Source organism: Marinomonas sp. SBI8L (assembly GCF_001624705.1).
Classification (GTDB): domain Bacteria; phylum Pseudomonadota; class Gammaproteobacteria; order Pseudomonadales; family Marinomonadaceae; genus Marinomonas.
Genome location: NZ_JSEO01000014.1, coordinates 57,672 through 115,342 on the forward strand (window position 1 = coordinate 57,672; position 57,671 = coordinate 115,342).

The window sequence follows — 57,671 nt, forward strand, 5'->3', positions numbered from 1 at the left end:
AGCACTTCACGCAACTCGCCAATTTCACCAGCTAAAAGCGCTTCCATGTTTGTTTCTTTTGTTTCAAAAACAACATCAGCCACTTTCTCAGCGAAAGCACCAAAACTATCATCACGAGTCGCGAAGTCAGTTTCAGCATTAACTTCAACCAAGATGCCGTAAGAGTTATCAGGCGCAACGCGCATAACCAAACGACCTTCAGCGGCAGTACGACCAGCTTTTTTAGCTGCCTTCATGCCACTTGTTTTACGCAATTCTTCAATTGCTAGCTCAATATCGCCACCAGCAGCTGTCAGTGCTTTTTTGCACTCCATCATGCCAAGAGCGGTACGCTCACGTAATTCTTTTACCATTGCCGCAGTTACTGCTGCCATTTGTAAATCCTCTTAATACGAATTTAAAATTTAAAAAAGGGGGCATTTAGGCCCCCCTTTCAAAATTAGGAAAGCCCTAATTAGTTAGCTTCAGTTGCTTCGCTAACTTCAACAAACTCATCTGCAGATCCTGCAGCCGCACCGCGACCTTCAAGAACAGCATCAGCGAATGCAGTTACATACAACTGAACAGCGCGGATAGCGTCATCGTTAGCTGGGATTACATAATCAATGCCATCTGGGTTACTGTTAGTATCAACAACACCGATTACTGGGATACCTAGCTTGTTAGCTTCTTTAATTGCGATGCGTTCGTGATCAACATCAACAACAAAAAGGATATCAGGAAGACCACCCATATCCTTGATACCACCGATAGAAAGCTCAAGTTTTTCAAGCTCACGTGTGCGCATCAAAGCTTCTTTCTTAGTGATTTTTTCAAAAGTACCGTCGCCCATTTGAGTTTCAAGGTCACGTAGACGCTTGATAGAAGCACGGATAGTTTTGTAGTTGGTCAACATACCACCTAACCAACGGTGATTAACGTAAGGCATAGAAGAACGTTGAGCCTGTTCTTTCATTGTCTTAGACGCTGCACGCTTAGTACCAACGAACAAAACTTTGTTTTTGTTCTCTGCCATTTTCTTAACTAGCTCAAGCGCTTCGTTAAGAGCAGGTACAGTGTGCTCAAGGTTGATGATATGAATCTTGTTACGAGCACCAAAAATGAAAGGTTTCATTTTTGGGTTCCAGTAACGAGTTTGGTGACCGAAGTGAGAGCCGACTTGTAAAAGGTCGCGCATAGAAACTGTAGGCATAATAATATCCTTGTTTGGGTTGTTTATCACTTACCAACCTACTACTCCAGCCAGACAAGGTTTAAAGCAACCATTGGCACCCCAGAAGCGGCAGTTAATTGTGGTAAGGTCGTTAAGGTTTATTTAATTAAACTTGAATCAAAAGCAATTAAGATTCAAGCGGCGTGTTTATACCACAATTACAACACAATCAAAAGAAGATATTAGCTATGACCGTTTTTTCTTCTGTTTTTAGTCAGTAAAAAGAGGGAATATCCATGCCGTCTCATGTAGAATAGCAGGCATCTTAAATCAGACATCATTTTCTATCATGAGCAACGAAATTTTAAACCAAATTAAAGAACTCACAAAGAATGGCCGAGTTGATGTGCCAAAATGGACCCCTAAAACTGCAGCAACTCGATTTACTGACATTGCAGACATTGAAGGAATGCGCACTGCTGGCCGTTTAGCCGCTGAAGTATTAGAGATGCTACTCCCTTATGTTGTGCCAGGCGTCACTACTGACCAACTAGACATTATTGCCCACAATTACATAGTTTCAGAGCAAGGTGCCATCCCAGCCCCACTTAACTATCACGGCTTCCCGAACTCTATTTGCACATCAGTAAATGATGTTATTTGTCACGGCATCCCAAATGCTAAAGCCTTAAAAAAAGGTGATGCGGTCAACATAGATATCACAGTAATTAAAGATGGTTACTATGGTGACACTAGCCGCATGTTCTTTGCTGGCGAACCTGCTCAACACCTAGTACGTTTATGCAAAGTCACTCAAGAGTGCCTTTACTTGGCAATAAAAATGGTGAAACCTGGGGTTCGAATTGGTGACCTTGGCGCAGCGATTGCGGCACATGCGCACAAACACAACTACTCAGTTGTTGAAGAGTATTGTGGCCACGGTCTTGGCACAACGTTCCACGGCGAGCCACAAGTTGCTCATTACGGCACAGCGGGGACAGGTGCCGTTATCGAAGAAGGCATGACTTTTACCATAGAGCCTATGATCAATGCAGGTAAAAAGCAGGTTAAACACTCTGGCCAAGATAATTGGATTGCCAAAACAAAAGACGGTCGCTTATCAGCCCAGTACGAACATTCTCTTCTAGTAACCGCAGACGGCGTTGAAATTTTAACAAAACGCGCTGAAGAAGACTTTAGTTAACTCCATGTCATAACCCATACCAAACAAAATCCAAAGAGGACCAAGATGGACAGCCCTGCACATATAGACTTACCCACTCTCACAGAAAAAGAGCAACAAGAACTAAGTCAAGCAAGCTGTCCCGTCTCAAGATACAAAGAGATTATTGAGACCAAGAGCGAAGCGCTAAATCAACTTTTCCTCCAACAACTCCCCATTGAATGGCTAGTAAAAGGTCGCGCAAATCTAATTGACCAAGTACTTGCCACTGCTTGGCAGTCAAAAGGGTTAGATAAAGAGAAAGATATTTGCCTAGTTGCTGTTGGCGGCTACGGCCGTGGTGAGTTACATCCAAAGTCTGATGTCGACCTACTCATTCTTATTGATCAAGTTGATGAGCCACTAAAACTTAAACTAGAGGCCTTCATCACTTTTTTGTGGGACATTAATTTAGACGTGGGCCACAGTGTTCGCACCCATGATGAATGCATAAAGCTGGCTCAAGACGATATCACCATCATCACCAACCTAATTGAATCACGACACCTAGCTGGCGAACCAGATCTACTAGCTAACGTACAGCTTGCTATTGATGTTGAACACATGTGGGATGGCCACTCTTTTTACCAAGCAAAAATCAAAGAACAAGAACAGAGACACGAGAAATACCAAAACACTGCCTATAACTTAGAACCCAACCTAAAAGAGTGTCCTGGTGGGTTAAGAGATATGCAAGTTATTGACTGGGTTGCCAAACGTCACCTACACACACATAGACTAAGCGCCCTCATTAATAAATCCTTTTTATCTGAGGATGAGTACCACAGACTAAAAGAAGCTGTCTCCCATTTATGGCGTATTCGTTGGGCCCTACATATAGAGACCAACCGTAAAGAAGACAGATTATTGTTTGACCATCAACGTAGTCTAGCAGGCACCTTCGGCTTTATTGGCGACGACCTTAAACGTAACGTCGAACACTTTATGCAAGGCTATTATCAAAGTGTTGCCGCCATCCAGCAATTAAATGATTTACTACTACAGCACTTCGAAGAGTCTTTCTTATATCCAGACCAAAGCAATATCACTGAAATCATTAATGAAAGATTCCAAGTTCATAATGGACAACTAGATATTCGTGATCAGGATGTTTTTCGCAAAACCCCCTCCGCTATTCTTGAAGTCTATGTTGTTTTAGGCAGCAGAGAAGACATCAAAGGCTTACGCGCAAATACAATGCGAGCACTACAAAACAGCCTAGACCTAATTGATGATGAGTTCAGATACGACAAACATAATACTGAGCTCTTTATGGACATTATTTCTAGCCCATATGGCATGACTAGCTTGCTTCGCTCAATGAAACACATTGGCGTGTTGGGGCGTTACCTCCCTGAATTTGAAGCAATCATAGGTCAAATGCAGCATGATTTATTCCACGTTTATACCGTCGATGCCCATACCCTACAACTCGTGGAAAACCTGCGCAGACTTTGGTTACCTGAGTACAAACAAAAATTTCCAATTTCATCTCAAACAATTCGCCACCTACCTAAGGTAGAGTTAATTTACATAGCAGGCTTATATCACGACATAGCCAAAGGCCGAGGCGGAGACCACTCTGAATTAGGCTGCCAAGATGCTAGAGCCTTTTGTGAGAGACACAGCTTATCTAAGCACGATACGGAGCTCATTGTCTGGCTTGTTAGAAATCACCTACTCATGTCTGTTACTGCTCAACGTAAGGATATATCAGATCCCGAAGTAATCTGGGAATTCGCTCGCATAGTTAAGGATCAAGAACACCTAGACCACCTTTTCATTCTGACTGTGGCAGACATTAATGCAACCAACCCAGCTATGTGGAATAGCTGGCGCGCATCATTAATGCGCCAACTCTATTTAGAAACAAAACGTGCCTTAAGACGCGGACTAGACTCTCCAATTGATGCAGAAATGCTGATTGATGAGCATAAACAAAGAGCGTTAGAAGTATTGATTGAGCGCCGTGTTGATATTTGCGAAGCAGAAAAAATTTGGGAAACCATAGATGATGAATACTTTATTCGCTCCAGTGGTGATGAAATTGCTTGGAATACAGAAGCGATTTTAAATCACAAAAGCGATAAACCTCTAGTTGCAATCAAGTCACTCGGTGGCCGAAATTTCTCTGGAGCAAACCGTATTTTTGTCTACACCCCCTGTAGCGATCATCTATTTGCCGTTACGGCAGCGACATTAGAGCAACTAGGCCTCACCATTCTTGATGCAAAAATCAATATCACCACCCACAACTACAGCTTAGATAGTCTAGTTGTCATGGATGATAATGATAGCAACACTAATTGGAATCTTGATATTAATAAAATCAAACTAATTCAAGACACCTTAATTGAACAACTCGAATCCCCCTCTTTGTACGAAAGCTTAATTCAAAGATACACACCAAGAATTCTTAAAATATTCAATAATGCTGCCAGAGTAAGCTTAGAGAACAACCCCGAAGACATTTGGTCTGCCATGGATGTCATCGCTCCAGACCGTCCTGGCTTATTAGCCATGATAGGTCAATTTTTCATGACTAAAAACATCATGCTTCATAAAGCCAAAATCGCCACACTAGGTGAACGAGTGGAAGACACTTTTTACATCACAGAGAAAAATGGTGAGCCAATTTTAGAAGAAGCTCGCATTAAACAACTTTGCCAACAACTCGAAGAAAAAATCGACTTATTTTCACAAGCCAATTAGCGAGGAAGAAATGAATCCATCCATTAATGAATTACACCCGTACCCGTTTGAAAAGCTCGCTAAGCTTTTAGCCGATATAACACCGAATAAAGACCTTGAGCTAATCAAGCTAACCATAGGTGAACCACAACATCCCGCACCACAATTTGTATTGGACACCCTAGCTCAAAACTTAGATAAGGTTAGTAAGTATCCAGGCACTAAAGGAACCCCAGAACTGAGACAAAGCATTGCTAACTGGGCAAGTAAACGCTTTCAACTAAGTCAACTAGATCCTGATACTCAAGTTTTACCCGTAACAGGTACACGTGAAGCACTTTTTGCCATCACTCAAACTCTCGTAGACTCAACCAAGCCTAATGCAACAGTGATTAGCCCAAACCCCTTTTATCAAATCTATGAAGGTGCAACGATTTTAGCAGGCGCAAAACTACACTTTTTAGCCGGTAATCCAGAGCAAAATTATAAAATTGATTACACAGATATAAGTGATGAGGTTTGGCAAGACACTCAAATCTTATTTACTTGTTCTCCGAACAACCCTAATGGCTATGTCACAACACTAAAAGACTATGAGTTCCTCCTTAAAAAGTCAGCTGAGTTTGATTTCACCATTATTGCTGATGAATGCTATTCAGAAATCTATTTCGATGAAAATACAAAGCCAACAGGCCTATTAGAAGCCTGCCAGAGATTGGATAATCAAGAGTATAAAAACTGCCTCGTTTTCCACTCTTTATCTAAGCGCTCAAACTTACCTGGATTACGCTCTGGCTTTGTTGCTGGAGATGCCGACATTCTCGCCAGTTTTTTACTTTATCGAACCTACCATGGCTGTGCGATGGCATTGCAAACCCAAATAGCCTCTATTAGCGCTTGGAACGACGAGGAGCACGTATTAGAAAACCGCAATCTCTATCGTGAGAAGTTTGAACAGGTACTAGAAATCCTGACGCCTGTCATGAAGGTAAGCAAACCTGACGCTGGCTTTTACCTATGGCCACAACTCGATATAGACGATGAAGTTTTCTGCCAAAAACTTTATCAAGAAGAAGCGGTATTAGTATTGCCTGGCCGTTACCTTGCTCGAGAAGTGGAAGGTATTAATCCTGCTAAGAACCATGTACGCATGGCCCTTGTTGCTACTACACAGGATTGTGTTGAAGCGGCATCTCGCATCAAGCGCTTCATGTTAAAGCACACAAAATAAGTAAAATATTTTATCGATAAACGCCTGTATTTTTATCATTTCAACAAAGCCAAATTAAATTGAAACTGATACCATACTGGCATTCACTTTTACAGGTTAAGCTGAAAACAACTTAGCCTGAACTAACTTTATATTTATCGCGTTGGAGTTAATTAATGAGCAGTCAATTTTTCGCATTAGGTTTAGGCATAGGCACACAAAACACAGAAGGTGAGTGGTTAGAAGTTTTTTACTCAAACCCTATCATCAACCCTGAAAAAGCCGTTATTGATGCGATCCTTGAAAGCACTAGCTATACAGAAGGCAATGACACTATTGTACTTGATGAAAGCGATCTTAACCGCCTTCACATGAGTCTACTGAAAGCTGGCAACATTGAACAAGCTGAGCTTGCATCACGCCTAAAAGCATCAACTCAACCTGTCATTCTTTGCCTACTAAGCAAAGATGAAGCACCAAGCAACCCAGCTGAAGTTTACTTAAAGCTTCAACTAATCTCTCATCGTGTAATTAAGCCCCACAGCACAAACTTAACAGGCATGTTCGGTCTATTAATTAATACAGCTTGGACAAGCGACGGTCCTATCGACGTTAGAGAACTAGCAGATCGTCAACTAAGCGCTCGTATGGAAGGCCGTACAATCGAAGTATTTAGTGTTGATAAGTTCCCTAAAATGGCTAACTTTGTTGTGCCATCAGGCATTCGTATTGGTAATGCTGCTCGTATTCGCCTTGGTGCACATCTTGGTGAAGGCACAACGGTAATGCATGAAGGATTCTGCAACTTTAATGCAGGTACTTTAGGTAACTCTATGATCGAAGGCCGTATCTCTGCTGGCGTTGTAATTGGAGAAGGTTCAGACCTAGGTGCTGGTTGCTCCACTATGGGTACACTATCTGGCGGCGGCGAGATCATTATCGGTGTCGGTGAAAAATGCCTAGTTGGTGCGAATGCGGGTATCGGTATCGGTCTTGGCGATCGCTGCACAGTAGAAGCAGGTCTGTACATCACTGCTGGACAGAAAGTTCTCGTTCGTGATGAAAACCGTAACGTAGTCGCTACAGTTAAAGCTCGTGAACTATCTGGCAAATCTGACCTTCTATTCATTCGCAACTCAGAAACAGGTGCGGTTGAATGTCGTACCAATAAATCTGCTGTCAGCTTGAACGAAGAGCTTCACGCTAACAACTAAGCATTATCTAGCGCGATCAAATATGGTCGCGCTTTTATTGAATAATAAGGCAGACAATGACAAGCATTTACGGCATAAAAAATTGCGACACCATGAAAAAAGCCATGACCTGGTTAACTCAAAATGAGATTGAATTTAACTTTCATGACTATCGTAAAGACGGGCTAGAAAAGGAATTTATCAGCCAATGGATAGCAGAATTTGGGTGGGAAAAGATCATCAATAAACGCGGAACAACATGGCGAGCATTAGATGAAGGCACAAAAAACAATATGAATGATGCTCAAGCTATAGAAGCAGTTTTAGCTCAACCCGCTATGATAAAACGCCCTTTATTAATTCATAACAATAAAGCAACTTTAGGCTTTAAAGCTGCTGAATACGAAACAATATTTAATTAACCGTTTATCTTCAAGGAAGAATCACTGGTGCATAGGCGCAGCGATAAACGTTATTTAAGTAAGCTGTATAAGCACCCTGCCCGCAAACATTAACAACCGGCGCAGTACCATTACCCGCTTCATCAGACATAATTAATGGTACATATTGGTTACTTGTTCTTGCATAACCTGTTTCATATGTTTGCACACCACAGGCGGTCAATAAAAATAGGCTAGATAAAATTAATAGATTTTTCATAAAAAGGCCTCGTAATTCGAGCTGTATCCTAGCAAACATACTTAAAAGTAACAAAAACTTCGACCTAAGGTAAAGAAAAGACCACTATGACTAACTTGTCCTCCACTTTAGAACTTGCATTTGACCTCATATCTCGCCCTTCTGTAACACCAGAAGATGCAGGCTGCCAAGATGTCATGATTCAACGCTTAGAAAAACTTGGCTTCGAAATAGAAAAGATGCCATTTGGCGAAGTGAAAAACTTTTATGCTAAGCGAGGAAGCTCGGGCCCAAATCTTTGCTTTGCAGGTCATACTGATGTTGTACCGACAGGCCCTGAGTCAGAATGGATCAACCCTCCTTTTGAGCCAAAAATCATTGATGGAAAACTCTATGGCCGTGGTGCAGCAGACATGAAAGGTAGTCTAGCGTCCATGGTAGTTGCTGTCGAAGAGTTTGTTAACGCCAACCCAGATCACCAAGGACAAATTTCTTTTTTAATTACAAGCGATGAAGAAGGTCCATTTGTAGACGGAACCACACGTGTAGTGGATGCCCTTATCGAGCGCAAAGAGAAAGTTGACTGGTGCATTGTTGGTGAGCCATCCAGTACAAACCAACTGGGTGATATAATCAAAAATGGTCGTCGTGGCTCATTTAGTGGCAACCTAACCATTTATGGTAAACAAGGGCATGTGGCTTACCCACACCTAGCCCAAAACCCAATACATATCGCAGCACCTGTTATCGCAGAACTTTCAGAAACACATTGGGACGAAGGTAATGACTACTTCCCACCTACCAGCTTCCAAGTTTCCAATATCAATTCTGGAACCGGCGCAACCAATGTGGTACCAGGCACATTAAACACTCAATTCAATTTACGTTTTTCATCTGAGTTAGACTTTGACAAGATAAAAACTCGTATTCTAGCGATTCTCGAAAAGCACGGTGTCAAATACGACATTGAGTGGACCTATAACGGCCTACCTTTCCTTACTCGCCCTGGAGAACTAGTCGATGCCATTGTTAAATCTGTTGAAGATAGCGTGAACATTACACCTGAACTTTCTACATCAGGTGGCACATCAGACGGTAGGTTTATCGCACAAATGGGAACACAGGTGGTTGAACTTGGCCCTATCAATGCGACCATACATCAGATCAATGAATGTGTTGAGGCAGAGAGCTTAAACCAGCTGACGAATATTTATCGAAAAACCTTGGAAAATCTTTTCCTATAGTTTAATTTGCCAGCCATGAGCCAAAGAAAAACCTTCCTCAAGTTTAGAAGGCAAGTTCATCAACTTGCCTTACGTTTAGGAAATAACCCTAAACTTGCTTTTGCACGCCTTTTACAAGGTATATTAGTGTTTTTATTCGGAGCCTTAATACTCATTATTTCCGATAGAGTACTAGCAAATTCACTTCAACAAGAGATGATAGCACTCCTCGGTGTTATCATAGCGGGCATTGGCATAATCATGGCGCTTTTTGGCTACCTATCGATGAGCTTACTTCGCCTATACCATATGATTAATAACAAGGATCATTAAGCACAATGCAGCCAGATATTGAAATTTACCTGCTTTCTTGCAACAAGGACAAAATTTTTGAGTGGTTGCAGACTCACTTTGAAATCATTGACCAAAAAGCCTTAAATAAAAACTTAATAAGTCTTAATGCTTCAATTAATGGTGCTGAGTTTGAAATTCAAATACTCGAAGAAGCTGCTGGAAAACGCTTCACTTCGGTTTGGTTGAATTCAGACAAAACACCTTGGAAAGATGATGTAGAATGCGCTAAAGCGGCTTACCAAGCTCTAAACTGCGAAATTAGATGTAATATTGGCAGCTGGAGCGAAGTGGAGGAGCAAGATCCTGATCAATGGTGGCATATAAACCAATATGAAGAAGGCCCATTTATTTGGCGCTAATTTTTTATTAAAGCTAGGGCATGACCCCGCTTTTAACTAACGGCTACACAACTAGTCCGGTAAAGAAATATAGAGAGAAAAAACATGCAAATTACCCTGCTTAAAGGCAAACTTCACATGGCTTGCGTTACTCAAGCCGAACTCTGGTATGACGGTTCATGCGCTATCGATAGCGACCTTGTCAAACTAGCAGGTCTTCGTGAGTTTGAAAAAATTGATATCTATAACGTAAGCAATGGTGAGCGTTTCCATACTTATGTTATTTTAGCCGAAGCAGGCTCTGGCACTATCTCGATGAACGGTGCTGCCGCTCGCCGTGTGCAAGTTGGCGATAGAATCATTATTGCCGCTTATGCTGATATGGACGAGAAAGAAGCAGATGAGTTTGAACCTAAACTAGTCTATTTAAACGAAGATAACAGCGTTGAGCGCAGCACTAACACCATTCCGGTACAAGTGGCATAACACGTAAATCTTTATAAAAAAACGTCAAGCGAATTTTCGTTTGGCGTTTTTTTATAGCCCACCCCCAAGGAGAAAACCTTGCTTTCTCAATTTGAACCCGCCTTTGCCGCTTTCATTCAAGCAGAAATGCAAACTGACTTAGCCCATGATTATCAACACGTTTTAAGAGTCGTTAAAAATGCGTCTAAACTTTGTCAGCAAGAAGGTGCAATCGAAGCTGTCGTATTACCTGCAGCATGGCTACACGATTGTTTATCTCTACCTAAAGATCATCCGCAAAGGGCTCAAGCATCACAACTTGCAGCAGACAAAGCCATTAGCTTTCTAACCAGCATTCAATACCCAGCAGAACATTATCAAGCGATACACCATGCCATTTGCTGTCATAGCTATAGCGCTAACATCACACCATCCACACTAGAAGCAAAAATAGTTCAGGACGCAGATAGACTCGATGCATTAGGTGCTATCGGCATAGCAAGATGCTTACAAGTTAGCAGTCAAATAAAGCGCCCACTTTATGCACCTGATGATCCATTCTGCAACACAAGAGAAATCGATGATAAAACCTTCACTCTTGATCATTTTTATCAAAAGCTTTTAAAAATAAAAAATACAATGCACTGTCAATCCGCGAGAAAAGAAGCCGATAAACGCAGTGAATATATGCAAGGCTTTTTGGAACAACTACAGAGTGAGATCAGCTACTAACAAATGATGAACCAATAGAGATCTGATAAAGTAAATTTCAGGCACAAAAAAACCAGCCCATTGGGCTGGCTTTTTTTGCTTCAGATGAGCCTATAAAACAGCAAGTGCTGCATCATAGTTTGGCTCATCAGCTGTCTCAGCAACTTGTTCAGTATGAATTACTTCACCTTGCTCATTGATAACAACAAGCGCACGAGAAGTCAGACCCACTAAAGGCCCCGTCTTAAAATCGACGCCGTAATCATCACCAAAGCTTGAGCGGAAGCTAGATCCTGTATCAACATTATCAATCCCTTCAGCACCACAAAAACGAGCAGCAGCAAAAGGTAAATCAGCAGAAACACATAATACTGTCACATCTTTTAAAGACGCTGCCGCTTCATTAAATTTACGCACTGATGTTGCGCAAGTTGGCGTATCAATTGAAGGAAATATATTCAACACCAATTTCTGGCCTTGATAGTCAGCTAAAGTAACAACAGACAAGTCTGTTTTAACCAATTCAAAATCAGGCGCTTTTGACGATACTTCAGGCAATTGCCCAACAGTTTCAAATGGATTTCCCTTTAGAGTAACACTTGCCATAACACTATCCTTTAAAAGTTAATTAACCGTTACGTAAAATAGATACGTTCTCAGCTTGCTTACCTTTTTCGCCTTCAGTCACATAAAAACGAACTTGTTGGCCTTCAATTAGGAAGCGGCGACCACGGCCACGGATAGCACGGTAATGAACAAAAACGTCCTCACCATTATTACGAGTTAAGAAACCAAAACCTTTTGAAGAGTTAAACCATTTAACAGTCCCTTCTTCACGGTCATCATCCTCTTCCTCTTCTTCTGACGAAGAATTAGTAGAGGCTTTAGACTCGCCACCCAAAACGGCACCTAGATAAGATGCAACAAAAACAAAAGCAAAATACACAAGGAAGTTAGTACCTAGATCTTCCTGTAAAACGGCAGCCATTAGCAATGGCATAACTAAAGCAATAATGATACTTGCCACAAAAGCACGTAATGAAAATACAGAAGGAGTGGCAGATGTCGTGCTGCTACTTACTTCATTATCTTGGTTGTCATTCATAAAATTTCTCTTTTAACAGTGAAATGAAAAACCCACTTTATCCGGCATTATCGAGGCCAGCATTGGTGGTAAAATAAAAAAATATAACTTGCTATACAAAGCACCCATGATTGCCATTTAGATTCCACGCATAACCCCCTATAATAGCGGGACTCGCTTTTGGTACAAAAATAGAAATGCTGCCTAAAAGAATCGACAATTTATTGTTAAAACTTTTATCAACACGGCAAACTCAAGAGCTTAACGTCATAAGATTAACATACAGATGGTACGAATGAACACTACAGAAATCAACGAGCGCATCAATGACTTAGAATTCAAAGTACTGTATCAGGAAGATACGATAGAAAGCTTAAATCAGGTGGTTTCTCAGCAACAAAAAGATCTACTCATGTTACAAGAAAAAGTACAGCTTTTGGGGCGCCTGCTTGAGTCATACCGCAGCCAACAAGGCATAAACTCTGAGAACGAAATACCGCCACACTACTAGTCTTCAATAAAGTTAAAACGCATTATTTTCACTTGAATCAAGTGATTTTAAAACATAGATATCAAAGCGCCCAGATTTCCCATCTAGTTGATAGGTTGGCTTTTTCAAATCTAGGTAGGGAGCACCTTTCGGACGCTTAACAACAACACGGTACTTAGCCTTCTCCAAGGCTAAGGGCAAAAGCGCATCAGCATCCTCATCATGACCAATAAGATCTCTAAAAAATGCCATTTCCTTTTTGGCTGCTGCAGATTTTTCCGTATGTGGATACATAGGATCTAAATAGACAACATCTACAGACTCGCCTATGTAATCAGCTAAAGTAGAAGGGGCAAGCCTCATACGTGCCATAATATCAGCAACCTCTTCATGATAACGGGCAGCATTCAAACCTGACTCAAGTAAAGCTCTAACAAAAGGAACACGTTCAAATAAGGTCACTTTACAGCCAAGTGTAGCCAACACAAATGCATCTCGCCCAAGCCCTGCCGTCGCATCAAATACACTAATATCTGCCCGCTTATTTAAACCCACAGCTTTAGCGATATCTTGCCCTTTACCTCCACCAAATTTACGCCTGTGTGCAACAGCACCACTCGTAAAATCAACTTTTACAGGAGCAGGAGCCCCTTTACCGGTTCTTGCAATTGAAACATGGTCAGAAACAAGTAAAAGATAATCATACTGATTAACAAATTTAAGCGGTGTTTTAACAGAGAAAAAATCAAGTTCAAGAGATTTAGCTAAGGTTTTAGCAGCCTCATTGTAAAAAGGCTCTAGCGCACTTACAGCAAGAGATTGAGTCATGAAGAGTTACAATATAAATAAAAGATTAAGCGAAAGTATCAACGCCAATAAGGTAGTTTTTCGGATTGTCTGCAGCCATAGATTGTGTAGCCTGATAGCTTGCTATCGCTTCCTGTACCGCTCTATCTAAACCTTCAACACGACTAAATTTGGCGCCCTGACTCTGCCGGGCATGCTCAAAGCTAGACACTGGGCTTGCAGGTAATGAAAACTGAGGGGCGCTAACAGGTTCAGCAACAGCAGGTAACGTCGGCTTAACTTTAGAGCGACCTGCATCCGAAACAACTGGAAAACGCGTATTTATTTGCATAACAAGCGCGACCTCAAGATTATAAGAAAATGACTATCCAGCATATACCAAGGCAAGTAGTACGCCTCCCAATATTAGACGATATATTAAGAAGGGTGTAAAACCAATAGTATTTAGCCACTTCAAAAAGAAGTAAATACAAAAGTAAGCACTTAATGCAGATAAGATCACACCAGAAAAAAGCGAGCCCCATTCTACATAAACATCCGTTGTTAATAGCTGAACCAGCTTATAACCACCAGCTAGCACAATTAAAGGAATAGAAAGTAAAAATGAGAAACGTGCTGACGATTCGCGATTAAAGCCAAACGCCCTTGCTGCTGTCATAGTAATACCCGAACGTGATGTACCTGGAATCAAGGCAATCGCCTGAGCAATACCTATCATCAAACTAGTGCGCCAGGTTAGCTGGTATTCACTTTTTTCATTAGAACCAAACCTATCTGCTAACCAAAGTAAAATACCAAAACCTATAGTGGCATAAGCTATCACTTCAACAGATCTGAGATTCGCTTCAATAAAGTCATTAAAAACTAATCCAGCTAAACCAGCAGGTATAGTGCCTATGATTAAACACCAACCTAGCTTACTTTGTTCAGTTGAGCCCTTTCCCATCAAAGATGAAAACCAGCCCCCTACCACTTGAACAATATCGCGATAGAAATAAGTCACAACAGCAATCAAGGTGCCGACATGAACAGCGACATCAAAGGCTAAACCTTGATCAGGCCAATTAAGCACCTGTGCAGGTAAGATAAGGTGAGCAGAGCTCGAAATAGGTAAAAATTCAGTTAGCCCTTGAATAAGGGCTAAGAAGAGTATTTGATACCAAAACATTAAACTATCGTTTCCCTACTTTAAGCGGCTGCTTTTCCCATGATATTTCATCCCTAAGATAAGTTGGTACAGCTTCGTGAGCTGCTACCGTCTCGCCTTTATGCCAAGCTATTTCAGCCAAGCGAACAATACAAGATGCCTTTGGCGCGGCGTCTTCTAAAATATGCTTAGCCTGACTAGGCAATAAATTGGATAGTGTTTCTTGATAGCACCAACCAGACCCTATACCTTGATAAGCCTTCTCAAAACCAGATAGCTGATCAGGTTTAATTACAGTTTCTTCAAAGCTGGTTTTCACAACAAGCGAACCATCACTCTCAGAAAACTCATAACCACCAAGATACACTTCTCCCATACGAGCATCCAAAGCAGCTAACCAATGATTATCACCTGTTTGCTGAAACCCATCTAAAGCCAAAGCGGCTAAGGTCGAAACAGGAATAACAGGTAAATCAGCGCCGTAAGCTAAACCTTGAACCACACCAGCAGCGATTCTTAGTCCAGTAAATGAACCTGGACCTCTAGCAAATGCGATGGCATCAAGATCAGATAAACTCAATTGTGCTTGAGTTAGCATCTGATCGACCATGGGAAGAATTAATTCATTATGTTTACGAGGTGCGAGACGAAAATCATCCATCAGCACACCATCTACCAGCAATGCCACAGAGCATGCTGGTGTCGAAGTATCTAACGCTAAAATAGCAGTCATTTGTATTACGCTTTTAGGGCCGCCAATAAAGTTTGTTTGATCTCATTCAGATCACCCACACCGTTTACTTTCACATATTCAGGCGCATTATCAGCCCCTGTTTTAGCCCAATCATTGTAGTAGTTAACTAATGGTGCTGTTTGATCATGGTAAACACCTAAGCGGTTACGCACAGTCTCTTCTGTATCATCAGCACGTTGAACCAAGTCTTCACCTGTTTCATCATCTTTACCTTCCACTTTAGGTGGATTGTAAACAGTGTGATAAACACGGCCAGAACCTGGGTGCACACGACGACCACTTAGACGCTGGATAATTTCTTCATCCGCAACATCAATTTCAACAACATAATCGATATCAACGCCAGCATCTTTTAATGCATCAGCCTGAGGAATTGTACGTGGGAAACCGTCAAACAAAGCGCCATTATTACAATCAGCAGCAGTTAGACGCTCTTTTACAAGGCCAATAATAATATCGTCAGATACCAAAGCCCCAGCATCGATAACAGCCTTAGCTTTAAGACCTAGTTCTGTACCTTCTTTAATGGCCGCGCGCAGCATATCACCAGTAGAAATTTGAGGAATAGAAAAAGCTTCAGTAATAAATTGCGCTTGCGTACCCTTACCTGCGCCTGGAGCGCCCAATAGAATAACTCGCATAACAATCTCCTATATATAATTTTAAAAAATAAAAACTGGTCTGACTTTTGTCGGTCTTACAGGCAGAGCATCACCTAGCTCAAATTGATACCTAGCCATTTACAAGTCATAAAAAATAAAACGGTCGCCAAGGATACCCAAGCAAGCATTGAATATGCAAATTAACTGACAAATATTCGTTATTAGGATCTGAATTGATCGCTTTTAAACAATTTTTTGGCAATTTTACCTGACTATACCTTGCTGAGAGTGAAAAACCTGTCCAAGGTTTTCACTCTTGAAGGCTAAGGCTTCATTTAACCCGTATTCTGCATGCCACTTGCGATACCCGCCATGGTTATCATAAGCGCTTTACTCACTTTTTTGTTATCAGACGTTTGTCTACTACGGTAGAGTAATTCTGCTTGCAGGTAATGTAACGGATCTATGTAAGGGTTACGAACATCAATTGACTGACGTATGGTTTGATTATCCTCTATCAAACGCTCTTGCTCTTTCAGCTCAATAATCAGTGAACTTACTTTTTGCAGCTTATTACGCAATAAACGCCCTAATGGTTTTAGCTCTTCAGGCACAAGACGTTTTTCATAATATTCGGCTATTTCAGGCTCTGCCTTAGCAAGTACCATATCTAACATATCAAGATAAGCGGAGAAGAAAGGCCACTCTTCTCGCATCTGTCTTAATTTCTCTAAGTGTCCCGAATCAACCGCTTGCTGCAACGCACTTTCAGCACCTAGCCAAGCAGGTAACATCAAGCGTATTTGCATCCAAGCAAAAATCCAAGGAATGGCACGTAAACTTTCGACGCCACCATCACTTTTACGACGAGCAGGTCGAGAACCTAATGGCAACTCTGCCAATTCCTGCTCTGGTGTAATAGCTCTAAAGTAAGGCACGAAGTCTTCATGGCCTCGAACTATGCTGCGATATTGATTCATACCTATCTCAGCCATTTCATCCATAACAGCGCGCCATTCTTCTTTTGGCGCCTCTGCAGGCATCAATGTCGCTTCCAACACAGCAGAGCAATAAAGCTCTAAAGACCGTACTGCGATATCTGGAATACCAAATTTAAAGCGAATCATCTCACCTTGCTCTGTCACTCGAATAGAACCATTCACAGAACCTGGAGGTTGAGACAAAATAGCAACATGCGCAGGACCACCACCACGACCAACTGTACCACCACGACCATGGAACAAAGTCAGGCGCACACCATGCTTATGACACAAATCTGTTAGCGCTTCTTGAGCTCGATACTGCCCCCAAGTTGCCGCAATTTGTCCTGCATCTTTCGCAGAATCAGAGTAACCAATCATGACTTCTTGCTGGCCATCAATATAAGCCTTATACCAAGGCATAGAGAAAAGTTGCTCAATTGTCGGCTGGGCATTATCAAGGTCTGCGAGTGTTTCAAATAAAGGTACAATACGCATTTTCTGGACGACGCCACTCTCTTGCAATAAAAGAGCAACGGCCAAAACATCAGAAGGCGCGCTAGCCATAGAGATCACATAAGAGCCAAATGAACTGGCATCACCATCCGCTATCATGGCAAAAGTATCTAAGACTTCTTTAACTTCAGGCGTTGTCACCCAATCACGGGGCAACAATGGGCGCTTAGAGTTTAATTCAGTTAACAAAAATGCTTGGCGTGATGCTTCATCCCATTCGGCATAATCACCAACACCATAAAAACGAGTAATCGCAGATAGTGCATCAATATGACGCGATGCATCTTGCCTTACATCCAGTTTAACTAGACTCAAACCAAAAGTGGCTGCACAACGAATCAAATCTAGCAGGCGACCATTAGCAATTACCTTCATGCCACAATCAATCAAAGATTGGTGGCAAAGCACCAGATCATCATGTAATTGTTTACTATCTAAAAGAATATTTTCACGACTCGCAGGTTCACCTTTAATACAAGCTTGAGCCCAGTCGCGAGTTGCGATCATTTTATTTTCAAGGTTTCGTAGAATTTCACGATAAGGCTGAGTGCTTTCGCCAACTCTATCTCTTAAAGCCTGATTACATTCGGACATAGAGAACTCAGAACGCAGGACATTTAAATCTTTTATATAAAGATCTGCCGCCATCCAGCGAGCCAGCAAGCTCACTTCTTTCGTCACCTTAGCTGTCACATTAGGATTACCGTCTCTATCACCGCCCATCCAAGTCGCAAACTTAACAGGCGCCAAATCCATAGGCATTAAAGCCCCATCTAAGTGACGGCTAAATTGTTGCTCTAATTGACGATAAAAGCGTGGAATTGCTTGCCACAAAGATTGCTCAATAACAGCAAAGCCCCATTTAGCTTCATCAACTGGCGTCGGTCTTTGATCACGGATTTCATCCGTATGCCAAGCCTGCGTAATAATTTCACTTAAGCGACGTACATGAATATCTTCTTCAAGCGGAAGAATATTATCTTTATCTAGCGCTTCAAGTTCAGAGGAAATGTTGTCATATTTTTGAATAAGGGAACGACGTACTACTTCTGTTGGGTGTGCGGTTAAAACAAGCTCTATGGACTGCTCTTTCAAGGTTGAAAGAATACTTTCCTGACTGTGACCATTATCATGCAGTCGAGTAAGCAAGTCACCAACTGGGTTTTGGTATACACCTAAGCTCTCATTTGTGCGACGTCTATGCACCCTATGATATTGCTCAGCAATATTTGATAGATTAAGGAATTGGTTAAAAGCACGAGCAACAGGTACTATCTCATCATCGTTCAACGCCTCAAGCGCTGCAATCAAAGGGGCTGAATCGCCTGCCTGTCGACCTTCTTTAGATAGTCTGCGAATATCTTCAACTTGATTAAGTAAGTCTTCCCCTAAATGATTAATCATGGTTTCCCCAAGACAATCACCTAAAAGTCTCACATTTTCGCGTAACGAAGCCTGTCGATCACTCACTTAATAATCTCCCATCCATCTATGTTGCGTACATAGCATTAAAAATTTGCTTGAATTGAATGTATCTGCAACAAAATATTCATCTTGATCAATGCTGTTTTTCGATCAATTTATTGGCTTTTATAAGCCTTCTGATTTGGCCTGATCCCAGTATTTATCGAGCTCAGCTAAGCCACAATCATCTAATTTTTTGCCTTGTTCTTGCAGCAAGCTTTCAATTCTAGCAAATCGACGACAAAATTTCTGGTTTGTTAAGCTAACAGCTTGTTCTGGATCTTGTTTAACATGTCTAGCAAGGTTTGCCATGACAAACAACAAGTCCCCGAGCTCTTCTTGAATATGACCATTATCGCGCTCTTCAATGGCTTCTTCTAGCTCATCCAGTTCTTCTCGAATTTTTGCAAAAACAGGCTTAACATCTGGCCAATCAAAACCAACTTTAGCTGCTTTTTTTTGCAGTTTTACTGCCCTTTGCATAGGAGGCATCTTTGCGGGGATAGAGTCAAGCAGACCCGTTTTCGTATCCTGCGGTTTTAACGCTTTTTCTTGCTGTTTGATCACTTGCCATTGTTCAGCAATTTCAGCATCCGTTAAACTACTTTGAGTGCCAAAACTTGAAAGCTGGCCATCAGGAAAGACATGAGGATGTCGACGTAACATTTTACTGGTAATGCCAGCGACAACATCATCAAAGTTAAAGGCTTCTTTCTCATTTGCTATCTGAGCATGGAAAACAACCTGAAATAACAAATCGCCCAACTCTTCTTTTAAATGAGCCAAGTCTTTAGACTCTATCGCATCAACAACTTCATAGGCCTCTTCTGTTAAATAAGGGACAAGGCTGTCATGGGTTTGCTTTAAGTCCCAAGGGCAACCCTTTTCAGGAGCCCTAAGGTTTGCCATTAAGGTTAATAAATCATCTAGTTTATGACTCACTTCTCTCGCTCACGATAAACGTTCAAAACATTAGGTAGCTGATTAATACGATGCAATAACTTACTTAATATATCTAGCTCACCTACTTCAATCGTAAAACGAATCAAGGCGGTATTACTTTCTTTCGTTGAGATCGTATTCATGGATAGAAGATTCACCTTTTCATTAGCGAGAAGGTTAGTAATGTCCCTAAGCAGGCCAGTTCTATCATAAGCTTCTATCTGAATGTTGACAGGATAGAGGTTACCAGACTCTTCGCCCCAGCTCACTTCAACCACACGCTCCGGCTCATCAACTTGTAACTGCACCATGTTAATACAATCTTGGCGATGAACGGATACACCTCTACCTTGCGTAATAAAGCCTAAAATCTCATCACCCGGAATCGGCGTACAGCATTTCGCCATACTAGTGAGCAGCTTACCTACGCCACGAATATGAACATCACTTTGATCCGCATCATGCTGACTTTTACGCAAACGTGGTGGGTGCTCTTTATCACCATCCAAACCATAAACATCTTCAATACGACGAAGAATACGCGCTATCTGGATATCACCTGCGCCTATACCAACATAAAACTCTTCCTTGCTAGCATACTTGCACTTTTCAGCTATGAGTTGTAAGTCGATATTGGCTTCATCTATCCCAAGACGCTTAAAGTTTTGTTCTATGATCTGACGACCAGCTTGAATATTTTTATCTTTATCCTGTTTTTTAAACCAGTTTTGGATATTTGCTCTAGCTCGGTTTGTTTTCACATACCCTAAACTATTGTGTAGCCAATCACGGCTCGGACCACCTTCTTTCGTGGTTAATATCTCGACTTTGTCACCGGTTTTAAGTGGTGTGACCAAAGAAATAATACGGCCATTTACCTTGGCACCACGACAACGGTGGCCTATTTCCGTGTGTACACGATAAGCAAAATCTACCGCGGTAGAGTTTGTCGGTAAATCCACCACATGGCCATCTGGTGTAAAGAGATAAATCCTATCTTGTTCGATATCACTTCGAACTTGCTCAGACAGAGATTCAAGATCCCCTTGAACCTCATGAAAATCTAAGATGGTTCTTAACCAAGAAAGCTTTTCTTCGTACGAGCTACTATTCGAGCTTAAATCTGTACCTTTATATTTCCAGTGGGCGCACACACCAAGTTCAGCATCTTCATGCATTTTATGAGTACGAATTTGAATCTCGACAGCACGCCCATTCGGCCCAATAACCGCCGTATGCAATGACTGGTAACCGTTAGATTTTGGGTTACTGATATAATCATCAAATTCATGGGGAATCGGCTTCCAGAGAGTGTGAACTGTACCTAATACACCATAACAATCCATGGTTTTATCAACCAAAATACGCACGGCACGAACATCATAAACTTCATCAAAACCAATATTTTTACGCTTCATTTTGCGCCAAATACTATAGATGTGCTTTGCTCGTCCCATTAAATCCGCATGGATATTAATTTTTTGCAATTCCACATCTAAAGTGGAGATCACTTCATCTATATATTCTTGGCGAGCAATACGCTTTTCATCTAGCCAGGTTGCAACGCGCTTATACTCGGTTGGATATAGGTAACGGAAAGATAAGTCTTCCAACTCCCATTTGATATAACCTATGCCTAGTCTGTGTGCTAAAGGTGCATAAACACTTTGCACTTCCAAAGCCACAGCCTCACGCCTTGCGCCATCTTGATGTTTTGCTTCTTTAATTGCACATGCTCTTTCTGCTAGCTTCACCAACACAACACGCACATCATCAATGATAGACACCAGCATTTTTCGTAAAGATTCAAGCTGGTTATCACTATTACCTAGCACTTCAGCCTTTGTATCTGCGGAAAGGTTTTTTGATACCTCTCCCATGCGAATTACCCCTTCAATAATAGAGGCAACTTTACGACCAAACATGTCAGCCACTTTTTCTATGGCCAACTGATCTTCACGTACAGCTCGATACATGGCTGCTGCAAGTAAAGAGTCTTGATCTGCTCGAAAACCGGAAAGGATTTCGACCATTTCTAAACCCGCTTTAAAAGTACTTGCTTGAGGCCCCCAATAGGAGTCTTTACCCATTGCAACTTCCGCTTGACGTGATAATTCACATGCCATCCGTAATGGGACACGTGCTGAAACATCAATATTGTCGCCTAACTGCGCCATCCACAGATCAATATCCACAGACCCATCGGCTTGGGTTGGATGATCCTTACGCACTGTTACCATGTGTTCACCTTTTGCTTAGTGCTTCTTTTGTAACAACATCATGGTTTCAACATGAGCCGTCTGAGGAAACATTTCCATCATACTCACACGCTTCACTTTATAACCATGCTCTACAAGAAATTCTGCATCCCGTGCTAACGTTGCCGCGTCACAAGACACGTATAAAATAGTGTCTATTTTAAGTTTGAGTAAACTTGGTAAAAACTCAAACGCACCCGCTCTTGGCGGATCTAACAAAGCCTTTGTAAAGCCTTTTTTCAATTCACTGTGAGTCACTTTTTGAGTCAAGTCTGCACCAATAAAGGTCACATTCTCTAGCCCATTCAAACTCGCATTGCGCTCGCCATTTAGCACCATTTGCGGCTGAACTTCCACCCCAACAACCTTTGCTGCGGTTTTAGCCATTGGCAAGGAGAAGTTTCCTGCCCCGCAAAATAAATCCAAAACCTTATCTTGATCATTAAGATCTAACCACTGCAAAGCTTGGGCCACCATCTTATCATTCATAGGTTTATTCACTTGAATGAAGTCTTGTGGGTGGTAATGAATAGATAAACCTTCCAAGGTATATTGGCGTAATGATTCTTCATCACACTTAACTTTATCTAGGGACGGCGCTTGCAAATACAAGTCCCATCCATAGGAGCCTGCTCTTTCAGTCCACAAAGCCAGATCATTTACGGTTAAGTCAGCCGTTAATCGTAATAAAACAGAACAGCCTAAGTCATCTTCAAGTAGCTCAATATGACCAATAGCACTCGGCTTTTCACTTTGTGCAAGAGTCTGCCTTAAGCTAGGCATAATCGCCTGCAACTTTTCAGTCATCACAACACAGGTATCAAGGTTAACTATATCGGCAGAGGCTTTACCCCTAAACCCCATATTAACGCTACCATCTTTATTTGTTTTAACCGCCAGTCTGGCACGACGGCGATAAGCGAGAGGAGCATCAGTCAACTGCTCCATTTCACCCGTAAAATTAAGCTTACGAAGCTGCCCAGTTAACCATACTTGTTTTGCCGCAACTTGCTGAGAGTAAGACAAATGCATAAAGCAGCAGCCACCACACTGATCAAAGTGCAGGCATGTAGGCATTACCCTGTCTTCTGATGCTTGCTGAATTCGAGTCAATTTGGCTTCGTCATAACGACGATTAGATTTAAAAACTCGAGCGCTGACCTCTTCTCCAGGTAGCGCACCTGCAATGAAGGTAACCTTACCGTCAGACTTAGCAATACCTCTAGCATCATGAGTAAGACGATCTATGTGAAAAACGAGTTCAGGTCCCAGTTTAGCGGGGGAAGCGCTAGGTCTTCTTTGTTGACGAGTACGATGCTTCAAAAATTGGGCTCATTTGTATTTATTAACAACGGCGGCAATTTTACCCAAAAGCCAAGCTATCAGCTAGCTAACTTAGTGGAGATAAAGAGAAGAATTTATAAAATATCAGAGGTTTCAATGCAGTAAGCCAAAGTGATGAAACCATTTGTTATATTTTAGGGTAGAAAAACAATTTAACTTGCTCTCCACCCCAAAAGAATTAATGTCTCATAACCTAGGCGTCTAAATCTTATACCGGATTAAACACACCTGTAGATAAGTAACGATCACCACGATCACAGATGATGACCACTATCGTTGCGTTATTTACTTGCTCAGACAACTTAAGAGCGGCAGAAACAGCACCACCAGAAGAAACACCGCAGAAGACACCTTCTTTAGTTGCCAGATCACGCATCACATTTTCTGCGTCAATTTGCGCAACATCAATAATTCTATCCACACGAGTTTCGTCAAAAATACTTGGTAAGTATTCCTTAGGCCATCGTCTGATCCCCGGAATACTGGAACCTTCTTGTGGTTGTAAACCAATAATTTCAACAGCATCACTTTGAGACTTAAGGTATTTAGACACCCCCATAATGGTACCCGTAGTTCCCATAGCACTCACAAAGTGAGTAATTTCACCTTGAGTTTGCTGCCAAATTTCAGGTCCAGTTGAACTTACATGAGCATCAGGGTTATCAGGATTAGCAAATTGGTTTAATAGTTTACCTTGCCCTTTCTCTTGCATAGAGATGGCAAGATCTCTAGCCCCTTCCATACCTTCTTCTTTAGTAACAAGATGAAGTACAGCCCCATAAGCAGACATAGCAGACTTACGCTCTTCACTCATATTATCAGGCATTACGAGATGCATCTGATAACCCTTGATTGCCGCAACCATAGCCAAAGCAATACCAGTATTACCACTGGTCGCTTCTATCAAACTATCGCCAGGCTTAATATCTCCCCTTAGCTCGGCTTGAGCTATCATATTGAGAGCAGGCCTATCTTTTACAGAACCCGCTGGATTTTGACCTTCTAGCTTAAGTAGGACCTGATTCGTACTATTAGGATTTATCCTTTGAAGCTTGACCAAAGGGGTTTGACCTATTAAAGACTCGATAGTTAGATAGTTATTCATAAAAACTTCATTGACATTAATTACGTAGAACGTGAAACTTACTTTAATTCTATGATTTTATAAATCACTTATTTACACTATTGCAAGACAAAAGCGTTATATCGTTAGCGCGAAATAAAACCGGAGAAGCATCACATGCGCGAGAAGCTCAAGTTTGGACTACTCATTTCAACCCTAACCTTAGCGGGTTGTGACATGTTTGGCGGCCCTGCTGCAGACATCCCTGATGATGAATTACGTACTAAATGGCGTGAGTGTAAAACAATCAGTAATCCATCACGTACCAAGGTAATGGCATGTGAAAACTACACACGCGAATGTGATCGTCGTAAGAGAAACGGAAATTTCGCCTGCTACTAACCATTTGCTAAACCTAGCAGGTTTATAAGGTATATGACTGGCAATGAATTCAAATTTTTCTTTAAGAGTTAAAACTTTTTTTGCGATTTTTTTGCCAGTTTCCTTCCTAAGTTTGGTTATTTCACTGATTTTCATCTATGAAAGAAAAGTAGATTACCAACAACAAAACCAAAGCCAAATCGAATTTATCGCACAGCAATTTGCCATTGCCTACGAAAATGCGGCTCCTCACATAGACAACAATTTCTTACAGAAACAACTTAAAGCCAGTATTTTAAGTCCTAATATTATCTCAGCTAGAGTTTATAACGCGCAAAAAAAGCTCGTTAATGAAATAGGCAATAAGAGTACATTTACCGACCCTGAGACGCTTTTTACCAATCAAGCAGAACAGAAGTTCTCTCAATATTCCGCGCTTTCCATTACCCCCTTGTTAAGCCTTAAAACCTCATTAGAAAGTGAAGGTTTAGGACCAATTGAAAGTAATGACAAAACGCTCACAGGCTGGCTAGTCCTTGAATCCAATACGGCGGATTTCACTCTTAAAAAGTACCGATTATTCAGCTTTATGGCGATAACCCTCATTGCCTTCACCACTCTTTTTGCATTAATCGCTATAAAAATCGCCAATAAGATAGCCAACCCAGTCAACAATCTTAATCGTGTGGTTGAAAAAATCAGCTAAGGCCAGTTCAACGCCATCAAACAACTCAAACTGCCTAGAGACTATTTAGCGACAACCAAGGGTCTTGCAGAAATCAATGAGCGTCTAGAAAACAGTCAAGAAGAAATGCTAAAAAGCATAGAACAAGCAACAGAAGACATGCGCCGCAATATGGACAGTATGGAAGAGAAAAGTGCGCAGTTACATATTGCTAACCGGGAAACGAGCGAGTCAAACCGTTTAAAAACACAGTTTTTGGCTAACATGAGCCACGAGGTAAGAACCCCGCTTAATGCAATATTAGGCTATACCCAGCTATTACAGAAAGACAAACTCGACAATCAGCAGCGCCTCTATATTAATACCATAGAACAATCGACTAACAGCCTACTTGCAATCATAGGCGACATTCTCGACTTCTCTAAAATTGAAGCTGGGAAGCTGAGCCTTGAGCACTCAGAAGTGAATATTCGTGAACTCATTGATGATGTCTACCAAATACTCAGTGCCAACCTCTTAACACATAAAAAATCGGTAGACTTGATTCCAGAAGTCGCAAAAGAAGTTCCCGAATGGCTGATAGGCGACGCCATTCGAATTCGTCAAATTCTAACCAACTTAATTGGTAATGCCATCAAGTTTACTCACAATGGTTTTGTCCGCACTAAGGTAACCCTTGAGCAACAAAGAAACGGCCAACCCACCCTTTTAATTCAAGTGATAGACAGTGGCATAGGTATTCCCGAAAACAAGCTAAACAGCCTCTTTAAAGCCTTCTCTCAAGTAAACACATCAACCACAAGACAATTTGGAGGTACAGGCTTAGGTTTAGTCATCACTAAAAAACTAGTAGAACAGATGGGTGGTGAAATAGAAGTAAATAGTGAATCTGGTGTTGGCTCTAACTTCCGTTTCCGCATTAACCTGCAAAACTCAAATCGTGAAGACCAGCCACAAGAAGCCATCCATAAGAACATACTTATCTTTGAGCCTTCCAAGGGCTACCGTCATTACTTAGAAAGCTACCTAACTAGCATTCAGATTAACCCTATTTTCTGTACCACTCTAGAACACCTGATTCGTCGTTTAAATTCACGTCAAGATGAAGAAGAAATCGATGCAGTGTTGTTAAGTGTGAGCGGTGAAGATAAAGATATAGCTCAAAGCTATGAGTTGGCTGTTTATGCAAGTGAAAGCTGTAAAATACCTTGCATTTTAATGACTCAGTTACCGGGCAAAATCAACCAACACCCAGAGCTACAAAGACTCGCTTGCGATGTGTTACTCAAACCCATTAGCCATAAACAACTTTATAAGAGTCTTACATCACTTGACCAGCAACCTCTAGAGGAAACGATTAACAGCACACCAAATACAATTCCATTTAATGGTCTTAAAGTATTGGCTGTTGATGACAACCAAATCAACCTGCAACTTGTTAGCCACTGGCTCACTCCAAACAATATCGAAGTCAGCCTAGCTCACTCAGGTCAAGCAGCACTCGATTTATGCGCGAGGGAAAATTTCGACCTTATTCTTATGGATATTCAAATGCCTGAAATGGATGGCATGGAAACCACTAAACGTCTGCGTGAACATAAGAATACAACCCTAACACCTATCATTGCCCTAACTGCACACGCGCTCAATTCAGAGAAACAAGAAATCTTAAATTCAGGCATGAATGCCTATCTCACTAAGCCTGTAAACGAAAGCAAGCTGATAGAAGTTATTCAGGAATGGTGCTTCAGCCACCCCTCTGAAATAGAATCAGATAGAAGCTTAGAAGGTATTTTCGACTTGGAGAAGTCACTTTCTATTGTGAACGATCAAGTCCCTATTGCTAGAGATATGTTTAACATGCTGGCTGACTCGCTTGAGTCCGAGAAGAAGCTAATCAACCATCACTTTAAACAAGAAGAGCTAAAGAAATTAATCCAAGTCGTACATAGACTACACGGTGCATCTAAATACTGTGGCACCCCTAGCTTAACCAAGCATGCTGGTTTCTTAGAAAGCCATTTAAAAGAGCTAGGTTTAGAGGAAGTGGAAGAAGTATTACTCGACTTTATTCACGCTATTGATCAAGTACTTGAGGTAAGAAACCTCATCAAATGGCCTCAAGAATAACAAAGGCTTGAGCATAGTCTTTTTCATCACTAATACTTAAATGCCATTTAACCGGTTGATCCATCATCTGATTACCGTGAGGCTCTACATTAACAATTGGCTTTCCCATCTCATCATTACTGACTTCAATATGCTGAAAACTTAGGCCTCTACCAATACCAGTGCCTAAGGCTTTTGCAACCGCTTCTTTAGCAGCAAAACGTTTTGCGACATAAGCCGCGGCAACCTCTTCGTTATTAATACTATGGTATTTATCCATTTCACTCTGAGTAAGCAAACGCTTTAAAAAGCGCTCACCAATACGCGCGACAGAATCACGGATTCTACCTATTTCAACGATATCGGTACCAATTCCAAGAATCATAAACTATTTATTCCAATACTATTTCTATCACTAACTAAAAAACTACTGAGTTTTATCAGAGCGGAAAACAGGCACTGTATAATGACGCTCACCATGAAACTGATAGTCAGGTAACAAACGCCTAGCCACCACTTCTTTTCCTTCCAGCAAATGATCTAACCAAATTCTATGTAAGGTTTTGGCTAACCTAACAACATCCGCTTTCCCCCATAAACCTTCTGAGTAATCTAATGCCATCTGCCCACTAATAAATAAATCAGGTAGCTGCTTTGGTTTATCACCATAATAAGGTCGCAAACCAAACCTTACATCAAAGCGATACATTGCATTTGGGTCTAATACATTCCCCGTTGCCGTCATAGCCAAGTTAATACTGCTTCCTATCTCTTCAAACAAAGCGTGTTCAAAACGTCGCAACAAGGGTGCTACGGGTGCATTAGAATGTAAACTAAGAATCAGCCACTGGTAGAGCTCAAAAAAGACAGATAAAGGTAAATTTGTAGGTAAAAGCTTGAGCAAGATCTCATGCACATACATACCAGCAAAAAGACGAAGCCCCTCTAAATTTGAGGCAGGCTCTGAAGATTCAAGCACATATACCGTCTTTAGCTCAGTTCGACCTTTTAGCAAGACCTGATAACGCAAAAAAGGCCCAGGAATAACCCGAGCCTCTTTTTTTGGCAGTCGAAAAACTGCCCTTACCAGACCTGATTCAAGTGTTAACAAATCCAACAGGATTTTATTATCCTGAAAAGGCCTAGTATGTATTACATAAGCCGAAATTAGCGTATCTTTGTTATCTTGCATAACAAGACCTAATTATTGGTCCTGATAACCAAGACTTGCTAGCGCACGCTCATCATCAGACCAACCTGCTCTGACTTTAATCCACAAATTAAGCATCACTTTAGCTTGGAACATGCTCTCCATATCAACACGAGCTTCCTTACCAATTAGCTTAATTTTTTCACCCTTGTCACCAATAATAATGCGCTTTTGACCGTTACGCTCAACTAAGATCAAAGCACTAATATGTAAGGTTTCACCTTCATAGCTAAACTCTTCAATCTGAACAGCCACTTCATAAGGCACTTCCTGCCCTAATTGACGGGTAATTTTCTCACGCACAATCTCAGAGGCTAAAAAGCGAGAACTACGGTCAGTAATCTGATCTTCAGGATAGAATTGTCCGCCTTCTGGCATCATACCTTCTACTAATCGCTCTAATCTATCTAGGTTTTTCCCCCTAAGAGCAGAGATAGGAACAATTTGAGCAAAGTTCATCAACTCAGATAACTTAGCCAAAGTAGGTAGCAAGTTATCTTTTTCCTCTAGCTTATCAACCTTATTTACAACCAATACAACAGGGCAACGAGCAAGCTTAACCTTCTCTAATACAGACTGATCTTCTTGAGTCCAACGCTCAGCATCAATCACAAATAAAATAGCATCAACATCGGCTAATGCAGACGACGCCGTTTTATTCATGAAACGGTTAATCGCTTTTGCTTCACCTAAATGCATACCAGGCGTATCGACATAAATAGTTTGCACATGCCCCTGGCTTTTTACACCCAAAATTTGCTGGCGAGTAGTCTGAGGCTTACGTGATGTAATACTCAGTTTTTGACCTAATACATGGTTCAATAAGGTCGATTTACCCACATTAGGTCGACCTACAATCGCCACATAACCACAGTGAGTGATATCTAACTCTGGCTCGTCATAGTCCTCTGTGGACTCTCCAGCAGCCATTTGGCTAAAGTCAAAGTTATCTAGATCAATACCACCATCATCTTCAATAGCAGGATTCTCAATATTATCCTGATCTTCTGGTAAATCGTCTTTAGGCATTTTCTTGCTCCAACATAGCTAAGGCTTGTGTTGCTGCTTTTTGCTCTGCAATTCGACGACTGTTTCCTTTACCTTCAATCGGATCAGCAAATAACTCTATTACACAATGTACATAAAAGGTTTGATCATGGGGCTCACCCAAAACCTCAATCACTTCGTACTGAGGTAAAGCATGCTTGCGTGCTTGTAAATATTCTTGCAAACGGGTTTTCGCATCCTTAGTAACAACTTTTAAAGAGGTGGCATTCAAACGTGACTCATACCAGCTCAAAATACGCTCGCTGCAAGAGTCCATACCTGCATCTAAAAATATAGCACCGATAATACCTTCAACCGCATCTTCTAAAATAGAATCACGACGAAAGCCACCACTTTTTAATTCACCGGCACCTAGTTTAAGGTAATCACCCAATTTAAATTCACGGGCAATTTCAGCCAGAGTTTCACCTTTAACTAAAGAAGCACGTAAGCGACTCAGCTCACCTTCTTTTGCCTTAGGAAAACGATGAAATAAGTCTTCGGCAATGACATAGTTCAAAATGGAGTCACCTAGAAACTCTAGCCTTTCATTATTTTTACCACCAAAACTACGGTGAGTAAGCGCCAGCTCTAGTAACCCTAGGTCAGCAAAAAAGTAACCCAACTGCCGACACAATTTTTGATAAGAGGAACTCAAAATATCTCCAAACTACTATTCAATCGAACCATTATTTTTAAAATTAGGTACGCTTAAGAATTTATTCCAATGCATCCAAATATAAAAGGCACGGCCCTTCATATACTCTTCTGGTACAAAGCCCCAAACACGGCTATCAGAACTATTATCACGATTGTCCCCAACAGCAAAATAATGCCCTTCAGGTACAACCCAATCACCCTTTAGGTTAATTGCACGCATTGTTTTATAAATTTCGTGTTCAACACCCAATAAGTCTTCTTTAAACTGAGTAACAGGAATACCTTGATTCTTTTCAGAAGGTGATAAATCAGCCTGAAACTCTTCACCTATCAACTTACCATTAATGGTCAAACGCTTATCATGATAACTAATCGTATCACCTGGCAAACCAATTAAGCGTTTAATATAGTTAACACTTGGATCTTTCGGATATTTAAAAACAATCACATCACCACGTTTCGGCTCAGTTGTTGCTATGAGCTGAGTATTAGTAACTGGTAAACGTATCCCGTAATCAAACTTATTCACCAAGATAAAGTCACCCACTTCTAGCGTCGGTAACATTGAACCTGATGGAATTTGGAAAGGCTCTACAACAAAAGAGCGTAAACCAAAAATCACAGCAACAATGACAAAATAAGACTTAATTTCAGTTACCCACTTAGGAGTACCCGCCATACTGTCTTTCACTTCTTTTGGTATTGCAGAGCATGCTTCTGGAGATAAATCATTTAGCGCAGCAACACGCTTTGGATAAAAGGCAACTCTATCGTATACCCAAACAACAGCAGTCAAAACAAAGGCTGCCGCTAGGATAATCTCAAAATCAAACGCCATAAATTGTCCTTAATATAAACCCCATTCATTGGCTGAACAGGGTCTATTTCATTTTTTAGTTAGCAATTAGCTCGCTGTTTTTAAGTATCTTTTAGCTATCCACTTTTAAAACAGCTAAGAATGCAGATTGAGGTACTTCAACATTACCTACCTGCTTCATACGCTTTTTACCTTCTTTCTGCTTCTGTAGAAGTTTCTTCTTACGACTCACATCACCACCGTAACATTTCGCCGTTACGTTTTTACGTAAGGCTTTTACTGTCGTACGAGAAATTACTTTAGCGCCTAATGCCGCCTGAATTGCCACATCAAACATTTGACGAGGAATCAACTCTTTCATTTTTTCACACAGAATACGGCCTTTATACAAGACATTATCCTTATGCATGATAAGCGCAAGCGCATCGACACGGTCGCCATTAATAAGGACATCAAGACGCACTAAAGGTGCCGCACTATAATGACTAAAACTGAAATCGAGGGAAGCAAAACCACGACTACATGACTTAAGTCGGTCAAAGAAGTCCAAAACAACTTCATTCATAGGGAGTTCGTAGTTCAAAGAAACTTGATTACCCACATAAAGCATATCTTTCTGAATACCACGTTTTTCAACACATAAGGTAATCACGTTACCTAGGTATTCTTGCGGCACTAAAATATTCGCTTCAACCATAGGTTCACGCATTTCGCGGATATTACCTGGATCAGGCATCTTAGATGGGCTATCTATCATGATAACCTCACCATTGTTAAGCTCGACTTCAAACACTACGGTTGGCGCTGTAGTAATCAGATCCATGTCGTATTCACGTTCAAGACGCTCTTGAATAATTTCCATGTGCAGCATACCTAAGAAACCACAGCGGAAACCAAACCCTAGGGCGTCAGATGTTTCTGGCTCGAAGAACAAAGAAGCATCATTCAGAGTAAGCTTGTTCAAAGCTTCACGAAAATCTTCATAATCATCAGAGCTTACAGGAAAAAGACCTGCATAAACCTGAGGTTTTACCTTCTTAAAACCATCAAGCTGAGGGATATCTTTCGTTGCCAAATGTGTAATGGTATCACCCACAGGGGCACCGTGAATGTCTTTAATACCAGAGACAACATAGCCTACTTCACCTGCACGCAAAATGCCGGTTTCAGTACGTTTAGGAGTAAAGATACCCACCATGTCCACTGGGTAAGATTGGCCTGTAGACTTGATCACAATCTTATCTTTTTTCTTAATGGTACCTTCTTTAACACGTACCAAAGAAACAACACCTAGATAGTTATCAAACCAAGAATCAATAATTAGTGCTTGTAGAGGGCCATCAACATCACCTTCTGGTGGTGGCACTTCACCAATCAGGCGCTCAAGCACGTCATTAACACCCATGCCTGTTTTCGCTGAACAGGTAACAGAACCATGGGCATCAATCCCAATGATATCTTCGATTTCATCACACACACGCTCAGGTTCAGCCTGTGGCAAATCAATTTTGTTCAGTACAGGCATTACTTCTAGGCCTTGCTCTAGCGCTGTATAACAGTTAGCAACAGATTGAGCTTCTACACCTTGAGCAGCATCAACGACTAACAAAGCCCCTTCACAGGCTGCCAAAGAACGAGACACCTCATAAGAGAAATCAACGTGTCCAGGCGTATCGATAAAGTTTAACTGATAGGTTTCACCATCTTGCGCCTTGTAATCCAAGGTCACACTTTGTGATTTGATCGTGATACCACGCTCACGTTCAATATCCATGGAATCAAGTACTTGAGCTTCCATTTCTCGCTCACTCAAACCACCACAGTTTTGAATAAAACGGTCAGCAAGCGTAGATTTACCATGGTCGATATGGGCGATAATAGAAAAGTTACGTATATGTTTTAACTGTTTAGAAGACACTTATTTCTCACACTTAATAAAGCGATACACAAAGAGCAGGTGTTGATAAGTCATTTAATACAAATCAGTGACAAGCTTAAAAAACTTATCGACACCTTCTCCGGATAGAATTTTGAAGCATTCTACCCAATTTAGCCCCAGGACTCCATTTTATTTGCAGCTTCTAAGGCCTTTAATTTCCTAGCTTTTACATCCTTAAAGTAAAAAACCACGGCTTAACAAGAGACTAGAAAAATTAGAGGAAAATTTGATCGCAAAGAGAAAGGAAACCAAGTGATACAACAAGGTAGGATAACCCAAGCCCTAATGATAAGAGCTTGAGCAAAACCAGCCAGTCACGCTAAGACTAGGAATACATATGAAGAAGCCAACCATAACAGGAACAAAAAGTTAACGTAGAGCAATTTACGTCTTCAACCTACTATGACAGACAAATCTAGCCTCCCTCATTTAATACATTTTAAAAACATGAAGTCTATCAATTATTAAAAGTAATAATACAAAATAACAAAGCCGACTCTTAGATAAATCACAATCAACTTTTCATTCAAAATCACCATATATGGTGACTCATTGATTGCAGCATTAGCCCTACAATCAAGTAAAAGCAAGTTCACCTAAAATCAACAAGTTATTTCTCTTTAAAACACTTAAAAGAAGAATAGTAAGCAACATGAAGAGCCTTTTCAAAAACAGAATAGATTTTCTAAATAATATATCAATTAATCAAAACACCAATATTATTTCGTAATCAAGAAACAATACTTGGTTTCAATATCAATTTTTAAATTAAAAACATGGACTAACATGCTCAATTATAAAGACACCATATCGTCAACTACAGTTTTCAATTTAATTGAATCAAGCACCTCACTTTCAATAATCAACCCTAGAAAAATACAACTTGATAAAAACTTTTTCCTAAACCCTGAAAAAAGAGTAAGCGAAAGTATTCTAATCAATCTTTGGAAAAATTTAGAAGAAAACTCTAACATGACTAATTATGCAGCCTTATTGGGTGAGTATATTCCAACAACTACACGCTGCTTAGTTACAAGCCTAGCTTCTCAATGCGGAACATTGTCAGAGGCTCTTGAGAGTTATACAAAATATATAGACTGGATAAACCCTTCTCTTAAATGCACTTTAAGCTATGACAGAAATTACACTTATATCTATTTCTCATTAAATAAAAGCAAAGGCTATCCAAATTCAGCCATAATCAAGAGCATGAGTAATGTAATTCATTGGGCCAGAAAATCATCAAACTCTAACATTGAGCTCAATACTGTCACTTTCGACTTTATTGCACCACCTTTCAGTGATTTATTAAGACAAACCTTTGGTAAAAATATAAAGTTTTCAAAAAAATTCAATATGATAAAAATTGAATCCAGTGCATTAGATAAAAAACTTTCAAACCATAACCCAAACATCAAACAATTAATAGAAAAAAGCATAATTGAAAGAAAGGCTGATTACATAAAAGACTTTGAAAAAAAACAAATCATTAATAAAGAGTTCATATTAAAAATCATCGAAAACTTATTATCTGAAAACAAAGCTAATATTGAATACGTTTGTATTAAGCTATCAATCAGTCGTCAAACACTCTATAGAAGATTAAAAAAAGAAAATACTCATTTTAAAGAACTTATCAATATGGTCAGAAAGAAGAGATCAAAAGAGCTTTTAGATCTAAACAATTTAACTACAACAGACATTAGTGAGCGGCTTGGTTACAAAGAAATTAGTAGTTTTTATTCAGCCTTTAAAGTCTGGTATGGCATAACAGTTAAAGAATATAAAGCTAATCTAAGATCAAGCTATTAACTTGCTTTTAAGTATCTATAAATTAATCTAACAATTAAACGTTAAGTTGAGGCTTGCCTTGGATTACGATTTGCTTTTAATAAAATTATGGCCAGAATAGCAAAAAAGGCCTCTATAGATAACGCAAATAAGATGCCTTCACTTGGCATACCATCTATGGCGATGCCGAATGTGCGAAATAAAGAAAAAGCACAAAAAATGAGACATGCTAAGATTAAAGATACTGACTCAAGCGCTTGTCTAAAGGCTCCAAAAAAGACAAAAGCCCCTACTAAAAATAGAGAACCACCCATTCCTCTAATTTCACTCAAGCTATCGGGACTAAAGTCATCATGTGTAAAAAACTGTCTTAAGTAATCCACTGGAACAAATCCTATATAGGACCCAACAGTCAATAAAGTTATACCAGCAAAGAATAGATAGAGTTTTGTTTTATTCAAAGTCATGAGAACACTCCTAAAGTTAAAAATCACTCAATTTACATTCAGGCTAGGTATGCTCTTTAAGCAATCTAGACTCAAGTAAAAAGCGTTAACCTAGTTTGTGTCCAAAATGTCAAATGATGAATCTCAGATAGCACTTGAATTATCTCAGATCGTTCATTAATTTAACTAGCATGAAAACAGAGCAATATAATGAAATACTCCATTACCTAAAGTTAGAAAGCATCTACTACAGTCGATCAGCTTTAGGGGAGCATGATTGGGCGATTAATATTCCTGAATATCCTGATGCGAGCATATTTCATGTAGTCGTAACAGGCTTATGCGACGTAAAAATTAGAGGAAATCAACTAAAACTTGAGGCCGGTGATGTTGTCTTTTTTCCTAAAGCCCAAGGACATAAAATTTCATCCTAAGATACTGCTACCGCGGTTGAATTAGATGCTTTACCGATAAAAAAGATAAGCGACTTGTATGAAACACTTGAGCTAGGTGACCAGAATACAAATAAAACTATTATGCTTTGCGGCGTAGTCAAAATCAGCCACCCTTCCGGGTCTATGCTATTAAACGAAATGCCTAATGTTATCCATATAAATAAAGAGCAAAGCCTCTTTAATAGTATGATAGAAGGAGTTGTCGAATTAATATTTCAAGAAGCAGAAAGTAATTTTCTTGGTGGAGAATCTATTATCACTCGGCTCATAGACATACTTATAATCCAATCCATCAGACAATGGATAAAAACCTCAGCAGAGCATCACGGCCCTTGGCTTAAAGCACTTCAAGACCCTAAAATTGGCAAAGCTCTTTATTACCTGCATCACTCTCCAGAAAAGCCTTGGACAATAGCAACATTAGGAAAAGCCGTCGGCATGTCGAGAACCGCTTTTTCATTACGTTTTACCGAATTAGTGGGGATAGCACCAATCGGTTACTTAACGTCATGGAGAATGAATTTAGCAGAATTACGTATACAAAACGGAGAGAGGGTTAATTTAGATTTTATTGAAAGCCTTGGATACCGTTCTGAGTCTTCATTCAGGCGAGCCTTTAAAAAATAAAAGGCGTCACCCTAACAGAATCATCACATCAAAAATGAAACCTAATATACAAGGAGCTCTCTTCTTTATTGAGTTACCTGTGGATAGCTATCCGGCTTATCCACTTTGTTTTGCGCATTTATTATCCAGATAACTATTTATTCACAGTATTAGCTGAACAAAATACTCGATAAGCGAACACACTTAGGGTTACCCACAACACAGATTCAACAATACTTAATACAAAGGTGATTAAGACATGCTCTAAACCAATTAAAGAAAAGAAATTTTCGATTAGCCAGGTTGGTAACCAAGTAATCAGAAACAAAATAGCGCCACCGAGTAGTATCCCCCACTCTTTGTCTTTAGTGGCATGCCAGCTTGCTTCTAATGAAGAAAAAGGTGACTGCTTATTGAGTACACAATAAAACTCAGAAAATGCTAAACGCGCCATAATATAGAGCCCAGGGAAAATAAACATAAAGAGCCCTCCCATGAGCGCTAAACTAATTATCACTGACAGCAAAAAGAGTGGTCGCCAATACATGACACCAACGCCATAACATTGTCCTCGTGTTAGAGGTTCGCCCGAAATCACAGACGCCATATAGGCAATTAACGCCCCTTGATAAAGCGGGTAAACCACCAACCCAAGAATAGTCGTAAACCAAAAGAGCTGATTTGGATCTTCACTATAGACACCTGCCAAAACATAAAGCAGATTAAGAGGAATAATACAGGGTAAGATGATACGAGAAATAGGGCCTAAATGATGTACAAAAAACTTCAGACTATCTTTTACTAATGACGATGTTTCGTCCATTTTGACCTCTAAAACATGATAAAAAAGTGAACGTTAGGCTTAAACTTTAATCCCACCAAAGAAAAGTTGAGAGAAATAGAAAGTTTCCCCCCCTTATCCGAGCAGACAAGGAAGAGACACCAAAAAGGTTTTTACAGGCTTATAAACTAATGCCTTTTTGCTGCAGAATACGTTCAACTGTATCAACAGTTGCTTGAGTATGGCTGTCGATCTCAAGGTTAACTCTATCGCCTACTTCTAATAAACCAAAAGTAGTGAGTCTTAAGGTTTCAGGAATAAGAGAGATCTCAATCCAGTCTTCGCCAATATCACAAATCGTCAAGCTAGAGCCATTTAAGCCTACATAACCTTTATCAAATAGGTATCTCATGGCATCAACTGTGGCGCTGTCGTCACTCAAACCAGCCTGCTTTTTAACAACAAAACGGATACGGTAGCTGTCATCTTGAGTACGCACCTGCATTACCTCAATGGCACACATGATATGACCAGACATAACATGCCCGCCCACTTCATCACCCATTTTAGCGGCACGTTCAAAGTTCACTTTGTCGGAGGCATTAATCGCGCCTAAATTTGTTAACGCAAGTGTAGTATCAATCACATCAAAACTGACTTTGTCATTATCCACTTCAGATACAGTCAGACATACACCGTTTATCGCGACACTGGCACCCAGTTGCTGCTTATCCATTGAGTTCTCTGGAAACTGGATCACCAAACGCTTATTTGTGCCCATCTCTTGACAGCTTTCAACCTGAGCCATACCCTGAACAATACCTGTAAACATGCACACACCTACCTAATATAATTTGAAGACGGATAAAGAACATTTAAGCGTTTTTAAATGATGAAAAAGCGTACAATTTTTAAAAAAATCTATGCTGGCGCTCAACACTGAAGAAGATTTGAACATACCCACCAGAGTGCCCGTATTTATTGGGCTAGCGTAAGTTATCACAAAGACACTAATAGGGTTATCCACAGCTTGCGGGGATAACGAAATCAACCAACACCAAACTTTTGTTAGATAAAATTATGATTCATCACTTTATTCGGTTTAAAACTGCGCTTATCTTTTTACTCTTTTTCCAAGCATCTTATAGTTATTCATCAGCAAATCAAACCCTTAAAGCACCATTTATGTGGCAAATCAAAACCGATAAAACCCAGCTTTATTTAGCCGGTTCTATCCATGCCTTAAATTCAGACTTTTACCCATTGACACCAGCCTATATCCAAGCCTTTGACTCAGTTGATCAACTTGCCGTCGAATACAATATCCTAGATTTAAGTCCAGAAAAGGCACAAGAGCAGATTTCACAATTTACTTGGCTGAATCATGACGAGTCCATTGAGTCAGCTTTTAGCCAACAAGAGATAGAAGCATTAAAGCCTTTTGCAGAGCGTAAAGGCATGAATATAGACACCTTGCTTAGGCTCAGACCTTGGCTCATTATCGAGGCCCTAAGCAGTTTTCAATTCTCCCAGACAGATTTCCAAGCTGATTTGGGTGTCGATATGTTTTTTCTCAAACGTGCAAATCAACAAGGTAAAAACATCTTAGAGCTAGAAACCTTACAAGAACAAATCAATGCCATTAACGGTGCTGAACTTTCTGCTCAAACCGCAGCAATATCATTAGCCCTTTCCCAGCTTGATAAAGGCCAAGAACAACTCACAGAAATGGCAAATTATTGGCAAAGTGCTGATGCCGATGCTTTATATGAGTACAGCCAGCTAGACCTTATTGAACAACCGAATATAGCGCCTCTCATGTCACACCTTTTATATAAGAGAAACCAGAAAATGGCGGAGAGGATTCAAGGCTATCTTGAACAAGGTGGCAGCTACTTTGTTATGGTGGGAGCTCTACACCTAAGTGGTCCACAGAGTGTGCAATCCTATCTTGAAGATATGGGCTATCAAGCCACCAAAGTTACCCCGTAGAGCAATTTCAAAAGCATCTTTTAGAGAGTCAACACACATTACAGGCACAAAAAAACGACAAGTAAATTGTCGTTTTTTTAGTCTTTTATCAAAAGGCCTTAACAGACGTTAAGTTAAGATTCGGCCTTCAGTTTTTCTATCATAGCTTGGGTGACTAAAGTAATACCATCTTCATTTCGATAAAAACGACGGCTATCTTCTTCAGCATCCTCACCAATAATAGTACCTTCTGGCAGCTTACATTCAGAGTCTAGAACAACTTTATTAAGACGGCAGTGACGGCCAATATCACAGTTAGGTAAAACCACAGAACGGCTCACAGTCGAATATGAATTCACCCTAACATTGTTAAATAAAATACACTTATCTACTGTTGCACCCGAGACAATACAGCCAGCTGACACTACAGAATTTAACGCCGTACCAATACGCTCTTCATAATTATAGTTAAACTTGGCAGCCGGTCTTTGATAGTGAGCAGTACGGATAGGCCAGGAATCATCATATAAATCCAACTCTGGTACCAACTTGGTTAAATCCATATTGGACTCCCAATAGGCAGTCAAGGTCCCGACATCTCGCCAATAAGCACTATCCGGGTAGCTTGGGTTTGGGATACTACTGTGGCTAAAGTGATGCGCCTTTATCTTGCATGAATCAATAAAAAGAGGGATCAAATCCTTACCAAAGTCATGGCTTGAGTTGGTATCACTGGCATCCAGCTCTAACTTCTCGATCATAAACTTGGTATTAAAAATATAGATACCCATGCTAGCTAAAGACACATCAGGCTTACCTGGCATAGTTGGTGGATTGGCAGGTTTTTCCTCAAAGGCAATGATGTTGTCTTCATCATCTATATGCATCACACCAAACTGATCAGCTTCACTTACAGGCACTTCAATACAAGCAACAGAGACATCCGCTTTAGAATCGATATGATCTTTAAGCATCTTGCTGTAATCCTGCTTATACACATGATCACCCGCCAAAATCAGCACATATTCGCTATCTAGCCCTTTAATCATTTTCAGATTCTGATACACAGCATCCGCGGTACCACGATACCAGTCTTCGCCGGTTTGTTGCTGCGCCGGCCAAAGTTCAATAAATTCATTAAAATCTGAACGTAAAAAGTTCCAGCCCCTTTGCACATGCTGATTAAGCGTATGTGAGCGGTATTGAGTTAACACGGCCATCTTACGAATGCCGGAGTTGATACAGTTGGAGAGAGGAAAATCAATAATCTTATACTTTCCCGCAATAGGTACAGCAGGTTTCGAACGGTAATCAGTTAAATCTTTTAGTCTAGAGCCTCGTCCTCCTGCAAGAACAAGCGCTAAGGTTTTCATGCGTGCGGTATTTAAATCCATATTCCACCTTTTTATTATTTAACTTTATCTATTCATTTTCTGTCGATCAATTCGATCAAGTAATGCAATCATCCCTACTTTGATGTGATAAGTTAGTTCGTCTACTCATTACTGAGTAACCCCCCTTCACTCCTTACCTTATCCCAATACAATAATTTATATTAACCCAATGTTTTAATTGCGTATTAACTTAATCATCTTAATATCGTATTTTATATAACGGCCCTCAACTCCACTTACTAAATAAGACTCTCTATGATGAAAGTACTCTTTGCAGCTTCTGAAATTCACCCACTAATCAAAACGGGCGGCCTTGCAGATGTTGCTGGTGCATTACCAGTATCACTAAGACAAGCAGGACAAGATGTCCGCCTTATCATGCCAGCTTACCAAGGCATATTAGAGAAACTGGCGCCAGTACAAGCCAAAACCAATCTGGGTGACCCCTTTGGCATTGGCGACATCATATTGTTAGAAACCCTTATTCCGGCAAGCGATACGCCCATTTGGCTAGTACAATGCCAAAGCCTATTTGAACGCAGCGGTAGCCCCTACCTAGATCAATACAGCAAAGACTATGCCGATAATCATATTCGCTTTGCTGTTTTCTCTTGGGTCACCGCATTACTCGCCAGCCAAGGCAATCTTTTAGGTTGGCAAGCCGACATACTTCACCTTAATGATTGGCAAACAGGCCTAGCAGCCGCTTATCTTAAAAGTTGGAAAACCCAACATATTCCCATTGTCAGCACAGTTCATAACCTTAGGTACAATGGCAGTTTCCCTATGTCTTTATACCCAGATGTGCGTCTTTCAAACGAACTTCTCGACCTACATGGTCTAGAGTTCTACGGCCAGTTCTCAACCCTTAAAGCCGCGCTGGTCTACAGTGACGCTATCACTACAGTCAGCCCCACCTATGCCAACGAGATACTCACACCAGAATATGGTGATGGCCTAGACGGCACATTAAGAGCCCACCAGCACAAGCTACACGGCATCTTAAATGGCGTTGACTACAATGAGTGGTCGCCTGAGATTGATAACAATATTGCACAGAAATATGACATTAATAATCTCGATTTAAAGGATGAAAACAAAAAGGCATTGTTGATCGAAAACGGTTTATCACCTGACCTCAGCAAGCCTATTTTTGGGGTTGTCAGCCGCTTAACAGAACAAAAGGGTCTCGATCTAGTACTCGAAGCCATACCTTCTGTGATCAAAAATGGTGCGCGTTTAATTCTATTAGGTTCTGGAGACCCTAATTTAGAGCAAGCCTTTTTACAGCTTGAAAAGGATTATCCAGAACAGGTTGCAGTGCGTATTGGTTATGACGAAGCCTACTCACATAAACTACAAGCGGGTGTGGATTGCTTATTAATTCCATCTCGTTTTGAACCTTGTGGACTTACTCAGTTATACGCCCTTAAGTACGGCACCTTACCTTTGGTAAGAAAGACAGGCGGGTTAGCAGATACAGTATTTGAGACTGGCGATGCAGCCAATGGATTTGTCTTTGAAAGAGCGGATACACAAAGCTTAATAGACACACTTCATAGGGCGATGGATTGCTTTAACCACAGCCAAGCTTGGCGTCAGCGCCAAATCAATGGCATGAAGTACGACTTTAGCTGGCAAAAAACCACAGATACTTGGCTTAACCTTTATCAATCTTTACTAGATTAAGCTGCTGCATTAAACATGCAGAGCGATAAAAAAAGCTAAAAAACAAAACTAAAGCACTATGTATTATGAAAGCCTCAAACCAGCTTACATAATAGTGCCATAAAAAAGGAAGGCATTTGCCTTCCTTTTTTTACTATTTTAATAACCACTGAGCACTGCCCTTCAACTTTATCTGTTCGAAAAAGCCTTCTTGCGTCAGATTACTCATAATGCCAGCTAGCTCTTCCCTTAGTGCCTGACTATTACAGGGCGAGTTTTGTGAGAAGGCTAAATATAACCCTTCACTGCTTACCGCTGGCTTTTGAATCTGGAAAGGAAGGTAATTCCAAATCTGCTGAATATAAGCTTCACCGGGCAACTCTTCGTACAATACATAATCCACTCGTTTACCTAACAGCATTTTAAAAGCTTGCTCAATACTGGCAACCGTAGCGATATTAAGGTGTTCAGCTGCGTAAGAATCAAACGCCTGACCAAAACTATTATTGATCACAGTAGCGCCTAATTTACCTTCTAAACTGTGTTGATTTTGGTAATCAAATGGGGCCGATGCATTCGTCCAAACCACACTCTGAGTCTCAAGAAATGCAGGTTCTATATAATCCATGTATTGGCTTCTAGGCTGGGTATAAAACACTCCTGCCATGAGATCAATGCGACCACTCTTAACTTCCCTTTGGGCTCGTGACCAAGGGCCTGTATGTTTCAGCTCAATTTTCTTCCCTAAACGCTGACTAATCTCATTAATAATCAAACTATTAGTCCCTAATAGTTGATTCGTTTCTAGGTTTTTACGCCATAGAAACGGAGGGTATTCTGAATTACCGGTCGCGGTTAAATAGTCACACCTATCACCTGGTGCCGCCTCCGATAAAGTATGGAATCCCACCATTACAAAGATAGATAAAAATTTATTTTTTTCGCGAATAAAGGACATAACGCCTAGTATCTTAAAATTAATGAATTAGATTTCAGTTAGTTAATGACTAAGTCATAAACTAACATACAAAAGTATAGAGGGCTGTGCCCAACATAGAAAATAAAAAGTAAATTTGACGGGAACCTTTAAACAACTTCTGCCTCAAAAGCTTAAATTACAGGAGGAATTATGAAAAATAGACACACAACTGACTCAAAACTGACACTATTACCAAAGCTGATGCTTTTCGTTTTAACCCTAGTTTTTACCGCTGGAGTTAACGCAAAAAAACTTAACCTTGATAAAGATCAACTGGCCCTAGAGGGCTATGATCCAGTGAGCTATTTCTCAGAAGAACCTATGAAGGGTTACCCTGCCTTACAAATCCGTCATAATCAGGTGCTGTATTACTTTGAGAATGAAGAAAACCGCCTAGCATTTAGTGAAAATCCAGAAAAGTATGTACCGGCTTACGGCGGTTGGTGCGCATGGGCTATGTTAGATGGCGATAAAGTAGAAGTTGATCCCCTTAGCTACAAAATCATTAATGGTAAAAACCACCTTTACTACAATGGTTTCTGGGGTGACACATTAGCCAAGTGGAATAAAAAAGCAGGTAAAGACGGTGAGCAATCACTGATTGATGTTGCGGATAAAGAGTGGGCTGAAATCGACTAATCACCTTTCAAGTCAAATTGATTAGTGCAAGATGAGGCTGCAGGAGACGGCGGCCCCATCTTGCAAATTGAATACGAGATAACCTTTTACTTAAAGAATCTAAAAAGGCCAGATACAGAAGTTTTTATCTTCTGGTGCCGTCCCTTCTAAAAAGGACAGAGTGACCTTGTCATCACACCTGTCCGCCGCTAACTTAAACTCATTACGACTCACCTGAAAATACTCACTGCCATGAGGTAAAACTTCCTCTAGAGAGGTAGGGTTTAATCGTTTCATCATTTCAATCCAAACCTTTTGCGCACCAGAGCTGCCGGTAATCGATAATGGATGATTATCATCAGCACCTAACCAAATGGTAGTGGAATAGTCAGCAGTAATACCCTGATACCAACTGTCCCTTTGCTGGTTTGTTGTGCCTGTTTTAGCGGCAAAGACTAAGTTAGGTAAGGCTGCTTGCGCCGCTCTTGTGGTACCAATCTGAGCACTCAACTTCATACCATCTCGTAAAGTGGCAAGCGCCGCTTTAGAGTATGGCACACGCGTATCTTGGCTAAACTCTTTAAGTACTCCACCTTCGCTCGTTAATACAGAGGCAACGATGCCTAATTGACTAGACTCACCCGCCGAAGCGATAGGTTGATACAATCTTGCCACTTCAAATGGAGATAGCTCTAAAGCCCCCAATGCCACCGCAGGGAACATGGTAAATTCTCGCTCCACACCAAGGCGACGCAAAGCATCACCCACTTCTTCAAAGCCTATTCGATAAGCAAGATCAAGTGTCGCTAGGTTATAGGATTTAGCCAGAGCCTGATACATGGGCACATTGCCATGATATTTATGATCAAAGTTCTCCGGCTCCCAAAGCTCTCCCCCCACTTCAAAGCGGGTTTCATCATCTTCTAATAAAGTCAGCCAGGTAAACGACTGATTAGCTAATGCCTCTAAATAAATTGGCGGTTTAACCAATGAACCAATTGGGCGAACAGCCGCTAATGCTCGATTAAAGCCAGTGTAACGACCGTCACTAGACCCTAAAATCGCCTTAACTTGGCCATTGTGAGCATCGGTTACTACTATGGCACCTTGTAGGTCTTTCAACCCTTTTTTAGCACGCTTTAAGCTTTTTACCTGAGAGGTCATACTTTCAAGTACAGCCTGCTGTACTCGCGTATCTAACCCTGTGTAAATTTTTAAACTCTGGGTGGCAAGCGTCTTCTTATCAAAGTCTCTAGATAACTGAAAAGCCACTAGATCTAAGAAGTCACCGTATAAGCTACGGGTTCCCGCTTGAGTGCGTGTTTTTAAGGCCTTAGACAAGCTCACTTTATATTGAGCCTCTGTAATAAAATCTTGCTGATACAGAAGGTTAAGCACGACATCACGGCGTTCTTTCGCTCGTTTAGGATGGCGTTTAGGGTTATATAAAGAAGGCCCTTTTACTGTGCCAACCAAGGTCGCCATCTCATCTATACTCAACTCTTTTAACGGCCTTGCGAAAAAGTGTTGGCTAGCGGCAGCAAACCCATGAATTGCCTTATTACCATGTTGCGCTAGATAAACCTCATTCACATAAGCGGTCAGAATTTCTTGCTTACTAAAACGATATTCCATCAAGAGCGCCATAATCACTTCTCGGATTTTACGGCTATAACTTCGTTCAGAGCTTAAGTACATATTCTTAATAAGCTGCTGAGTCAGGGTGCTGCCCCCTTGTCGACGCGAACCCGCTTGTAGGTTGACCCAAAACGCCCTAGCAATACCAGTAAAGGAAATCCCTATGTGCTCATAAAAGTCCCTGTCTTCCACCGCGAGTAAGGTATCAATGAGATGCTTAGGAATCTCATCATAAGTCAGTAGAATGCGGCTCTCACTGTTACCACCGTACAAATGGCCAATTAATTGCGGCTCTAAAATGGCTGAACTGACTTTTCTGCCCGCCACAGTTTTGATCTCTAGATGCCCATCTGGAAAAGAGAATATACGTCGCTGAGCTGGGTAATCTCCAGTGTGATCAGAGAAAGACCTTAAGTGAGCACTTACTTTTGTTAAGCTTCTTGCTGCCCAGCCTATCTCTTGGCTGTTACGTCCAAAGCGATAACCCGCTTGTTGCAAGCTTTTCTCTAAGTCCTGTTTACGCCACTGATCACCAGAACGTAGCAAGGTAGGCGCACTGTAAACTTCCGCCGGCACTTGCCATTTTTGCCCTTCAAAATGCTGTACTAGCTCTTTATCTAACCACCATACCCAAACAGAAAGAGGAATGGCTGCGATTAACCCCAGCACAAAACAGATAACAAAGAGTCGTTTTATAAACCTTTTAAACCAAGATTGTTTGATAGGCTTTTTGCCCCTAGGTCGAGACGTTTTACGGCTCGTTTTCCTAGCGTTGGAGTAAGCGGTCGAGGTTTTTTTCGGCTTATTAGATGAAGCAGAAGGCTTTTTCGTAGGGCGATTTACAGGGCGTGTTTTACTCATGGGCAAGAGTATAAAGACAGCTTATTTAGGGTGCAATCAAGCAAGCTTATTTTCCTTAATTCTGACAGAAGATTCTTGTCATTGACTCTCATACACACCCATTTTAGACTCACCTCATAGGCTCATTGCCAGAAAAATAAGAGAACAAAAATATGATGATCATAGACCTAATCGATGAACTCGATATCATCGAAGGTATTCACCAAAGAGTACCCAACCTAGATAAGAAAGACCCTGCTGATATGAGCGAGCTACTACAAAGCGCAGCACAAACGGCAAATGAAGAGGAATGGGCAGCACTTAATTTATGGCTAGGTGAAGTTTGCCAAGACATCACCCTGCTTTTACCTGAGATCAAACAAGCCCTTTGTAGCCAATGGCAAGGTGAAAGAGCACTAACAGATGAACTTGCCAGCAAACTATCAAGCTAGCCATGCCGTCTACACCTCTCTGCTTTGTCAGTGAACTGCCAGAAAAAACAGCTAAATCATATAAGTTTGATGATCTCAGCTGTTTTATCATCAAGTATGAAGGTCAGGTTTATGCTTACTTAAACGCTTGTCCTCACAGAAATATAGAACTTGAGTGGCAAGAAAATGACTTCTTTGACCACAACAAAGACTACCTTCAATGTGCTACTCATGGGGCTTTATTCTTGCCCCATAATGGCTATTGCATTACCGGACCTTGTAGCCAAGCCTCATTAACGCCCCTAACAATTCTCATCATTGACGACAGAATTCATATTAAGTATTAATTTCCTCCAAAAGTTATTGATAATCATTATCAACAAGTTTATGCTAGGTTTTCGATTACGGTCGATGCACTTAATAACAGATTTATATTTTAAGCCTCTGTATCTCTGGTCAAATTATTAAGTGCAAATGATGGAGCAACAAGGAAGCTGTGAATAAACCTCTCTATTAACTGCCTCTAATAGATGGAAACTTCATAGCTTTCTATATTCCCCCTTGTGTTGCTCCATCATGCGTTTTACTTCTTAAAGGTCCAAGTACCAATATGACTACTCTTATTTCCTGATTGAAAAAAGGAAATGCAATCACTCAATATTGCCCCTTCTGCAATGGACGACTAATGTTAATAGACTAAATGATGTCGAAGTGGAATTTACTCATTTACAAGGGACAGCCAAACAGACACAAGGAGTGTTACCTATGCATCTTGGAATCAATAAAAAATCACACATAATCAACCAAGTTACCTTGGTACGTTTGATCCAACTTTGCGTCGTCGTCATTGCCATTGGCACTCCACTGATTGAAAGTCACTTTATCCATCCTGCCTTTATCAAGCTCATAGTACAAAACACAGAAAATGAAGCTAACCGTGCAGCAACGCGTATGAAAAGGGTTGTTATTCAAGATATTAAAAATGGCCATCTCACCGTGTCACCAGACACGATTAATTATTTAAAGGAAGCCGAACAAGATTACCTACTTTGGAAAAGCAAGGTATTTAGCCATGATGGTGAAGTTCTCTACTCATCCCAAGATAAAGACATAGGCACAATAAATGAAAAGGGTTATTTCCATAATCAGGTCGCCAAAGGTGAAATTTTTACCAAACTCGTTAAAAAGAATGGAAGCTCACTCGATGGAGAAGTCACAACACTCGATGTTGTCGAAACCTATATTCCGCTCATGGTAGAAGGTCAATTTATTGGCGCATTCGAACTCTATTACGATATAAGTGCCCGCATAGAAGCCATGGATGCTCACATGGAGTGGGTCGATAAAATGCTGCTACTCTTATCAGGTGTCGCCATTATTACTGCCTTTGTCATTGGTATCGGCTATAAAAAAGTACAACAGATCAGAGAAGAGTATGAACTAGAGCTGATAGAAATGGCCACTAAAGATAAGCTTACCAACATTTATAACCGCCGCAGCTTCGAAGCCAGATTAGTTCAAGATATTAAGCAGTATGAAAAGTTTCAAACGGAATTGAGCGTCATCCTTTTTGATGTGGACCACTTTAAGTTTGTGAACGATACCTATGGCCATCAAGCGGGAGATAACGTGCTCACGTTGTTGGCCGAGATTACCCAGAAAACTATACGCTCCAATGACATAGTTGCCCGTTATGGTGGTGAAGAGTTTGTCATACTTCTGCCCAATACAGGAAAGAATGGCAGTCAGGTCATTGCAGAGAAATTACGCTTAGCCATAGAAGAAGCCGCGTTTGATACCCAGTCCCACAAAATACAAATTACTGTAAGTCTAGGAGTTGCTTGTATCTCAGATATTGCTCATCCAAACCTGGATAATCTGGTCAAAAGTGCTGATGATGCACTCTATTTCGCTAAGCATAATGGCCGTAACCAAGTGTCTTACATGCAAACATCATCTAATAAATATTCAGACGATGAAGAAGAGATGGATTTAAGTTCAGCGCCGGTACTGGATAGATAAACGCCTATTTATCAGTAATAAAGAAATGAAAGAAAGGGGAAGAAATCATTAAGATTTCTTCCCCTTTTTTGTTTGCTTAAAACTCGTAATCGAATACCAGAATATCAGCAATCATAGGCACAAACATCGCTTTAAAAGCCTCATGTTTAGTATGAGGAAGGTAGGCATCCCTCGCCTTAACATCTGTAAATGTTATTAAAACAGCATGGGTATAACCTTTATCTAACCCTTCTGGGCTGGTATTAGCACCAAACTCAACCCCTTCGATACCAGAAATATCTGCTTTCAGTTGATAAAAGGCCTGCTCTAGCTGGCTCAAATCCTGTTCACTTGTTTCAGGAGTAAACTTAACCAATAAAATATGTCTTACCATTGTCATTCCTCCATTTACCTCAATTGATCCAATGTCCAATCAAGCTTGAATAAAGGCCCACCATACACTTAAAAACAATAAGATGGCGAGTATTTGGTTTAAACGAATTTGCTGCTGCTCACTATTAAGGTGACGGTTAGCCAACTTACCAAGATAAGCCCAAACACAAATACAGGGTACAGCAATTGAGGCAAATAAAACGGCTAACACCACATAATGGATCAGCTCACTCAAACCTTGGCTAGGAAACAAGCTAGCAACAGTCACAGACATCATCCAGCTCTTAGGGTTAACAAACTGCAAGCCACAGCCCTGTAACCAAGTCAGACCTTGTTTGTCATCTAGACCCGTTCCATCAGCCGAAATAGACTTAAGCTTAAATAGCTTAAACGCCATAAGACTTAGCCAACTGGCGCCAACAAAACCTAATAAAGGCTTCACAAAAGAGTAATCAAATAAAAATTGAGTTAGCCCCATGGCCGTAAAAAACAGAATCACCCCAGTGCCAATCGAAGCCCCAAGAATGAAAGGCATCACACGTAAGATTCCCAGCTTGCCACCATAACTTAGAGCAATCACATTGGTTGGCCCTGGAGTAATCGAAGCCACAAAGGAAAATAAAGAAAAACTCACGTATAAACTCAACATAGAAACACCTGACACTTGGGTAATTTGAATATCTAAAGAACCTGCGATTAAGTTGCGCTCCTCGTCATAAATCTAGCGGCTTTTATTCACACGCTGAGGCGGGAGGACTTATTCGCAGGTTCCCTAGTATCAGCTGCCCAAGCCTTAAAGTCTGGAAGCTTTGTGCATAAGCAGAATATTTATAAAAATAGATAAGCAGCTGTTTTTTAAAGAATATTTAAAAGGCTAAAAAAGCATTAGAGAGGTCAAAAAAACTTAGATTTGAGTTCTAAGAATTTGTTTTTGATAGGCACTAGGAGTTAAGCGATAAGCACGACGAAACCAGCGGCCTAAATGGCTCTGGTCGGCAAAACATAAGTCACTCGCCACACTGATAGGTGAAATACCTTGAGACAACAAGGTTCTAGCTTTTGCCAGCCTTAATTGAATCAAATAAGCATGAGGCGCTAGCCCAAAAGCAGCTTTAAAACGCCGAGTCAGACGAAACCTGTCTGTACCTAGCTCTAGGGCCAAGCCTTCAAGGTTAATGTCTTGATGTATGTTTTGTCTTAAGTACTCTCTTGTCCTTAAAGCCAATTCACAAGGGTTACCAAAAGATAAAGGCAAATCACGATCTGCTTTTTTACGCCAGCTCAAATGCTTACTGGCGTGCGCTAGCATTTGGTCTAAGCAGGCTTCTCGAATAATCTCAGGCTCTTGATAATGCAAAGCACTAAAAGCCGCAGAAATACTGGCCGTCAGCTGTTTGTCCTGCATCAAATTTTGAGCCGTATTAAACTCAAAGTTGTCAGGCAAATCATGAAATAAAGAGGCGAGATTATCGTGTAACCAAGCCACAGGAAGGTAAAGCTGGCGATAGGTAAAGCCTCCTTCTAATGGCGCATTACCATCATGTATTTCACCAGGCTCTAATAAAAAGCTCCCGCCTTCTAACGAGGTGCACATCTGTTTACGGCAATTAAACTGCTGTACACCTTGCTCAGTAAAGCCAATCAGATAAGTATCATGCCAATGGGGGTCATAAGCATGTCCTTTAAAATGAGCGCGAAAGGTTTCTATCCCTGTGCGCTTATCCTGTTCTAATTGTACCCAACTGTCTGCCTGTGACATTTACCTAACTCTCTAAAACCTGCATAACTAAAAAGACCATTACAAATAAGAAGGTATGACTATCTTCAAAATATTGCTAGAAGATTTGTGCAAACCTATTCAGTTTAGAGGGTTCTCAGCATCTCAATATGAGGGATATCATCTTCATCGTAGGGCTCAGACACCACCTCAAAACCAAAGTCTTCATAAAACTTTTGCAGATAAAGTTGAGCAGAAATACGAATCGGGCTTTTTGGCGCTTCTTTATCTAAAAACTCAAGCGCACCTTGAATCAAAGCTTTTCCTAACCCCATGCCTCGGGCAGCTTCCGTGGTAAGCACACGACCAATAGAGATTTCATCATATTTACAGCCAGCATAAGTAATACGTAGATAAGCTAAAATTTTATCGGTTTTCTCATCACTGGTATAAAGGTGCCAAGACACATTATCCAAACTATCCACATCTTGATAAGGGCAGTTTTGCTCTACCACAAAGACTTCTTGTCTTACCCTTAAAATCTCATAAAGATCAGCGATTTTTAACTGTTCAAACCGCTTAACCTGCCACTCAATCATGACTTATGCTCCTTCTTAAAAGCGTTTAATATCTCGATTAGGCCTAATCTAACAGGTTAGTATTTGCTTTAAAATCAATTTATTTAACGCAAAAAAAAGCCACTCATTCTTTACTCAAGAACAAATGGCTTTTAAACAAAAGAAAGCGTTAATCAGTGACTTCCCAAATCGCATCTAACAAGCGCTGAGTTTTAAACGCATTGTCGGCAAACTGATCTAACGCTGCCACATCCTGCTCTTTTACCAAGGCAACAAAGCGCTCTATCATAATCACATCAGCGGCTTTTTCTGCAGGCGTTTCAATAAAGTTAAAATCCTTACGACTCGCCATATGAGTACGATGCGTAAAGCCAGTTTTTACATCTGCTTCTTGGAAAACAAAACTGTTATGCCAGTCCAAGACAAAATCATCCATAGCGATCATGCCACTTGTTCCTATTAGGTTCAGGTCCATAATCCCCGTGCCTGAGGTATAACCAAAATCAAAGGTTGCGCTCTCACCAGAATCAAACCCTATCACCCCAGACATACGCTTTATTGCACCGGTTTCTTCATCACGTTCCGCCACAGATGCCGCTTTATTCAAACTCCCTTTTGGTTGTAGATATTCAACGACGGCTCGCATGGCATACCAACCCATATCACCAAGCGCCCCCATCGGCTCTAACTCTTGGTCGTAACGAATATCACCTTTATCTTCAATTGGAAAATAGAAAGCAGAGTGCAAAGACTTAGGTTGGCCAACCATAGCTGGAATGGCTTCACGAATGGCTTCTGTACGAGGATGATGTACAAAGTGGGTTGCATCCATAAGCACCACACCCGCTGTTTTAGCGGCTTCTATCATGCGTTTAACAGCAGCATTTGCAGGTAATGGTTTTTCCACTAATACATGTTTACCCGCTGCAATCGCAGCAAAAACAATGGCTTCTTTTGTAGCCGTTGGTGTTGCCACATACACCACATCTAATTCAGGAATTTTAAGAAGGTTATCCACACCTTCTACCGCAATCGCCGTTTTGCGGTCAGAAACAAAAGATACCGCCTTAGATAAAGTACGGCTAGAAACAGCTAGCAGGCTTGCGCTTTCAACCGCCTCAATGGCATTAGCCACCACATTTGCAATATTGCCTGTTCCTATGACACCAAATTTAATATCGTCCATTTTATCCCTTTCCTTTTTGGAGCTTTAAGGATCTCATCATTAAGACCTAATTCGCCGTCCACTCTATAAAAACGCCAAGCAAGTTACTACTGAACAAGCCTCATAAAAAAGGCGCATTCATAGGAACAAAGAATCAAGACAAGGTATCAGAAAGCAAAAGCAGGATAAAAAATAGAGGCAAGCCCCGTAAACACTCACTTATACGGGGCATAAATATTCATAAAAACTAATATGGAGAGAGGCTAAAATCCTCAAAAAAACTTATAAAATTAAACAAAAGAAATCTCAGAAAAGTGAGGGTTAGGCTCACAAGCCGACATACTAACCACATTGTCTAACACCACAAAGCGCTTTTCATCACCTTGTTTTAAACACAAACAAGATTGGCGCTCATCATTATAAGCTGTGTCTAATGCTTGCCCTTGAAGCACCTCACCTGTCGCTAAAACAAGCTCAACCCGATAGCGATAAACGCATACCAGTTCAATATAATCATGTTGATCGCAAGACATCATAGGGTTAGCTCCTTCATTCACTCTTTATTAATTAGGTATCCTTCGTTGCAAGCAGCTCGCATAAGTCGAACCTTCTAACAGGCTTTGCTCCCCTTAATCGAATATACAAGCGGGACTTGCTGGCCTTTAAATAGCATTTGATAGCCTTTACCCGCAACAAGTTCCAAGCCTTCAAAACAATTATAAGGGCTATAAGGAAATTCATTTAGTGACTCAATCTGAATCCCAGCCTTAATAAGAGCATTCACAACCTCACTTAAAGGGTGAGGCCAAGTCATCATGATAGAGGTTTCACCATCGCAATTTTCGGTATAAGTACCCTCTTCTTCCACATCGGCATGGTGCTGTTCAAAGTAATTGTAACCAGAGAGCAGATCATTAAAGCTATGAAACTCTACCAGGTTAAACTGACCACCAGGCTTTAATGCCGCGCTGATTGTTTGCGCCCATTTATCCAGATCAGGCAACCAACACAGCACACCATAAGAGGTAAAAACATGATCAAACTGAATTTGGTTTTCTTCACCAAAGGTATAAATATCTTGTGCAATAAAATGCGCCTCTTGCCCTATGGTTTCTGCAAGTTGTCTTGCCTGAGTAATGGCTTCAGTCGAAAGGTCAACACCTGTTACCTTAGCTCCCATTCGCGCCCAAGATAAAGTGTCTTGGCCAAAATGGCATTGTAGGTGCAAAAGGCTTTTGCCCTTTACCTCGCCCACCTCAGCCAATTCAATTTCATTAAGAGACGATTTACCCTCAACAAAGGCTTCTACGTCATAAAATTTCGAGCCCACATGCACTTTAGCGCGCTTATCCCAAGCGGCTTTATTTACTTCGATATAATCCACCAATTTCGTCCTTTATGCTTTTTCTAACCCATTATTAAGGAACCTAGTTAACCAACTCTCTCACCAGATGTATTCACCACTTAATGTGAAAAAACTAATGCGTTTTTAAAGCCATGCTGATTTCAGACACAGATACGTCATCAATACGATATTTATCTTCAACCTCACCTAAAATCTGAAATCCAGCATGCAAATAAAGCCGTTTCGCCGCCTCATTATTCGACAACACATTTAGATCTAACCAACTGATCTGCGCCTGATCACGACAATAGGCAATACAGTGTTCAATCAAAATACGGCCCAAACCCTGTCGTCGATAATGGCTATCAACGCCCATTCCTAACAGTACCCTATGCTGGCAATACTCATCCTCATAAGGGCGAATATCCACATGCCCCATAATTGCACCAGTGTCATTCTTCATTAGCCATAACAAGCGCCAACCGGGCTCACCTACAAGCGTCGCAACACCTTGCATAAACCTTTGTCTGGTTGGCACACTAACTATCGAATCATCACGGGATACAGGCTGAAACAAAGGCGAACCTCCGCACCCGTTCTCTGCTAATTGCAGAGTCAGATAAGTAAAAAAGTCCGGCATATCAGGCTTAGTCGCAACGTCTATCTTCATGGTTAAAACGCTTTTCATCCTTATTAAGCTTGTTTCATTTTTTGAGCACCTTCGCCTCTTACTCAGTCGGCTAACTCAGGCTCTTTTGCATAAAAGGCTTTGTAAGCCTTCACACCTGTATCCGTTAAATAATGCTGAATATTCTCAAACAGGTCATATAACTCAGCCCCATACTTGGCCACAAAGGCTTCGCTCGTTAATAAAAGCTCTAGCTCATTTGCCAGTGTTAGCTCGCAAAAAGCGCTAGCCTGTTCATCATCTAAGATAAAACATTCACCCGTAAACCTGTTCTTAAACGCCATAGGGGCTTTGCCCACGCTTCGTTCAAACACATAATCCCTATCGCAGCTGCAATAGAGATAAACCAAGGCCTCAGCCTCTTTCCCTATGACTTCTGCTATCTTGGCTCTTTGGGATAAAGAAACCATGGTTTCATCAAAACCAACCGTGCCATACGCCGCATGAAAAAGCCCAGCATCACACACATAATCTGCGGCACCCCACGCCTTTAACATGTTGAAGGTACCTGTTAAATGCGAAATCAAAGAACCATTTAGATGATCAAACTCACCAGCACCTAACGCCTCAAGCGCCTTAAACCTCACATCGTTCGTATCCATACATCAATCTCCTTATATATGTTTAATTACAGCCTTGAGCGAAAAACAGCCCTTAGCCTAAAAAGCAGGCCTGAGCCTAAAAACAGCCCAAAGAAAAAAGCTAAATCAAATAAAACTATCCAATGCATGAGTTTATCTATAGCAACAGTAAATGCTAATATACGGCCCATCAATAATATAGCTAGTTTAAAAAATCAAAATGCCACTCTCAATTCCCTTAACACAAACACAAAGAGTTTTTCTAGGCCGTCTCAATAGTGGGTACACACTTACTAAAGATGCAAACAACAAATATTGTTTTGCACATAAAGACAGACCAGAAGAAAAAAAGAAAATCGTCTACTACGAAAAGACCGTCGCCGCCCTCATTAAAAAAGGTCTACTCAGCGAAAACCTAGAACTGACAGACCTTTACCATGAGAAAATGGCAAAGCTGTATATTTGGAAAAGCGATAGACCAAAAGAAGATTAGACTCTCAAAAAATGAGAATTAATACGAAAGCCTTACAAAACTCTCATTAACATCTTGTCCTTATTAGGGTTTAATCCGCCTTTTTAATCGCAAGGATGCGGCCAAGATGTACCATAGAATTGCCCCAACGGAATCCGTGCTTCTTAATGAAGCCACTCAAATCGAAGCCGACTTCTCTTCTTTCAACGAAGAGAATTGGCAAGCTATCACCCCCACAAATCTTTCCCCAGAACAGGTAAAACAAAAACTAACAGATGGTGAAGTCGTCGCCTTAGCGGACACTCCAAATGTACCGCTTTTTTGCTTTATAAAAGGGGACATTGAAGTCAATCCTCTGGCAATTTCCCAAGCAAACCAAGACCTCATCAGACGTCTTAATGCTAGGTTCGACGCCAAAGGCAGTGGCGCCTCTTTTAGCGCTCAATCAGCACAATCAAATGGTAACTTACATCCTCCCGCCCCCATGGAAGAAAAGGCCCCAGAACCTATTGTTAAAGACCCAGAGCCAGAAGTCAGCAAACCTAAAATTCCAGCGTCTTTTGGTCAGCCACCTGCTCCTATCATTTTAGAAGTGGTTTATGACGATAAAGAAAAAACGCCTGTTGGTGATGTCCCCTACAAACTTGTCTTTGATGATCCTAAACAAACCGTATTAACAGGTTCGCTTAATCCTATGGGTTGGGCGTGTGTGGAAGACTGCCCAAACGCCAAAGCCAGCATAAGTTTTGGAGAAGCCGTCGATAACCAAGCAGAGCTGGATAGCCTTTATGCCGAATTAGAGACTGCACTTGATAATACCATTAACAAAGTCGCTGATTACACGCTAGAGAAATTAAACGACATCGAAATCAGTGCAATCACAGAGACCTCAAATCAACAACTAAATGATTACCTTGCTGAGCTTAGCAACACACTTGAGGATGTGGATATGCTCAGCTTTTACGGCAATACGATAGATAAAGCCAAAAACGCAGCAAGTGATGTCACTGACGCCCTTAAAGAGTTTCTCCCTCAAGATACAGCAGACTTAGACGAAACGGCCCTCAGTCCAATTCAAGACGCCCTTTGCACTGCGGTTATCGATGGTGACATTGATGCACTGGAGTCAGCATTAGCTGGTTGGAAGCCTAGGGATGAGATCAGGCTGAAAGCAGAATCAAAAGCCATGGAAAAACAGATTCTCATCATTAACGATCAACAAAGCCGCAATATACTCACAACCAGTTGCCAGCGCTTTGTTAAGGCCATGACACCCGAAAAGCTTATCGACTTAGCTGTATATCTCTCTGTTAAAACCACCGAAGACGCCAGCCTCAATAGCGTCTCAAACCTAATGGGAATACTCTCAGGTAAAATCAGCCTAGCCATTACCCGCCAAGTGCTATTGTCCGCAACCACAGACACTAAAACTGAATGGTATAAAGACATTTCTCAAGCCCTTAGCAACTTGGTTAAACCACTGAAAACCCTCAGACCTTTTGATGCTGAATATAGCCATAAAAAAGTCATCGAGATCCCCTTAGCTAAAGCCGACATCCAACCATCGGACTGGGCTAAAAAGACAGAAAATGAAAAGATAAAAACCATCACAGAC

Annotated in this window: 60 protein-coding genes and 1 pseudogene (2 of these 61 cut by a window edge); 25 read left to right on the plus strand and 36 right to left on the minus strand. The window is 40.9% G+C overall.

Annotation, left to right across the window (positions count from 1 at the left end; translation table 11 throughout):
- Together tsf and rpsB are read right to left on the minus strand one after the other, a co-directional pair.
- Positions 1 to 374, minus strand: partial view of a translation elongation factor Ts gene (tsf, locus tag OA91_RS18985; protein WP_063336843.1) — the 5' end (the start) only. The gene continues 487 nt to the left of window position 1, outside the view; the window shows 374 of its 861 coding nt (coding positions 1-374); it begins with the start codon at positions 372 to 374; the stop codon falls past the left edge of the window.
- 80 nt (positions 375 to 454) lie between these two features.
- Positions 455 to 1,192 carry a 30S ribosomal protein S2 gene (rpsB, locus tag OA91_RS18990; RefSeq protein ID WP_046018593.1) on the minus strand — a complete coding sequence of 246 codons (738 nt, stop codon included), beginning with the start codon at positions 1,190 to 1,192 and terminating at the stop codon, positions 455 to 457.
- A gap of 310 nt (positions 1,193 to 1,502) precedes the next feature.
- On the opposite strand from rpsB, the gene map reads away from it, so the two are divergent.
- From map to OA91_RS19015, 5 genes are all read left to right on the plus strand, one after another.
- Positions 1,503 to 2,357, plus strand: a complete 855-nt coding sequence (map, locus tag OA91_RS18995; protein WP_197477846.1) for a type I methionyl aminopeptidase — start codon at positions 1,503 to 1,505, stop codon at positions 2,355 to 2,357.
- Positions 2,358 to 2,402: 45 nt separating this feature from the next.
- Entirely contained in the window at positions 2,403 to 5,087 is a 2,685-nt protein-coding gene (gene glnD / locus OA91_RS19000) for a [protein-PII] uridylyltransferase (protein ID WP_063336842.1), read from the plus strand.
- 10 nt (positions 5,088 to 5,097) lie between these two features.
- The gene (gene dapC, locus OA91_RS19005; RefSeq protein ID WP_063336841.1) at positions 5,098 to 6,297 is read left to right on the plus strand and encodes a succinyldiaminopimelate transaminase; all 1,200 of its coding nucleotides are present in this window, start codon (positions 5,098 to 5,100) and stop codon (positions 6,295 to 6,297) included.
- Positions 6,298 to 6,452: 155 nt separating this feature from the next.
- Positions 6,453 to 7,490 (plus strand): 2,3,4,5-tetrahydropyridine-2,6-dicarboxylate N-succinyltransferase, encoded by a 1,038-nt coding sequence (gene dapD, locus OA91_RS19010; protein WP_046018590.1) that lies wholly within the window; start codon positions 6,453 to 6,455, stop codon positions 7,488 to 7,490.
- Between the two features lie 56 nt (positions 7,491 to 7,546).
- The gene (locus tag OA91_RS19015) at positions 7,547 to 7,891 is read left to right on the plus strand and encodes an ArsC family reductase (RefSeq protein WP_063336840.1); all 345 of its coding nucleotides are present in this window, start codon (positions 7,547 to 7,549) and stop codon (positions 7,889 to 7,891) included.
- 10 nt (positions 7,892 to 7,901) lie between these two features.
- Here the strand turns inward: OA91_RS19015 and OA91_RS19020 are convergent, their stop codons facing one another.
- Positions 7,902 to 8,129, minus strand: a complete 228-nt coding sequence (locus OA91_RS19020; RefSeq protein WP_046018588.1) for a hypothetical protein — start codon at positions 8,127 to 8,129, stop codon at positions 7,902 to 7,904.
- 86 nt (positions 8,130 to 8,215) lie between these two features.
- On the opposite strand from OA91_RS19020, the gene dapE reads away from it, so the two are divergent.
- The 5 genes from dapE to OA91_RS19045 all read left to right on the plus strand — a co-directional run bounded on the left by dapE (position 8,216) and on the right by OA91_RS19045 (position 11,220).
- A complete protein-coding gene (gene dapE / locus OA91_RS19025; protein ID WP_063336839.1) occupies positions 8,216 to 9,352 on the plus strand; it encodes a succinyl-diaminopimelate desuccinylase in 1,137 nt (378 codons plus the stop codon).
- Between the two features lie 15 nt (positions 9,353 to 9,367).
- Complete coding sequence (locus OA91_RS19030) at positions 9,368 to 9,664, plus strand: hypothetical protein (RefSeq protein WP_063336838.1); 297 nt, start codon at positions 9,368 to 9,370, stop codon at positions 9,662 to 9,664.
- 5 nt (positions 9,665 to 9,669) lie between these two features.
- Positions 9,670 to 10,044, plus strand: a complete 375-nt coding sequence (locus tag OA91_RS19035; protein ID WP_063336837.1) for a hypothetical protein — start codon at positions 9,670 to 9,672, stop codon at positions 10,042 to 10,044.
- A gap of 84 nt (positions 10,045 to 10,128) precedes the next feature.
- On the plus strand, positions 10,129 to 10,509 hold the full coding sequence (gene panD / locus OA91_RS19040) for an aspartate 1-decarboxylase (RefSeq protein ID WP_046018584.1): 381 nt from the start codon (positions 10,129 to 10,131) through the stop codon (positions 10,507 to 10,509).
- A gap of 78 nt (positions 10,510 to 10,587) precedes the next feature.
- Positions 10,588 to 11,220, plus strand: coding sequence for an HD domain-containing protein (locus tag OA91_RS19045; RefSeq protein WP_063336836.1), 633 nt, complete (start codon positions 10,588 to 10,590; stop codon positions 11,218 to 11,220).
- A gap of 90 nt (positions 11,221 to 11,310) precedes the next feature.
- Here the strand turns inward: OA91_RS19045 and tpx are convergent, their stop codons facing one another.
- Complete coding sequence (gene tpx / locus OA91_RS19050) at positions 11,311 to 11,805, minus strand: thiol peroxidase (protein ID WP_046018582.1); 495 nt, start codon at positions 11,803 to 11,805, stop codon at positions 11,311 to 11,313.
- A gap of 22 nt (positions 11,806 to 11,827) precedes the next feature.
- Positions 11,828 to 12,304 carry a cold-shock protein gene (locus OA91_RS24750; RefSeq protein ID WP_046018581.1) on the minus strand — a complete coding sequence of 159 codons (477 nt, stop codon included), beginning with the start codon at positions 12,302 to 12,304 and terminating at the stop codon, positions 11,828 to 11,830.
- Positions 12,305 to 12,578: 274 nt separating this feature from the next.
- Here OA91_RS24750 and OA91_RS19060 point away from each other — a divergent pair, with 274 nt between their 5' ends.
- Complete coding sequence (locus tag OA91_RS19060; RefSeq protein ID WP_046018580.1) at positions 12,579 to 12,794, plus strand: SlyX family protein; 216 nt, start codon at positions 12,579 to 12,581, stop codon at positions 12,792 to 12,794.
- 12 nt (positions 12,795 to 12,806) lie between these two features.
- Here the strand turns inward: OA91_RS19060 and OA91_RS19065 are convergent, their stop codons facing one another.
- The 10 genes from OA91_RS19065 to cysM form a co-directional block, all read right to left on the minus strand.
- Positions 12,807 to 13,601 (minus strand): class I SAM-dependent methyltransferase, encoded by a 795-nt coding sequence (locus OA91_RS19065; protein WP_063336835.1) that lies wholly within the window; start codon positions 13,599 to 13,601, stop codon positions 12,807 to 12,809.
- A gap of 25 nt (positions 13,602 to 13,626) precedes the next feature.
- Entirely contained in the window at positions 13,627 to 13,911 is a 285-nt protein-coding gene (locus OA91_RS19070) for a hypothetical protein (RefSeq protein ID WP_063336834.1), read from the minus strand.
- Positions 13,912 to 13,944: 33 nt separating this feature from the next.
- Positions 13,945 to 14,748: an undecaprenyl-diphosphate phosphatase gene (locus tag OA91_RS19075; RefSeq protein WP_063336833.1), complete on the minus strand. Its 804-nt coding sequence runs from the start codon at positions 14,746 to 14,748 to the stop codon at positions 13,945 to 13,947.
- 4 nt (positions 14,749 to 14,752) lie between these two features.
- Entirely contained in the window at positions 14,753 to 15,460 is a 708-nt protein-coding gene (gene tsaB, locus OA91_RS19080; protein ID WP_063336832.1) for a tRNA (adenosine(37)-N6)-threonylcarbamoyltransferase complex dimerization subunit type 1 TsaB, read from the minus strand.
- 5 nt (positions 15,461 to 15,465) lie between these two features.
- The gene (gene adk / locus OA91_RS19085; RefSeq protein WP_046018575.1) at positions 15,466 to 16,122 is read right to left on the minus strand and encodes an adenylate kinase; all 657 of its coding nucleotides are present in this window, start codon (positions 16,120 to 16,122) and stop codon (positions 15,466 to 15,468) included.
- A 296-nt stretch (positions 16,123 to 16,418) separates the two neighbouring features.
- Entirely contained in the window at positions 16,419 to 19,049 is a 2,631-nt protein-coding gene (gene ppc / locus OA91_RS19090) for a phosphoenolpyruvate carboxylase (protein ID WP_063336831.1), read from the minus strand.
- A 120-nt stretch (positions 19,050 to 19,169) separates the two neighbouring features.
- Entirely contained in the window at positions 19,170 to 19,985 is an 816-nt protein-coding gene (mazG, locus tag OA91_RS19095) for a nucleoside triphosphate pyrophosphohydrolase (RefSeq protein WP_082828019.1), read from the minus strand.
- Complete coding sequence (relA, locus tag OA91_RS19100; protein ID WP_046018573.1) at positions 19,982 to 22,225, minus strand: GTP diphosphokinase; 2,244 nt, start codon at positions 22,223 to 22,225, stop codon at positions 19,982 to 19,984. The genes mazG and relA overlap by 4 nt, the downstream gene beginning before the upstream one ends.
- Positions 22,226 to 22,240: 15 nt before the next feature.
- A complete protein-coding gene (gene rlmD / locus OA91_RS19105; RefSeq protein WP_082828020.1) occupies positions 22,241 to 23,566 on the minus strand; it encodes a 23S rRNA (uracil(1939)-C(5))-methyltransferase RlmD in 1,326 nt (441 codons plus the stop codon).
- 229 nt (positions 23,567 to 23,795) lie between these two features.
- Positions 23,796 to 24,692, minus strand: a complete 897-nt coding sequence (gene cysM, locus OA91_RS19110; RefSeq protein WP_063336830.1) for a cysteine synthase CysM — start codon at positions 24,690 to 24,692, stop codon at positions 23,796 to 23,798.
- A gap of 135 nt (positions 24,693 to 24,827) precedes the next feature.
- On the opposite strand from cysM, the gene OA91_RS19115 reads away from it, so the two are divergent.
- From OA91_RS19115 to OA91_RS19120, 3 genes are all read left to right on the plus strand, one after another.
- On the plus strand, positions 24,828 to 25,052 hold the full coding sequence (locus tag OA91_RS19115; RefSeq protein WP_046018571.1) for a hypothetical protein: 225 nt from the start codon (positions 24,828 to 24,830) through the stop codon (positions 25,050 to 25,052).
- A gap of 43 nt (positions 25,053 to 25,095) precedes the next feature.
- The gene (locus tag OA91_RS24610) at positions 25,096 to 25,737 is read left to right on the plus strand and encodes a hypothetical protein (RefSeq protein WP_231870413.1); all 642 of its coding nucleotides are present in this window, start codon (positions 25,096 to 25,098) and stop codon (positions 25,735 to 25,737) included.
- A 105-nt stretch (positions 25,738 to 25,842) separates the two neighbouring features.
- Positions 25,843 to 27,846 (plus strand): response regulator, encoded by a 2,004-nt coding sequence (locus OA91_RS19120; protein WP_231870414.1) that lies wholly within the window; start codon positions 25,843 to 25,845, stop codon positions 27,844 to 27,846.
- Here the strand turns inward: OA91_RS19120 and acpS are convergent.
- The 6 genes from acpS to lepA form a co-directional block, all read right to left on the minus strand.
- Positions 27,827 to 28,210, minus strand: coding sequence for a holo-ACP synthase (gene acpS, locus OA91_RS19125; protein ID WP_063336828.1), 384 nt, complete (start codon positions 28,208 to 28,210; stop codon positions 27,827 to 27,829). The two genes, OA91_RS19120 and acpS, sit on opposite strands and share 20 nt — an antisense overlap.
- 42 nt (positions 28,211 to 28,252) lie before the next feature.
- On the minus strand, positions 28,253 to 29,017 hold the full coding sequence (gene recO / locus OA91_RS19130; protein WP_063336827.1) for a DNA repair protein RecO: 765 nt from the start codon (positions 29,015 to 29,017) through the stop codon (positions 28,253 to 28,255).
- Between the two features lie 12 nt (positions 29,018 to 29,029).
- Complete coding sequence (era, locus tag OA91_RS19135; RefSeq protein WP_046018662.1) at positions 29,030 to 29,965, minus strand: GTPase Era; 936 nt, start codon at positions 29,963 to 29,965, stop codon at positions 29,030 to 29,032.
- A gap of 91 nt (positions 29,966 to 30,056) precedes the next feature.
- Positions 30,057 to 30,740, minus strand: a complete 684-nt coding sequence (gene rnc / locus OA91_RS19140; RefSeq protein WP_046018567.1) for a ribonuclease III — start codon at positions 30,738 to 30,740, stop codon at positions 30,057 to 30,059.
- Positions 30,741 to 30,755: 15 nt separating this feature from the next.
- Complete coding sequence (lepB, locus tag OA91_RS19145; protein ID WP_063336826.1) at positions 30,756 to 31,580, minus strand: signal peptidase I; 825 nt, start codon at positions 31,578 to 31,580, stop codon at positions 30,756 to 30,758.
- Positions 31,581 to 31,671: 91 nt separating this feature from the next.
- Positions 31,672 to 33,477, minus strand: a complete 1,806-nt coding sequence (gene lepA / locus OA91_RS19150) for a translation elongation factor 4 (RefSeq protein ID WP_046018565.1) — start codon at positions 33,475 to 33,477, stop codon at positions 31,672 to 31,674.
- 765 nt (positions 33,478 to 34,242) lie between these two features.
- On the opposite strand from lepA, the gene OA91_RS19155 reads away from it, so the two are divergent.
- Positions 34,243 to 35,310 carry a helix-turn-helix domain-containing protein gene (locus OA91_RS19155; protein WP_157203767.1) on the plus strand — a complete coding sequence of 356 codons (1,068 nt, stop codon included), beginning with the start codon at positions 34,243 to 34,245 and terminating at the stop codon, positions 35,308 to 35,310.
- 41 nt (positions 35,311 to 35,351) lie between these two features.
- Here OA91_RS19155 and OA91_RS19160 read toward each other — a convergent pair whose 3' ends face one another.
- A complete protein-coding gene (locus tag OA91_RS19160) occupies positions 35,352 to 35,756 on the minus strand; it encodes a DUF4345 domain-containing protein (protein ID WP_063336824.1) in 405 nt (134 codons plus the stop codon).
- A 170-nt stretch (positions 35,757 to 35,926) separates the two neighbouring features.
- On the opposite strand from OA91_RS19160, the pseudogene OA91_RS24615 reads away from it, so the two are divergent.
- A pseudogene (locus OA91_RS24615) lies at positions 35,927 to 36,484 on the plus strand (cupin domain-containing protein); the annotation flags it as partial.
- A 117-nt stretch (positions 36,485 to 36,601) separates the two neighbouring features.
- Positions 36,602 to 36,817 (plus strand): helix-turn-helix domain-containing protein, encoded by a 216-nt coding sequence (locus OA91_RS24620; RefSeq protein WP_331709784.1) that lies wholly within the window; start codon positions 36,602 to 36,604, stop codon positions 36,815 to 36,817.
- Between the two features lie 133 nt (positions 36,818 to 36,950).
- On the opposite strand, the gene OA91_RS19175 is transcribed toward OA91_RS24620, so the two are convergent.
- Both OA91_RS19175 and OA91_RS19180 read right to left on the minus strand, forming a co-directional pair.
- Complete coding sequence (locus OA91_RS19175) at positions 36,951 to 37,619, minus strand: hypothetical protein (RefSeq protein WP_063336821.1); 669 nt, start codon at positions 37,617 to 37,619, stop codon at positions 36,951 to 36,953.
- Between the two features lie 139 nt (positions 37,620 to 37,758).
- Positions 37,759 to 38,409, minus strand: coding sequence for a riboflavin synthase (locus OA91_RS19180; protein WP_046018559.1), 651 nt, complete (start codon positions 38,407 to 38,409; stop codon positions 37,759 to 37,761).
- 248 nt (positions 38,410 to 38,657) lie between these two features.
- On the opposite strand from OA91_RS19180, the gene OA91_RS19185 reads away from it, so the two are divergent.
- Entirely contained in the window at positions 38,658 to 39,569 is a 912-nt protein-coding gene (locus tag OA91_RS19185; protein ID WP_063336820.1) for a TraB/GumN family protein, read from the plus strand.
- A gap of 113 nt (positions 39,570 to 39,682) precedes the next feature.
- On the opposite strand, the gene glgC is transcribed toward OA91_RS19185, so the two are convergent.
- On the minus strand, positions 39,683 to 40,942 hold the full coding sequence (gene glgC, locus OA91_RS19190; protein ID WP_046018557.1) for a glucose-1-phosphate adenylyltransferase: 1,260 nt from the start codon (positions 40,940 to 40,942) through the stop codon (positions 39,683 to 39,685).
- Positions 40,943 to 41,197: 255 nt separating this feature from the next.
- Between glgC and glgA the strand changes: the two genes are divergently transcribed.
- Complete coding sequence (gene glgA / locus OA91_RS19195) at positions 41,198 to 42,631, plus strand: glycogen synthase GlgA (RefSeq protein WP_082828021.1); 1,434 nt, start codon at positions 41,198 to 41,200, stop codon at positions 42,629 to 42,631.
- A 133-nt stretch (positions 42,632 to 42,764) separates the two neighbouring features.
- Here the strand turns inward: glgA and OA91_RS19200 are convergent, their stop codons facing one another.
- The gene (locus tag OA91_RS19200) at positions 42,765 to 43,568 is read right to left on the minus strand and encodes a substrate-binding periplasmic protein (protein ID WP_063336819.1); all 804 of its coding nucleotides are present in this window, start codon (positions 43,566 to 43,568) and stop codon (positions 42,765 to 42,767) included.
- Positions 43,569 to 43,739: 171 nt separating this feature from the next.
- Here OA91_RS19200 and OA91_RS19205 point away from each other — a divergent pair, with 171 nt between their 5' ends.
- Entirely contained in the window at positions 43,740 to 44,228 is a 489-nt protein-coding gene (locus OA91_RS19205) for a YHS domain-containing (seleno)protein (protein WP_063336818.1), read from the plus strand.
- Between the two features lie 99 nt (positions 44,229 to 44,327).
- On the opposite strand, the gene OA91_RS19210 is transcribed toward OA91_RS19205, so the two are convergent.
- Positions 44,328 to 46,706: a transglycosylase domain-containing protein gene (locus tag OA91_RS19210; RefSeq protein ID WP_063336817.1), complete on the minus strand. Its 2,379-nt coding sequence runs from the start codon at positions 46,704 to 46,706 to the stop codon at positions 44,328 to 44,330.
- A 152-nt stretch (positions 46,707 to 46,858) separates the two neighbouring features.
- Between OA91_RS19210 and OA91_RS19215 the strand changes: the two genes are divergently transcribed.
- The 3 genes from OA91_RS19215 (at position 46,859) to OA91_RS19225 (ending at position 49,138) form a co-directional block, all read left to right on the plus strand.
- The gene (locus OA91_RS19215) at positions 46,859 to 47,137 is read left to right on the plus strand and encodes a hypothetical protein (protein ID WP_046018556.1); all 279 of its coding nucleotides are present in this window, start codon (positions 46,859 to 46,861) and stop codon (positions 47,135 to 47,137) included.
- A gap of 2 nt (positions 47,138 to 47,139) precedes the next feature.
- Positions 47,140 to 47,463, plus strand: coding sequence for a Rieske (2Fe-2S) protein (locus OA91_RS19220; protein WP_063336816.1), 324 nt, complete (start codon positions 47,140 to 47,142; stop codon positions 47,461 to 47,463).
- A 364-nt stretch (positions 47,464 to 47,827) separates the two neighbouring features.
- The gene (locus OA91_RS19225; protein ID WP_157203766.1) at positions 47,828 to 49,138 is read left to right on the plus strand and encodes a GGDEF domain-containing protein; all 1,311 of its coding nucleotides are present in this window, start codon (positions 47,828 to 47,830) and stop codon (positions 49,136 to 49,138) included.
- A 76-nt stretch (positions 49,139 to 49,214) separates the two neighbouring features.
- On the opposite strand, the gene OA91_RS19230 is transcribed toward OA91_RS19225, so the two are convergent.
- The 9 genes from OA91_RS19230 to OA91_RS19270 all read right to left on the minus strand — a co-directional run bounded on the left by OA91_RS19230 (position 49,215) and on the right by OA91_RS19270 (position 55,605).
- Positions 49,215 to 49,517 (minus strand): Dabb family protein, encoded by a 303-nt coding sequence (locus tag OA91_RS19230; RefSeq protein WP_082828022.1) that lies wholly within the window; start codon positions 49,515 to 49,517, stop codon positions 49,215 to 49,217.
- Between the two features lie 33 nt (positions 49,518 to 49,550).
- Positions 49,551 to 50,159, minus strand: a complete 609-nt coding sequence (locus tag OA91_RS19235) for a LysE family translocator (RefSeq protein ID WP_063336814.1) — start codon at positions 50,157 to 50,159, stop codon at positions 49,551 to 49,553.
- A gap of 255 nt (positions 50,160 to 50,414) precedes the next feature.
- Complete coding sequence (locus OA91_RS19240; RefSeq protein ID WP_063336813.1) at positions 50,415 to 51,269, minus strand: AraC family transcriptional regulator; 855 nt, start codon at positions 51,267 to 51,269, stop codon at positions 50,415 to 50,417.
- A gap of 104 nt (positions 51,270 to 51,373) precedes the next feature.
- The gene (locus tag OA91_RS19245; RefSeq protein WP_082828023.1) at positions 51,374 to 51,826 is read right to left on the minus strand and encodes a GNAT family N-acetyltransferase; all 453 of its coding nucleotides are present in this window, start codon (positions 51,824 to 51,826) and stop codon (positions 51,374 to 51,376) included.
- A gap of 148 nt (positions 51,827 to 51,974) precedes the next feature.
- Positions 51,975 to 52,991, minus strand: a complete 1,017-nt coding sequence (locus OA91_RS19250; RefSeq protein ID WP_063336812.1) for a Gfo/Idh/MocA family protein — start codon at positions 52,989 to 52,991, stop codon at positions 51,975 to 51,977.
- Between the two features lie 269 nt (positions 52,992 to 53,260).
- Positions 53,261 to 53,506, minus strand: a complete 246-nt coding sequence (locus tag OA91_RS19255) for a Rho-binding antiterminator (protein WP_046018551.1) — start codon at positions 53,504 to 53,506, stop codon at positions 53,261 to 53,263.
- 74 nt (positions 53,507 to 53,580) lie between these two features.
- On the minus strand, positions 53,581 to 54,354 hold the full coding sequence (locus OA91_RS19260) for a class I SAM-dependent methyltransferase (protein WP_063336811.1): 774 nt from the start codon (positions 54,352 to 54,354) through the stop codon (positions 53,581 to 53,583).
- 94 nt (positions 54,355 to 54,448) lie between these two features.
- Positions 54,449 to 54,985, minus strand: coding sequence for a GNAT family N-acetyltransferase (locus OA91_RS19265; RefSeq protein WP_063336901.1), 537 nt, complete (start codon positions 54,983 to 54,985; stop codon positions 54,449 to 54,451).
- A gap of 62 nt (positions 54,986 to 55,047) precedes the next feature.
- Positions 55,048 to 55,605 (minus strand): DUF6817 domain-containing protein, encoded by a 558-nt coding sequence (locus tag OA91_RS19270; RefSeq protein ID WP_063336810.1) that lies wholly within the window; start codon positions 55,603 to 55,605, stop codon positions 55,048 to 55,050.
- A 199-nt stretch (positions 55,606 to 55,804) separates the two neighbouring features.
- Between OA91_RS19270 and OA91_RS19275 the strand changes: the two genes are divergently transcribed.
- Both OA91_RS19275 and OA91_RS19280 read left to right on the plus strand, forming a co-directional pair.
- Positions 55,805 to 56,077 (plus strand): hypothetical protein, encoded by a 273-nt coding sequence (locus OA91_RS19275; protein WP_063336809.1) that lies wholly within the window; start codon positions 55,805 to 55,807, stop codon positions 56,075 to 56,077.
- 106 nt (positions 56,078 to 56,183) lie between these two features.
- On the plus strand, positions 56,184 to 57,671 hold the 5' portion of the coding sequence (locus OA91_RS19280) for a hypothetical protein (RefSeq protein WP_063336808.1). It continues 837 nt past the right edge of the window; 1,488 of the gene's 2,325 nt are visible here — the first part of the coding sequence; it begins with the start codon at positions 56,184 to 56,186; its stop codon lies off the right edge, out of view.

Excerpts from the sequence above, each read along its gene's own strand:
- OA91_RS19065 (WP_063336835.1), bottom strand. The coding sequence starts at position 13,601 with ATGACTCAATCTCTTGCTGTAAGTGCGCTAGAGCCTTTTTACAATGAG.
- OA91_RS19070 (WP_063336834.1), bottom strand. The coding sequence starts at position 13,911 with ATGCAAATAAATACGCGTTTTCCAGTTGTTTCGGATGCAGGTCGCTCT.
- OA91_RS19215 (WP_046018556.1), top strand. The coding sequence starts at position 46,859 with ATGATGATCATAGACCTAATCGATGAACTCGATATCATCGAAGGTATT.
- acpS (WP_063336828.1), bottom strand. The coding sequence starts at position 28,210 with ATGATTCTTGGAATTGGTACCGATATCGTTGAAATAGGTAGAATCCGT.
- OA91_RS19265 (WP_063336901.1), bottom strand. The coding sequence starts at position 54,985 with ATGAAGATAGACGTTGCGACTAAGCCTGATATGCCGGACTTTTTTACT.
- OA91_RS19120 (WP_231870414.1), top strand. The coding sequence starts at position 25,843 with ATGCTAAAAAGCATAGAACAAGCAACAGAAGACATGCGCCGCAATATG.
- OA91_RS19210 (WP_063336817.1), bottom strand. The coding sequence starts at position 46,706 with ATGAGTAAAACACGCCCTGTAAATCGCCCTACGAAAAAGCCTTCTGCT.
- dapC (WP_063336841.1), top strand. The coding sequence starts at position 5,098 with ATGAATCCATCCATTAATGAATTACACCCGTACCCGTTTGAAAAGCTC.
- cysM (WP_063336830.1), bottom strand. The coding sequence starts at position 24,692 with ATGAATAACTATCTAACTATCGAGTCTTTAATAGGTCAAACCCCTTTG.
- lepB (WP_063336826.1), bottom strand. The coding sequence starts at position 31,580 with ATGGCGTTTGATTTTGAGATTATCCTAGCGGCAGCCTTTGTTTTGACT.
- glnD (WP_063336842.1), top strand. The coding sequence starts at position 2,403 with ATGGACAGCCCTGCACATATAGACTTACCCACTCTCACAGAAAAAGAG.
- OA91_RS19185 (WP_063336820.1), top strand. The coding sequence starts at position 38,658 with ATGATTCATCACTTTATTCGGTTTAAAACTGCGCTTATCTTTTTACTC.
- OA91_RS24610 (WP_231870413.1), top strand. The coding sequence starts at position 25,096 with ATGAATTCAAATTTTTCTTTAAGAGTTAAAACTTTTTTTGCGATTTTT.
- tpx (WP_046018582.1), bottom strand. The coding sequence starts at position 11,805 with ATGGCAAGTGTTACTCTAAAGGGAAATCCATTTGAAACTGTTGGGCAA.
- OA91_RS19075 (WP_063336833.1), bottom strand. The coding sequence starts at position 14,748 with ATGTTTTGGTATCAAATACTCTTCTTAGCCCTTATTCAAGGGCTAACT.
- dapD (WP_046018590.1), top strand. The coding sequence starts at position 6,453 with ATGAGCAGTCAATTTTTCGCATTAGGTTTAGGCATAGGCACACAAAAC.
- OA91_RS19220 (WP_063336816.1), top strand. The coding sequence starts at position 47,140 with ATGCCGTCTACACCTCTCTGCTTTGTCAGTGAACTGCCAGAAAAAACA.
- OA91_RS19175 (WP_063336821.1), bottom strand. The coding sequence starts at position 37,619 with ATGGACGAAACATCGTCATTAGTAAAAGATAGTCTGAAGTTTTTTGTA.
- OA91_RS19160 (WP_063336824.1), bottom strand. The coding sequence starts at position 35,756 with ATGACTTTGAATAAAACAAAACTCTATCTATTCTTTGCTGGTATAACT.
- OA91_RS19255 (WP_046018551.1), bottom strand. The coding sequence starts at position 53,506 with ATGATGTCTTGCGATCAACATGATTATATTGAACTGGTATGCGTTTAT.
- OA91_RS19020 (WP_046018588.1), bottom strand. The coding sequence starts at position 8,129 with ATGAAAAATCTATTAATTTTATCTAGCCTATTTTTATTGACCGCCTGT.
- recO (WP_063336827.1), bottom strand. The coding sequence starts at position 29,017 with ATGCAAGATAACAAAGATACGCTAATTTCGGCTTATGTAATACATACT.
- OA91_RS19205 (WP_063336818.1), top strand. The coding sequence starts at position 43,740 with ATGAAAAATAGACACACAACTGACTCAAAACTGACACTATTACCAAAG.
- OA91_RS19180 (WP_046018559.1), bottom strand. The coding sequence starts at position 38,409 with ATGTTTACAGGTATTGTTCAGGGTATGGCTCAGGTTGAAAGCTGTCAA.
- OA91_RS19240 (WP_063336813.1), bottom strand. The coding sequence starts at position 51,269 with ATGTCACAGGCAGACAGTTGGGTACAATTAGAACAGGATAAGCGCACA.
- OA91_RS19275 (WP_063336809.1), top strand. The coding sequence starts at position 55,805 with ATGCCACTCTCAATTCCCTTAACACAAACACAAAGAGTTTTTCTAGGC.
- OA91_RS19115 (WP_046018571.1), top strand. The coding sequence starts at position 24,828 with ATGCGCGAGAAGCTCAAGTTTGGACTACTCATTTCAACCCTAACCTTA.
- panD (WP_046018584.1), top strand. The coding sequence starts at position 10,129 with ATGCAAATTACCCTGCTTAAAGGCAAACTTCACATGGCTTGCGTTACT.
- tsaB (WP_063336832.1), bottom strand. The coding sequence starts at position 15,460 with ATGACTGCTATTTTAGCGTTAGATACTTCGACACCAGCATGCTCTGTG.
- OA91_RS19015 (WP_063336840.1), top strand. The coding sequence starts at position 7,547 with ATGACAAGCATTTACGGCATAAAAAATTGCGACACCATGAAAAAAGCC.
- era (WP_046018662.1), bottom strand. The coding sequence starts at position 29,965 with ATGGCTGCTGGAGAGTCCACAGAGGACTATGACGAGCCAGAGTTAGAT.
- glgA (WP_082828021.1), top strand. The coding sequence starts at position 41,198 with ATGATGAAAGTACTCTTTGCAGCTTCTGAAATTCACCCACTAATCAAA.
- glgC (WP_046018557.1), bottom strand. The coding sequence starts at position 40,942 with ATGGATTTAAATACCGCACGCATGAAAACCTTAGCGCTTGTTCTTGCA.
- dapE (WP_063336839.1), top strand. The coding sequence starts at position 8,216 with ATGACTAACTTGTCCTCCACTTTAGAACTTGCATTTGACCTCATATCT.
- adk (WP_046018575.1), bottom strand. The coding sequence starts at position 16,122 with ATGCGAGTTATTCTATTGGGCGCTCCAGGCGCAGGTAAGGGTACGCAA.
- OA91_RS19250 (WP_063336812.1), bottom strand. The coding sequence starts at position 52,991 with ATGGACGATATTAAATTTGGTGTCATAGGAACAGGCAATATTGCAAAT.
- map (WP_197477846.1), top strand. The coding sequence starts at position 1,503 with ATGAGCAACGAAATTTTAAACCAAATTAAAGAACTCACAAAGAATGGC.
- OA91_RS19060 (WP_046018580.1), top strand. The coding sequence starts at position 12,579 with ATGAACACTACAGAAATCAACGAGCGCATCAATGACTTAGAATTCAAA.
- rpsB (WP_046018593.1), bottom strand. The coding sequence starts at position 1,192 with ATGCCTACAGTTTCTATGCGCGACCTTTTACAAGTCGGCTCTCACTTC.
- OA91_RS19235 (WP_063336814.1), bottom strand. The coding sequence starts at position 50,159 with ATGTTGAGTTTATACGTGAGTTTTTCTTTATTTTCCTTTGTGGCTTCG.
- OA91_RS19230 (WP_082828022.1), bottom strand. The coding sequence starts at position 49,517 with ATGACAATGGTAAGACATATTTTATTGGTTAAGTTTACTCCTGAAACA.
- relA (WP_046018573.1), bottom strand. The coding sequence starts at position 22,225 with ATGGTAACAGTGCGTAAGGATCATCCAACCCAAGCCGATGGGTCTGTG.
- OA91_RS19035 (WP_063336837.1), top strand. The coding sequence starts at position 9,670 with ATGCAGCCAGATATTGAAATTTACCTGCTTTCTTGCAACAAGGACAAA.
- OA91_RS24750 (WP_046018581.1), bottom strand. The coding sequence starts at position 12,304 with ATGAATGACAACCAAGATAATGAAGTAAGTAGCAGCACGACATCTGCC.
- OA91_RS19245 (WP_082828023.1), bottom strand. The coding sequence starts at position 51,826 with ATGATTGAGTGGCAGGTTAAGCGGTTTGAACAGTTAAAAATCGCTGAT.
- OA91_RS19270 (WP_063336810.1), bottom strand. The coding sequence starts at position 55,605 with ATGGATACGAACGATGTGAGGTTTAAGGCGCTTGAGGCGTTAGGTGCT.
- OA91_RS19200 (WP_063336819.1), bottom strand. The coding sequence starts at position 43,568 with ATGTCCTTTATTCGCGAAAAAAATAAATTTTTATCTATCTTTGTAATG.
- OA91_RS19030 (WP_063336838.1), top strand. The coding sequence starts at position 9,368 with ATGAGCCAAAGAAAAACCTTCCTCAAGTTTAGAAGGCAAGTTCATCAA.